Consider the following 57671-nt stretch of genomic DNA (forward strand, 5'->3'; position numbering starts at 1 on the left):
GAAATCGAAAAACTCGATCACACACTTGTCACGTTCGGTATCTGCCCATTGCGCGGCGATGAGGCGACTATCGCGCCGAAACATCAGCGACAAATACATGTTGTCTTCGCCACCGCGTGGAAAGCCCATTGGACGACCGGTATTACTATCACTCACAATCACTGCCGAGCAGCCGGTCCCACAGCCAAACTGAATCAACGAATAGTGCCCCGCAAAATTGGGTCCGTCTTTGAGACCATTGCGAATTCGAGTTCGAAACGAATTGAAATCCTTATCGCGTCCCTTGAAGTCCGGCATCTTCGTTTTGCCGGAAAACCGCACTTCGACTGGATATGCGCGGGGATCTGGAGCACTTACATGGGTGGCATTGGCTTGAACAGAATTCGAAGCCGACGATTGGCGTCCTTCGCATTGATGCCAGTTCATCTGGTAGCCATATTCGCTCGGACGCCCATAACACCAGCCAACAGACGCGAGTTTGGCATCCAGCTTATCTCGTCGTCCGCAAGCTTCATGTGTTTCAGGAGAGTCACCTGATCCACCTCTGCATAATTGATTTTCTGTATGCCACTGCGAGATTATTCGGGTGGGTTCGAATACGTTTTTGTCGAGTGTTATAACCTTTCCCGATTCAGACACGATCCTGTTGGTACGGGGATCCCAACCGAACACGAATTCAGCCTCTCCGGACGAGGTCTTGCCAGAAAAGCTTCGCGCAAACCATTCGACGACACCAGTGATCAGGCAATTATCCGTGCAGATGACCTTAACCGTGTCGGCTTTGGGGCTATAGGCCCGCTCAGGCCAACGCTCCACAAACTTGCGCTTCTCGTCAACAATGAACGATTTGGCCTGGACCTTGTCGTAAAATGTAACAAAGTCAGCATACGCGCTTTCAGCGAAGTTCATTGACTGGCTGTTCGACTGCGACCACGTTTCGTAATAGGTCGTCAGAAAAGCGCGTGCTCTATCTTCTCTCGTGTCATTCTGCGGAGTGCTCTCCGCAACTGACGGCGACTGGACGGTCTGAGGTGTTGTCACCACAGAGGGTGTCGATGCCGCAGTGGCTTCACCGCTCGTTGTTACTTTGAAGTCTTGCATCTCAGTCGCGGTCAGATAGCGCATATCCGTGCTCGGTACCGACAGACTGAGCTGCAGAAGCCTTGGATCGATGCCCATTTCGACTAGATAGGTAATGATGTGCGCTGTAACCCTTTGGACAGCAGCCACCGCACTTTGCCCGTCCAGTGTATGTTCAGGAGCAAACGATGACTGATGGACACCTATTGCACCAGGTTCCGCGTGCCGGTTGATACCACCCACAAACGCAAGTGCACATGCAGACGAGCATTCCATGGAACGAGGTTGCATTGTCGATAGACCAAGGGATCGGATCATTCGACCGTATGCCATCGCGGAAATAATATTGCCCCCTCCACTTGAGAACGACACAATCTTGGCACCAGTAGCGCCAACTTCGCGAGCAAACACACTTGGATCGTCGTTGGTAGAGAACTCGCCTTTCAAGACCAATGCCGGTGGTCCATCATCAAGTGGTACACGTTCAACAGCTATTTCCGCACGTGCGAATGTCGCAAGCGAAAGTATCGCGATAACACTTGCTATCAGGAAACGAGCCAATTGCCATGAACCCATTACCGTTACTCACTTTACTTGGCTGAAATACGAAGAGCGTCAAGGGTTTCCGGCGTGATTGTTCCCGTAATTTTCAATCCATAATCGCCTTGAAGCCTTTGCAGCCCTGTTTTCATTGTTGGGCCGAGAAGCCCATCAATGTCACCGCTGTAGTAACCGTATGCGAGCATGGCGAGCTGGACCTGTTTCACGACTTCCTTGAACTTGTCGCTGTTGCCAGGGAGCGTCTTTAATGGCGCTGCAGTGCTCCCTGCACCTGACCCAGACGGTGCTGATGGATAATATTGGGGCGACGGCGCAGGGGCTGTGTTAACAGGCGGATTATAAAGCGGTGCCGCATAACTCCGGGACGGCGCACTGTAAGTAGGCGCTCGATAGGAATAGCCGCCGGTTGAGGAACGATGACTGCTATGAGACCGATGTGAACTGTGGCTTCTGTGGCCAGCCAGAGTGTAGTCGTGGTCCATCCTGAAAACATCGAATAGAGATTTCGAGTTTCCTCCGTCATCTATGGACGGCTTTGGTGGCATTGCCAGCGCTTCCGCTGGTAAAAAACCAGCTGCCAATAATGATGGAATTGCAAATACCTTCTTTTTCATAATACCCCCAACGCCCTGTAACCGTGATTACGTGGATGCCATTCAAAGAAGCCCCCACAAGCCTCCTTCACCGAACATCCATCGCATTCTTCTAGAAAAGTCTTCTTCCAATCCGAGATTGTAGCTGGTGCCAGCGATCTGTAAGCCACTGGCACAGTGCAGAGTGGAAAATTATACAATTTTGCTTCCAGCCCTCGACTTTGGACGATGTTCAATGCCGTAGCCAGTCCCATAAATTGATCAGAACTGTCGAAGAATAGCGCGTCCCAATTTTTCCTGCCGTAACCAATGTTTTCCATCTGCATGATGGCCCAAACGTCAATAAAGGGCAGCATCGTCGCAATGAATCTCGCCAGTTCCGGCAGGTGCTCTGCGTTGGGGCGCATCAGCACGGTTCTGAGTTCGATCCGACAGCCAGCACGGGCCATCAGCGCCAAATTCTTCTGCAACTGGTCGTAAGCACCAGCCTTGCCGACGATTTCGTCATGTACGCAAGCATCTGCTGAATAAAGAGGGACGCCCCAAATTACACGACCGAGATCAATCTGGCTTAGTGCGGACACATCCTCAACGCCAAAATGCTGAACATTTGTAAGTACGTGAAAGCTGATATCGGGCCGCTGTTGCATTACACGGCTGAGAAGTTCGAAAAGCTGACCCTTGTACAGAGTTGGCTCACCACCCGACAATCCGATTACCGCATTGCGCGGAGCCAACAATGCTGCGGCCTCGAAGTATGGAAACAAATCCACATGATGCTGTTTCGGGGGCTGGGAACACATCACGCAAAGCTGGTCACATCGCTCGGTAATTACGAATGTATTATGAGGCGAGTTCCTGCGAACAAGACGATCAGCGACACCCTTTCTCGGATTGACAAGGAGCACATCGCCATTGAGATCAGAAGGCGAAATTCCCGAGATTGTTACTCGGCCTGCTTTCCCTTCGAAGATGCTTTTGCCATCTGAATCTGCCACGAAATTTGCTTCGAAAGCTTCATCGACCCACGGCTCGTCCAACGGTCGATCTGTCCATAGCCTAACAACAAAGGGCTCCGACGCATCTGACATTGCTTTGATACGGAGCGGTATCATGTGTGCACCTCAACCATCTGAGGGCTCCAATCGGCGATACCGAGCCAATGTGCGACGGAAAACCGAATTGCTTCGTCATTGCTGTATAGAAAGTTGAAAGCCTTATCGAAAATCGCAGTGTGCCGACCGCAGAACCACGTTTCGTGGCGAGGGACATCAATACGACCATAGCGCGACAGATCATCGACGACATCAGTCCCGCAGAAAGGTTGATAAACGCAATGAATGCAATCTGGGTCGAAATTATTCAGCGACGAGGCGTTGAGAGCGGCAATCTTCGTGGAATCCAAGCCAGTTGAGAGGTTACCTATACTGAGATCAATCCGGCCGACACGTGACAGCATTCGGGCTTCGTCGGTTGGATAAAACACGCCATCATGATCAATGACCAGATAGTCTGACGCAAAGAAGTTTGGATTTCGAAGATCCACATGCTGATCTGATCCGGTGCGGAGAATACGCTTCAGACACTGACTGAAATAGTATTCTTCCAAAACCGATCCAGTTGCGAAATTGCGCTCGACCAGCCGATCAATGAAATCGGAATAAAGAGCATTCCAACGTCGAAGCGCGTCACCACGCTGCTTCAGTTTCCGGGCAAATCCCTGATAATTAATCGGTCGCAGGTAAATTGACCGAATGCCTAACTGTTCAAAGTTCGAAATCAAGGCTTCCAGATCAGGAGGATTATCGACATCAATGGTAGGTAATGCCGAAATCTTGCCTTCTGGAAAACGCCGAACTGCCTCGTGTAAATTCTTGAAAAACACATCCGTTTTTGAAGCATCATGCGTTCTTTGCCGTTCGTGAGTTCTACGATCTCCGTCGACGGACGTGCTTATAAAAGTGTCGTCATCTGCCAGAAAGGACCATTCGCGCCCAGACAAATTTTGCAGGTTCGTGCAAACGACAAACTGAGCACTCTCGAAACGTTGTCGGCAAAACGCCCTCACCTTTTCAAGAATATCCAACCGAAGTAGTGGCTCTCCACCCTGAAATTCGATCTTGATCGATCTGGTTGAAAGTTGGTTCAGAAACTGGAGAACAGCCCCAAGCGTTTCTTCATTCCAATCAAAGCCCTGCGCCGTCTCCGAAACGCGAGAAACCTGGCAATAGCCGCAAGTCAGATTGCAGCGCAGTGTGGGAACCAGGATCAAATACGTCAATTCACCCGCGACAGCCTGGCGTCGCGACCATCTATAAGCAAATGAAGTCCACGCAAGGTCGTTCTGTTCTTCAAATGCGTGGCCATTTGACTTCAAGAACGTCAAGTCGCGTTCGGCAAGATTGCCGTTTGCATAGCGATCCAGGAACTTCGCATCTGACCGGAAGAAGCCCCCCGCGTCGTCCGAGAATAGATATTCCTTACCCGTATCTTTGAACTTAAGCGGCCAGACCTCTGTCATTTTATGACCGCAGACAGCAAGGACTTCCGCAACGAAAGCGTTTCGACGAGAATCTTCTCGCGATAAATCTGATGGGCTATCGCACTTCGAAAAGCTGGAACAGATTGCTCATCGATTTCTCGGACGGTTATTTTATCGCCATCCAGCGAGAAACTGACGTCAGGATACAATCCCTGAAGCCTTAAAACAGCCGCTTCTGCGTAAGGTAAAAATGCTTCAGTGATTTCGCCGACCAATGATCGGGTTTCGCCAAAAAATTGAAAATTCATATCGTCCCAGCCCAGAAACCATATTGCCTAGGTCTTCTGCGCGATCAAGCGGAAAACTGACCCTCCCCCCTTTCGTATGAGATCAAGCGCCGAAGACACCATCTTGACTGGAAACAATTAGTGGCAGAGCATGATGGGCGATAGGTTTGCTTTCTCGTTAAGTTCAACGGAGTAGGTCATGAGCGACGATCACCGTCACGAACATCCAGATCGATGGAAACACGACGGGGTGCACGTGATAAAAGGTGACCAGCTTGACCCCAACACCGCACAGACGCCAGGTATGTTTCGTCAGGCTGCAATCAATCATGCGCGTGTTGGAGCACAGAAAATCTGGGCCGGGACGGTCGCAATCGAGCCCAATGCAAAGACTGGCGTACATCACCATGGTGCACTGGAAAGCGTCATTTTTGTCCTTCGAGGCAAAGCGCGGATGCGATGGGGAGATCATCTGGAATACGTGGCCGAAGCAGGACCGGGCGATTTTATCTTTGTGCCGCCCTATGTTCCTCATCAGGAGATAAACGCTGATCCTGACAATGTGCTGGAATGCGTTTTGGTTCGATCCGACAACGAAGCGGTTGTCGTGAACATCACAGACGTCGATCCGATAGAAGATCCTGAGGAGGTTTATTGGGTTGATCCGATACATCGCCATCCTGAGGGACACTAGGATCGTTGCGGGAGATTACCTTGCTTCCAGCACAGCGCGAAATCGAAAACCCGCTCAATCCAGTCTGTCGCCGTCCTCCAAAGGACCACCGCCGCTCAGTATATCTCTGACCTTATCAGCTTCAGCGTCTTCGACTGCTTCTATTCTATAAGTTTTCCCATTCGCCACTAAAAACTGCGGCCCGTTTAAAGCCACGGAAGACAAAACATTGCTCGTATCTGAAATGAACTCATCGACGGTCCAAAGCTTTCCAGTCTTCATCTAATAACTATCCAATGTCTGATAACGGCGGCTTTACAGGCCACCGTTCGGTTTACTAATTCTTATTTTACCAAATTCTTGTCAATTGCTTCGATGATAATATCCAGTTAATCAAGCCTGCGAGTGCCGTATGAACACGCATGAGCGCCTGCTTCTAGATACATGTATCTTAAGCAAATTTGCTTACAAGAATCCTCCGACCCAAATTATCACATGGTCTCAGCGATTTCCGGATAATTATTTTGCTATCTCTGTTTCGACAGTGATCGAGATTCAGAAAGGAATTGAGAATCTGCGATTTTCTGGTTCGCCCCGAGCGAATGCCCTAGAGGAGTGGCTGGACCGACTGCTCGCTAGTGACCTCATTTGCCTCGATCAAGACGTCATCACCGCAAGAATTATAGGTCGAATGATCTCTACGCCCGCGTTAAAATCTCTCTGGGTGCCCGACGCAAAATCTAAGAAGCCTAAATTCGGCCAAGACCTTCAAATAGCGGCCACTTCCATACGCCACCAGATTCCCATTGCAACAGAGAACGTCAACGACTTTCTTCGTATTCATCAATGGTACAAGCTTCCAGGATTGTGCAATCCTTTGACGGGCAAATGGTACGGCCACGACACGCATTCGGGATTAATCCCTTGACTCTCGCATTTTGTTCCTGTTATGTTCTTTCTATGAAACACGCGCTCACCCACTCCCAGAAGCTAACATCACGCTCCACTGAGCGTGATGTTAGCCGCGTGCTTCGAATACGTTTCATCTGATTGCTGAACCAGTTGTTCATTGACGGCTGACGTTTCGCCGTCGCGATCAGAGGAACTCTCTTCCATGTTCCAATCTATTACCGACCGTCTTCTCAAGGACGTCAGACTGAATGCGTCCGCTTATAAATTCTCACCCTCGCAGGTACTGAAGTGCCGTGGCGAACCGCTCTTCCGTTCGCAACAAGCACGTAACCTGGCATGTCTTTTTGATCTATCTCCTAACGTAATTGCCTGGACTTGTTTGCCCCTGCTCGTACGTTTCGGGGACGGCTACCACATTCCTGATTTCGCAATCCAACGAAACGACGGTGATTATCTCGTAGACGCGGCATCACCGCCAGACTGGGCAATCGCCGCCGCTGAGACTGATGGCTGGCTCTACGACTGCGTCAGTTACCTGCACGACAACAATGCTGTGCTCATCGCCAACGCAGTTGATTTGTTACCTTATGCGCGAACCTCAACGGTTTCGCTTTCTGACCGCGTGCGCCTTCTGACCGTTCTCGATGACGACGGCCCACTTCCGCTTAAGCATTGTTTTCAACTCATTCGAAATTCAAGCGAGCCAATGGCGGCAATCGCCGCGCTCTATTTCTCCGGTGAAATCGTATTCGATTTGACTGAGAGGATAGCTCCGGAAACACGCGTTTCCAGAACCTAGTTCACCTCCACAATCCTAAATGATGCAAATCGGCGTTTACGCGCCCGATAATGAGGAGTCTTACGATGAATAGCCCAAATTATCTGAACGACATGATCGGCAAACTCCACCAACTGATCGATGATCTGAAGATGCTCCGAGATGGCAAACAGCCAACACCTGATATTCTTGATGACAGTCCCGCGCTATACGACTGGAAACAGACTACTCGGCCTGCTGCATGTCTAGAAGGACTGGTTCAGGAACATCCTTTGCTTGGTCGCAACAGGCTCATCATTACCAGCGATCTCTACTATCTCGATCCTGAAATGCGGTTCGCACGTACACTTTCCAGGTTCTATAGGCTCGGAAATCCAGCCAGGTTCGGACGGCAGCATTAATTCCATGAGGGCAACGTCGATGAAACTCATCCGAATATCGGGTCGCTACTGGCGGCCACCCCTTCCCCTACTTCCACGCAGTGTGAGTAAACAGAATGAAGTATTTTCAACGAACACAAGACGGTTTGGCCTTGGAGCTGGCTCGGGCACACGTCACTAGGCAAATTCGAAAACACGGCCTTCAACAATTTCTAGCAGGGCGAGTGTGCACTCTTGCTATCATTATCGATCACCAAGAAGATATGGTATTCTACGAACGCGCGCTTACTGAGATCAAACACTACTGTGCGGGCCCGCGCTCCCAAAAGATCATCACAATCGACGAAAAGCAGGCGCAACGCCAAAAAAGGTTAAAGCGACCAACCGAAGAATTTTCGTGGGCAAGGCAAACCGTCGTCTTGACGCACAATGAGTTATCATTGCCTGAACACGTATCGGCAACAGCAGACTACGTTGTTACAATTAAAACCGACGTATCACTTTGCGAAGCCGTCGCTCGGGGTTTTCAGCACACTAAAATTGAATTTTCGAAAATCGATGAGCTTCGTGACGTTCCCCTGAGCCGCATCGCGACGTTTATCACTCAAAATTGGACTGAAACGGAAATCAGAAAGAAACTCCATCAATTCACTTGCGTCACGAAGATTTCTCAAGAATCCCGAGCAACAGATATCAACCTGGATAACCTAGTTGGATATGGGTCGGCTGCTATCTGGGGTAAGCTTTTAGCCAGTGATCTTCACCTTTATCGTACCGGTCAGCTACCTTGGGCAGATATTGACCGGGGAATTCTTCTTAGTGGTCCGCCAGGTGTGGGCAAAACAATGTTTGCACGTGCGCTGGCCAACACGTGTAATCTTCCGTTGTACCCGCATTCACTTGCCCGTTGGCAATCGCAAGGCAGTCTGGATGATCTGCTGAAAGCTATGCGATTTGCTTTCGAAGAAGCCAGCAAAAATGCTCCAGCGATTCTTTTTCTAGACGAGCTCGATAGCTTCGGCAATCGAGCTAATCTGTCGGGACATAACGCGAATTATGGGCGGCAAGTCATCAATGGACTGCTCGAACACCTTGATGGCGTCAGTAACAGAGAAGGTGTTTTCGTTATTGCGGCGACAAACATGCCAGACTTAATTGACCCTGCAATCACGCGTTCCGGGCGCATCGAACACCATGTGTCGATCACACTACCCGAACCAGCTGAGCGTGAAGGAATTCTTCGATTTCATCTTGGTCGTGATCTCGAAGGCGAGGACATCTCTGACGTGGCGGAAAGTTTGACCGAGGCATCTGGAGCAGATATCGCAAAGTTTGTGCGTCAAGCTCGACATATCGCGCGTTTGGAAAAACGGCCCCTAGCGCTGTCCGATTTGCTGAGATTGAAACCAGCTACTGCATCCCTTCAGCCTGACGACATTCACCGTATTGCTGTTCACGAAGCTGGACATGTCGTCGTCGCTCATGCCCTTTCGGAAAACCTAGGCATGATGCCGGTTTCAGTAATGATCAGTCGCGAAGTCAGAAGTGGAAACGCTCGTCTGGGCGGCGTCAAAATGCGTAATACAGAGCCCAAGATTGTCAAATTACGAGAAAATTACGAAGCCGAGATTTGCAGCTATCTAGGAGGCCTGGCGGCTGAACATGTCATTCTTGGAACTCATTCGGACGGTGGCGGAGGAGCAACAGGGTCAGATCTTGCCAAAGCGACCGAAATTGCTATCAAAATGGAGGCTTCATACGGACTGGGTGAGAACCTATCTTTTTGGTCCGCTCATTGTGATTGCAGAACCGATTGGCTCAAATACAATTCACAGCTTCGAACGATTGTCGACAAGACCCTTCGATCTTGTTTCATTAAAGCCTGTGCAATCATTGAAGAAAGAACAAGTGCCGTTCTGCTCATCGTGGACCAGTTAGAAGGAAACGGAGAGGTCGACGAAAAGGCTATTCTGAAATCTTTAAATCACCCTATTGATGTTCGTGGGGAAAATGCTGGCTCAGTTACCAACCTGAAAGCCGGATAATAGATCTGATGCTCATAGCGAGAAGCAAAAAAAGAGGGCCAACGGAAAACCGTGGCCCTTTAAGTTTTGAAGGTCTTAAAAACCTCCAGAGGGGAACAGCTGCGCCGCGCAATGGGAGGAGGCGCGAACCGCAGCTGGATGCGTTATGCCTAATTCCTATTCAGTTTGCATTTTTTTGTTGCGCAAACCAGCTATGCACAATTCGAATAGCCATTTTTATTTCTCACTTTCGCAGAACCGATTTGCATCGCAAAATAACTATCATTCGGGCGGCTGACTTGAAGTTTAATGCTGAACCAACGTTAACATCGAAGAGCGTGATAATTACTGATCGCGTTGGCCAGCGACTGCCACTTTAAGGCCCTCGGGCAGGTGCACATCAAACCACGAGATCATGTTTCGAATATTTTCACTTGCAGGATTCGAAGCCCCTGCGCCAATCAGTTCAACACTCGCTTGAGCCATGGCAACGACAACGCGAGCGGTCTCCGGCACGTAATGCAAGTCATCCCCGGCATCATGGCGCGCGTTTATTATTTGATAGCGAATATTTTCGGGATAAGCGCACGCGCTCGTCAGGAAATCTTGAACACTGACTTTTTGTCCCTTGATATCAACCGTAGCGTCTTTGTCGAGTGATGGATAACCCATCGCTTCAATACGCTCGCAAGCTTCAATCGCCGCATTCATCATGCTTCTGATCAGGTTCCAATCGGTACGCATGCGAACTCCCTCTTGATTGCGCGGACACTACGCATTTCACAATAACATGACTTCGTTGTCGATGTCAGAATTGATGCCCGCAGCGGTCGGGCCGGTGTCGGTGATCGCGTATGCAATAGCGGCCATGGAACTAAACAGTTATCAATGACCGTTTCCGACGCCAAGTCTGTCCTTCACACTGGACCACCGAGGATCCCGAAACCTGCCTTTCATTGAGCACTTGATTTTCGACTCGAACAGGCCGTGTCCACACAGTCCGCTTTTTTTTAGATAGCGAGGAGTGAAAGCGGACAAATAGTGGAGTGCATCCCAATAGTTTCCAGGTGCTGACCGCTCAGTGACGTGGGTTACCTCTCCGGAACGTCAGCAGGGTCAGGGTCCGCTACCGCCTCGTCTGAGTGTTCTTCGCCGGCATTGAAATCATCACCTGCACCGTCGCGTCCCTGCCTGATTGACTGCTTGATAATGTCCACGGTGCGCAATGTTTCGTCGTCCGCCCGCCGTTCAATCTGTTGAAGGCGATTGATCACGTCACGCCACGGCAGGAAGATTTCCACAGCGTCGCGTCGCAACGGATAGTAGACGCGATCACTAGCCGCCCAGCTCCGCATCTGAAGAAGGAACTTTAAGAAATCTGCATCCGCCTCAATTTTCTGCGTGACCCAGGGTTTCACGGTCTCGACCCCAGACATATCTCGCCATCCGAAAATGAATGCACCGAAGTCTTTGAAACCCAGGAAATCGTCGGTGGCTGCCAACAGTCGCGCCTCAAGCGTGGCCCGCCCTTGATCCATCACGGCGTCGGTATGGACACGCTGATCGGCGGGCTTTGCTCTGTCTCCCATTCGACCGTGGTCATAGAGCTGCTGGCGGTAATAGCGGCCTACGAGCCATGCAAGATCGCCTTGGCGAAAGATCTCGCTGGTAACCGACATGGCACGAGTAGCATCAAGCCTTTTGATTTTTGCTAGAATGACATCGACCGCCCATTGAATTTTCGTAGAAAGCGAGACGGCCAGAGGTTCTATCCGCTCATGCTTGCGAATGGCGTGTCCAGCGCTGATTGCTAGTGCGGTTGCCAGCCCGGCCAACTGGTTGATCGAGTAGGTTCGAAGCTCTACTTCGTCGAGCCTTATGAGCAGGTGCTCAATCCAGCTTTGCCCATAGTGCCGGTCGTTCTCGATGTATCCGTCGAGGATTTTGGTGGCGGCCGATACATCCTGCCCCGCTGCTTCTCGAAGCGATCGCATATCCGCTTCTGGGATCATGGCCTTCGGGGCACCGAGGGCAAAATAGAACCGAGAATGCAACGGGCTACCGAGCCGCCGCGCATCGATCAAGTGTTCGATGTCTCGGTCACTTAACGACTTGAAAACGCGCTCGGCACTGTTGTCAGCTTTCACAAGGCCGGGTACGAAACTCAGCAGCGACCAAATCGAGTTTGGAGACTCTGCGTCGTCGTCAGGCATCAACTCCAACAACCGATCACCGAGCCTTGCGCGTTCCGATTTGTCAATGCGCGCGTCGCCAGATACTAGCGCACTCCGTAATCCGAGGTACTCCTCAATCCACTGATGAAGCCGGGGGTGAACGATTTTGATTAGGTGAATTCGGCAAAGGTCCGGAAAATAAACTTCGTTCGCGATCGAAGGATAGATGAACGAAACGCCGTTTAGCACGAGCTTAACATCACGCGGCGTTCTCAACCGCGTGCCCTCTCGGTCCACCGACCGCATCAAGTCGTCGCGCTCATCGCCGACCAAATCCCTTCCAGTGACTCGCCTGAACAGTGCCGTCAGCTTTTTTCTGAGCGACAGCCGAAGATCGAATGGCTCCGGCATGGGCAATGCGAACGTCAACTGCACGATTTTCTGCAGAAAGAGGTCGCCGTCCTCGACAGACAGTCCGGTCTCAAGGGCGTTTCCCAAAATTGCCCGGTCGTAACAAAGCACGTATGCGACGTTTGGGAAGTCGGCGACCGATCGGACCAATCGAACCACCTCCACCGCCTGTTGTGGTTCAAGGCGATCAAGGTCGTCGATAAGAACAATGAAACGTGCATTTAGCTCTTTAATTCGGGTAGCAATGCTTTCTTTCAGCTCAGTTTCGCTCTGTCCCTTGACAGCGTCTAAGGCATTCGCGCCCGTTTCGAGCGCATCACCCACTGCGCTGATTCCAGGCGCAAACAACCCACCAATTTTGGCCAATGGTGCTAGGCCTCTTCCCGTCATGACGGCATAACCTCTGAGCAGATCGGCTGTATTCGCGACCTTCGCTTTCCGAAAGCTCCATTTAACATTTGGCTGCTTAGCCTCCAGGGCGTCTAAGACGGAGACCATGGAAGTGATCAAGGCAGATACGAGATTGCGGCTATCGCCGATCAACCACGGTGCAAGTGTCACCACATGCAGTTTCTGATCGGTTTCCAGCGAGGAGCGAAGGAAGTTTAGAAAACTCGTCTTACCTGAACCCCATGGCCCTTCGATGCCGAAAACAACACTCTCAGCATTTGCGAGCTGGGCTATAGAAGGAGCAAGTTTCTTCGCCATTTCGGCGAAGCCGTATTCATCGGTCTGCACATCCGTAATGGGTCTATCAGCATCAATGCTTGGCATAAGGCACCTGGCTTGAATTTTCATAATGCGCAGAAGCGCGCCCGGGAGCATTTTTGACGCTGATTCGGAGAGGTTGCAAACGACATCTTTACTGGGCCATCTTGGGGTGCGACCTGATCGTCAGTGTCTGAACCATAGCGCTGCTGATTGACGGCTGCTTTTAGGGTTGCCATACGGGCCTGATCCCGCGTCACGATGTACTTGCGGCAGAACCAACTTGTTTCTCCGGGATATACCGAGACATGTGGGCCATTCTGCTGAATGGATGAGCGGAACGCCGTATGCCGGAGGTAGCGATGCACTAGATACAGCTATGGCTTCTACTCTGGGGCACGATGGGAAGACCACGCCTGGGTAATTTTTGGAAAGACTATAGTTGATATCACGGCCGACCAATTTGGCGTCGACCCCATCGTCATTACCCCGATATCCGCAGCAGGCTATGTTGGCCCTAAAGATTTGGCTGATTTCGCGGCGATCATGGCACGTCGTGAGACCGTAGATGCACTTTGACTTGGCTGGATCGTATTCCGCTCGAACTTCGATTTTTCCAGATAGATTTGACTTCTCCCAGGCTACCTACGATCTCTCCCTTTCATTACGTAGCCTGATTTAGCACGCCTTTGTGCGTTCCAGCGTCACGTTCTTGGCGGGATGGAAAACGACCAAACAGATGACCACAGGTCATGTCAGTGGATGCAATTTTTACGTGAACAACCAAAGCGATTACTGAATAAAAGCAGAATAGCTATTGACCAAATATTTCAAATCAACACATTTTGTTTTTATGTGGTCAGATAACGAAACAAACATAGATTACCTCAACTATACTGAGCTCGCAGAACTAATCTGCGACATGGTGACTGACGATACGCTATTTCCCCTTTCTGTCGGCGTATACGGCGGTTGGGGTGCGGGAAAATCGAGCGTATTAAGGCTCATTGAAGAGACTTTATCCGAGCGGGAGGACACTATCGTCGTCGAATTCGATGCCTGGCTTTATCAAGGTTATGACGAAGCCAAGTCAGCTCTGATGACAGTTATCGCATCCAAGCTAATGACGACCGCGCCTCAGAGTCTGAAAGACAAAGCCATCGGGCTGGTAAAGCGGACGAACAAGCTGCGATTACTGGGACTGGGACTTGACGCTGGACTTATGGCCGCTGGAGTTCCCAGTTTCGGTCTAGCCACAAAGGGGCTGGAATCGTTGGGTAACGTGTTCAACGGCGATGCCGATCAAGAAGACAGTGCCAATATTAAGGCTGCGCTAACCGACGTCAAGCAGAGAGCAGACGGACTGATAGCTCCAAAAGAAATCAAATCTGCGCTGGAAGAAATAGCTGCTTTTAAGGAAGAATTCAGCGACCTTCTTCGTTCGATGAACAAACGCTTAGTGGTCTTTGTTGACAATCTTGATCGCTGCCTACCCGAAAATGCTATCAAAAGCCTTGAAGCCATGAGGCTTTTCCTTTCAATGCAGAATACAGCTTTCATCGTGGCTGCCGATGTGGATATCATCAGGCATGCAGTCTCCACTCACTTCAAGGGCGCATCACCCAGACACGTCGTTGATTACCTGGACAAGTTGATACAATTCCCGGTAGCTGTGCCGAAGCTTGGAATGCGAGAAGTACTAGCATTTTTGTGTATGCTGATCGCGAGCCGTTCGGGGGCTGACGGTGAAGCTATCGAAAAACTCAGATGTTACCTCATCAAGAACATCCAAGACTCATGGCAAGACACCCAGAAAATAGAACGAAAAGACGTACTTGCTATTTTGGAAGTAAGCGACGCAGATCTCTCTGCACAAATTGATACAGCCTTTCGAATAGCACCTATTTTGGCGCACTCCACAGCAGTGAGTGGAAATCCACGCCTCATCAAACGAATGATGAATATCGTAAGGATGCGTTACGCGACAGCTAAGCGACGTAAGATGGAGCTCGACGAAGTAATAATTACAAAGCTTGCTCTGTTCGAAAGATGCACCGATGAAGCGGCATTTAAACAGCTGCTGACAATCATCAATGATGCTGGAAACGGTAAGTCCTCGCTGTTTGCAAAAGACAGCGACGAGCGAACCAAACTGCCAGAAGCAATAGAGAAATATAGGTCGTTCTTTGATGAATGGATCGACTTGGAACCCTCCTTAAATGGAATCGATCTGAGGCCAGCTATTTATTTGGCAAGAGAGACTCTCCCCCTGCAAATACAGTCCAAAGCGCTATCGGCGGTTTCGGTCAATGTAGTCAAAGAACTACTTAAAATACCTAGCCTGACGTCAAAAGCGGCAATGACCGAAATCGGGAAAATACCTCAAGAGGAAGTTTCCGAGGTTATGCAGGAACTTGTTGTTTCGTTGCGTCAGAACAGCGATTGGTCGAAAAAGAGAAACGATATAAACGGGCCTATTCTCTTGGCAAGTAAAAGACCCGAATGCGCGGCCATCCTTTTGAGTTTCACAAATCAAATATCCAATCCAGCTCCATGGCTGGAACAAGTATTAAAGGGCATCCGAAACTGAGGGGATCATGGGGACATCAGCATCATCGCGCGGGACAAATGGCGCACAACCACTAGTGCCATCATGGGCAGACGATCAGCCAAACGTTAAATTGCCAACTCCGGAACCCCAGCGTTTCCGGGCGTTTAGGACTACTTTTGGCAAGGCAGTAGCAAATGGAGGCGATAAAAGTGATATCAAGAAGGCGCTCGGCCATTATGCCCGAACCGCAACTGGCGGGAATTCTGTAGGTCCACGACGTTTCGGGAATTTTTATACCGCTGGCGGTAGTTTATACTCAGCATTACAGGGCCTCGCTGATAGCGGATCATTACCCGGCTTCAGCTCAAATAACTTCGTTGGCAAACCGCTCGATCAGTTATCGCAGGCATTAGGCGAATTGCTATCAGGTGACACGCCTGATGCTGACAGGATCAATGTTGCCGTACAGGAGGCTGTCGCCACTGTGTTGGATGTTGAGAAGGATTTCGATCCTGCTGAATTAACAGGCGATACCATCAACGCCATCCTATCGGAATTCCTGGCGTTATCTGTTTTTCAATCGATAGTAGAAGAAGTTGGTGGTGCATGGGATCGATCCGACAACGTTAAAAAGACGGCTGACTGCGAGCGCAATCTGCTCGATCTGATCAGGGCTATCGTGGATACAACGCTACATAATAAATTCAAGGCGGGCACTTATCCCTACAGCAAGGACAGCATTAAAAAATTTATGCGCGAGACGGTCAGTTCAGTCTGGACAGAGTGGGAGAGCTATCAATGACCGCGAACAGATTTAAGTTTCACACTGATGACCTTGCAAACTCCATACTCAGCAAAGTTGGAACCCACGATGTCCAACTTTTCGGAACGACGAAGATCGATGGCACTGCTCATATAGGAAATACTGTAGCAGATCAGGTTCAGCGGCTTAGTGCGAATACGTCAACCGTTGCCTTTGACCTTCTCGCTATAGCGCTTGCTGTAACCGCTGCCGATTCCTTCACGCCGAGAGAGAAAAACGCGCAAAATGGTTGGGCACGGACATTCGAATTGAATATTCCACTTGCGAAGCCGGTCGTCTGGCAACCTGCGCAGGCCAAGCTTGAAAAACTGCTGAATTTCCTTAGCGGAGATAACTGGTCCCTCACTCTTCGGGGCGGAGGAAGAAACTGCCCGGCTGCAGTTCAAACAAATAAGAAAAGAAAGGCGAATCTCGCAGGAGTAACTAGCGTCAGCTTATTCTCAGGCGGACTCGATAGCTGGATTGGTGTTAATGAGCTGCTCCGCGACGGCGAAGTCCCTATTCTAATAAGTCATGCCTACACAGGAGACAAAGGATACCAAGATCGGCTCTTTGAAACCTTCTCCAAGCGAGCCGAACGTTTTGCTGTTAATGCCAGCCCCATGAGGCGCTTTAAAGGCAATGATACTACGATGCGAACTCGTAGCTTTAACTTCATCGCATTCGCAGCAGTCGCGGCAGAGGCCATAGCTCAACTCAATTCTACTAATAGCCGCGTTCCAATTTATGTGCCAGAGAATGGATTTATTGCATTGAATGCACCGCTCACATCACGAAGAGTTGGTTCATTGAGCACACGAACAACGCATCCACATTACCTTCAGCAAATGCAGGATATTTTCGACCTGGTCGGTATTCGTGCTGAAATTCGCAATCCTTATAGGCATTCCACCAAAGGTCGAATGTTGAAGGATTTTGGTTTAAATACTCAAGATGCGGCCACCGCGATGGACACGGTGTCCTGCGGAAAATGGAAAAGAAAGAATAAGCAATGCGGCCACTGCGTCCCTTGTGTTATTCGACGTGCGGCATTCTTCGCCGCCGGTGTTGATGACACGACGGAATACAGCTACTCACTGCACCAAGTCATGAACAGTGATAACATTCATCTAAAAGACGACCTGATGTCGATGGCTTACGCTGTTCAGCAGAAATCGGATGCGGAGCTTAAAATCTTGGCGATGTCGAGCGGGCCACTGCCTTTGGACCTGGGAGAAAGAGACGGCTGGTTTGACGTACATAAAAAGGGATTATATGAGGTCGCAAACTATCTGCGGTCGGAAAAAATAATAAGTTGATTGATTTTCATTGCCACTTAGACCTCTTAAAAGAGCCTCATCGAGCAGCCAGAGCAATCGATGAGGCAGGTGTCTATATGCTGTCTGTAACAACGACACCTAAAGCATTCTTGAAGACAGCCGCCTTAGCGAAAGACTACAAAAGGATAAAGACGGCTCTCGGCTTACACCCCGAGCTCGCTCACCTTAGACAGACGGAACTCTCACTTTTTGATCGTCTTGTTTCCGAGACCAGATACGTAGGTGAGATCGGATTAGATGGTAGCAGCGACTACAAAATGCACTTTGACACCCAAATGCATGTATTCCGTCATATTTTGAACTCGTGCAAAAAAGCAGGCGGCCGAATTCTTTCAATACACAGTCGCAATGCTGCTAAACCCGTTCTAGACACGCTGGAAGATAACCCAGGTTTTGGCATTCCGGTCCTGCACTGGTTTTCTGGTAGTCACGCTCAATTGCAAAGGGCAATTGCAATGGACTGCTGGTTTTCTGTTGGTAGACCGATGCTAAAGTCGACGAAAGGGAAGGAACTTGTTAGCCAAATGCCTGTGAACCGGATCCTGACCGAGACCGATGCACCCTTTACGTCAACTGAATATGACCTTTATCCTTTGGATCATATTCAAGAGACGGTAACGTGGTTGTCCGCGCTATGGTCCATGCAAGTTGACGACGTTGATTGCCAACTCTCAAATAACCTTCGTGCACTTGTAACGAAGGATATCGCTGCGTGACCGGTTCACAGATAGCCCAGCTCAATTAGAAAGTAGGTAATCGCGGCAGGCCAGCAAGAATGCCTTGGATGAGTGCTCCGAAGCCGACGATCAACATGCAAACGCTTCTAATCATAGCGTGCAAATATCAGGTTTGCTCGATTGGATCCTTATCGCCTATTGAGACTGTGGCTCTTCAGTTATCGGTGCGGCGGATTTGAAAATAAACGGAACTCTCACCTTGCCGACAATCGAGGTTTGATATGGCTGGCATTTTTTCACGGCTTCCTCAGCTGCCAATCCGACAACATAGTTGGTGAATCCTCCAGATTTCACCGTTTCAATCTCAGTTACTCTTCCGTTTTTGTGAAGGCGGAATTCTATAACAGCGTCTCCAGACTGGTTGAGAGGCATCCTAAAACATTTGCGAACCTGATTGGCGAGACGGAAAGCCTCCTCACGGCTGGCTGGCTCATTGGCGAGTGAAACACCAACACCGAATGTCGCCATCAACGCGATGCCATTTAGCACCATCTTCATACGATAATCCCTGACTACGAGCGATTGTTTACCCAACAAAATAATGGATTAATTGAAGCCTTCCTCGTAAAAATCAAATGCCTAACTTTTCAACGGGAAATCCAAATTTTAATCAGAAAATTCAACTTGGATGCGCACCATTCTTTAATATTTTGTGGCTACTTGCACTTATCTTTTTAATTGGGGTACTCACAGTGAAGTTTGGATATTTGATTTTTGCTTCCGACCAAGATGCTGAAAAAGTGAAGTCTGCAAATAAAGAGATCCTGATTTTTCGAAAATTAGGGGAGAATTTAAGAATAGTTTGTGGCCCCCGCCCTCTTAGCGAAGTTGTTGAGGCTTCAGACAGAGCTCCTTTAATAGCTAGGCTCTACGAAAGCGAAATTGTTAAGGAACACGAAGCCGAACTATTAGTAGACTTCTATCTCATCGTCGACAAAACCATGCCAGAAGACTACATTTTAATGCAAAGCAATGACGGAATCTATATAGTCATTGCTCCAGACGGTAAAACTTTGGGTATATTTCGCAATAAAGTTTTGGCCGTTGCAGCTGCTTGGAAAAGCAAGAGAGCCATGGATGGCGAAAATAAAAGGTTCACGATTTAAAGTTCAATCGGAAATCATCCGATAACCTCTGAGAGGCCAGGACTTCGTTTGAAGAGATCCTTTTATTTTTGATCTCGGACTGCACGAAGGGGTGGTGGAGTTGAAGCAGGCTGCCTTCACCCCACGTAGCTTCAATCTTGATTGCTCTTTCCAAAAAACCCTCAAGCCGCTCTAACATTCGTTTTTGTTGATTGTTTCCATATTGCCTAACCAATTGCCCCCGATTTTCCATCATTCCTGTTAAAGACCCTATGCAGCCCATTTCGGCGGCCAGACACATTACTGATAACATAAACTCTGGGCAGAAGTTCTCTAACCGCTCCGCATTAACTTCAGAATTGCTTTTGCACTGAGAAATAGTGTTGAGTTCAAACATGACGAGGCTCGCATAGGGTATATAAGTATATTCTGCGTGCCGGCGATTTAAATTCAAAGGCGATTTTATCCTAAGAGGCATTTTTTCAAGCTCATCAGAAATTCCTAAAGTGCAGCACCCGCAAATTAACTCTTGCAATCAAATTGAAATGCTGCCATATGCAGCGCCCTGAGCTTAAACGCTCAAGCAAAAGGATAACATCACCATGATACGCAAACCGACTACCCAGTGGAGCACAAGCAAGGCCTAGTATTGGCGTCGGTTTAATACCCGTTGCGCAATTGCATCGGCTTATCCTTGTGTTCCCCATTTGACAGACTTCGGCCATCCTGGCCACCAAAAGCTTTCAGGGGACAGTTATGAATTTTTCTCGTCAAGTATCTCGAAACATCAGTCTTCAACGTGCCGGTCTCGGATTCATCGCCGAAGCTGACGCTTCACGTGATCTGCTGCAGCTCATTGACCAAGATCGTCACGGCCTGACCAAGGTCGGGGGCTTGGAAATATAAGGCAGCCTCATCCGAGAGTGGCGGCTCTTCCGTCAAGTTTTGGAAAGAGCCCCGCCCTGGATTTGCAACCCGTGAACCTCAGCAGAAGAATGCCAAAACCGCTCGTGGTTCCACTGTTCATGAAGTTACAGTTGTCTTCCATGAAAGTGAACTTGAGCACCGGGTTTCGACATTAATTCAGGCGCGGCGAGACGTTCAGGAACTTCATTCTCAGTACCCGGTAATGAGCTACGTCGACGCTGATGGTGTCCGACGAAAGCATACCTTCGACTATTACGTGGTGCTGAAAAGCGGAGTCCACCTGGCCATTGCAGTTAAGCCGTTCAAGAAAAAGGCGGCCATGCAAGATGTGCTGGAGCGCATTCAACGGGCAGGCATGGAATGCATCGGGACACTGGGTGAAATTGAAACTCGACACCCCGACATCAAGCTCAGACTTCTCACCGAAGTCGAGGCTAACATCGATGCATTTTTGAACGCCATGAACATTCTACGCGCCCGTTCTCATTACAATGAGAGTGAGTATCTGGCGCTGGCCAACGAGATCAAAGACTGCCCAGGCCACTTCCGGTTTGGGCAATTGTTCAAGAACTGCACGAGCCGTTCAAGCCGCTGGACTGCGGCTTGGTCGCTTATCGACCACGAAATTATCAGGCCCGTGAATCCGGGACAGATCAACGAACTCAGTTGGATGACTGTGGTTCGCTAGACGACGACCAATACAGCTACGTTCAAAAAGGAGGTTAGCATGAACAGCTATTTTGCACAGCCAGCCACATTCCAGCGCTCTTTGGTGAACATGCGCAAGGTCGACAGGCTTAGCTATAAGAACGCCCATTGGATTCCAGTTTGCAGAGGCAACGAGGGATGGCACATCAAGAGGGAAGACGACAGCCACGAAGTCGTTGTCGGCCATCAGGAACTCTATAATGAAATTTCTGCTGGTCGCGCCTCGGTTCGGTATGGATATCAGGAACCTGAGCAACAGAAGCTACGCATTATCTTCGGCGATAAAAAGTTCTCTGATTTCCCTGAGAAAGTTCAGAAGCTGGCTCTCGTTCGTGAAAAGCTGATCAACCGTTATGACGCGGAATTCCCGGAATATGGGCGGAAACGTTGGAACAATGAGAAGCTCCAGCATCTGCTGAATACTTGGCACGCCGAGATCCAGTCAAACCTTCTCCCAAGCGCCAGGCGCGCAGACAGGCCGATGGAACTCACGTTCTATCGCGCCCCATCGGTAAAGACTTTCTGGAGGGATTACACCAAGTATCACGGATGCGGAGGCGACGTCCTCGGATTGGTTCAACGTCACCATGGTCCTGGTACCTATTATCGTTCCGCTGATCCGGAATCGATTGCATTCGCGCATAGCGAAGCTCTTCGGTACATGGATAACAGGAAGAAATCGAAGGCACAGGTTTATCAGGATTATCTGGCCAAGCTTTTTGAGATGAATTCGTCACGGGATTCTCAACTCAAAAAGGTTTCGCGCACAAAATTCGATAGCATTATTGATGGTTTTGATGAGTACGCAAAGGTCGCTGGACGACACGGGGAGGCTTACGCCAAGAGACGGCTTTCTTCCGTAAAGCGGAGCTTCCACTTCGAGGTGCCGGGTGACCGGATCGAGATGGATTTCTGGAATGTGGAATTGATGTCCTTGTTCGTGGAAACGGGGATGTGGTCCCTGCTACCAGAAAGCTACCGTAATCAGATCGGAAGCACTCGCATTTGGTTCGCTGCCGCCATCGACGTGTCCACTCGCTATGTGTTGGCTTTTAAGGCGAGCACCAATCCGAATGCGGCCAATGCCGTCGAAGCAATCAGAATGATCATGTCCGACAAAACGCATATTTCCACTGCGTTGGGTTGCGAAACGCCCTGGATTGGACGCCTTCGTCCTCGCCAGATCTATTGCGATAACGGCAAGGAGTTCGTCAGCCAGCGGACCCAGGAAGTTTTGAGGAATGCACGCATTGCGTTTACCCGACCACCAGCGGGTGAACCACAAGCCAGACCATTTATCGAACGGCTTTTCAAAACCATTGGTCCGATGGTGGCGCATCATTTTGATGGCCGAACCTTCGGTTCTATTCACGAGAAAGGAGACTACAATCCGGAGGAACGCTTAAGCCTGCAGAGTGATGAGCTGATCAAGTTCTTCCTCTACGCGATCTGCGATATCTATCACAACAAGAAGCATGCAGGGCTCGCGGATGGTACACCACACAATGCTTGGGTCAAGGCGACTTCGCGATACCCAATCGACGTTGCGCCCGACGAAGAAGAAATGCTTCACATCTTCGGGGAGAAGGTCTCGCGACGTATTTCGTCCTATGGCGTGTCTTTCATGGGCGTTCCTTATTCGAACGAAGAGCTAACGCGCCTACGCCTGAAACATGGTCAGACGGATTTTGAGATCAAGTACGATCCAGCCAATTTGCGATCCATTGCCGTCTATGCGGGCAAGGATAAGGGCTGGTTCTCAGTCGAAAACCAGATCGGTCTGGATGACAACGTTTCGCTTGAGGAATGGATCGTAGCACGGCAGCAGCTTCGTCTGGCTAATGCCAAGGAAAGTGAATCTGGTCTCGCCGCTATGTACCGGGCGATCAATAAATTGCGGACCTCCGGTGATGCCGCGATGATCAGGGCCAAGCTGGGTGCACGATCATTGGATAGTAATGCGCTGGCAAGGCTCGAAGCCGAACTGTGTGGCAGTTGGATCGCAAAGCCGGATGATCAGATGCAGGGACTTGAAGCGCTCGCTTCTCTTCCGGGGGATATGAAGCTCGCGGATGAGTCGGCATTTGTCGAGTACCAAACGGTCCAGAAGAAAGAGATCGCAGCTGCAAAACGGGCTGCGAAAAGCGAGCGGCTGGAAACCAGAGCGAACAATACAGATACCGACCTTCAAACAGAAACCTCTGTTTCAAGGAGCGGCTATTACGACGAATTTTAAGAAGGGCGGGACCAATGAACACTGACGAATTGAAAGAACTCAAAAGACATATCTACGGCACATATCTTGAAAGTCCGCGCGACAGAAAATTGCGCAATATGCTGCAAGGAATGGTTGATAACGTCGATGATCACCTGAACGGTGGCGGCGGCTCTCGCCAGACTGCATTATTTGTCATTGGTGAATCCGGGAGCGGCAAATCCCATTCATTGAAACATCACTGTGGTCGCATCGCAGAGTTTCAGCCGCGAGAAAATGAATTTGGCGAAACCATCACGCCTTTTCTCAGCATCGAGGCATCAAGCTCATCAACCATGAAGGGGTTTGCAATCACACTGCTGTCCGCGATGGGGCTTCCAGCAAACTCCAAGCAGACTGAGACCCAGCTGTTTTCGGTTGTAAAAACTCAGTTGAAAGCGAGAGGTATTCTCTATTTGCACGTCGATGAGGCTCAACACCTCATTCGTCACGATAGTGAGAAGGTGATCACCGAAGTCCAGGACGGGCTGAAGAGCCTTATGCAGATTCCTGACTGGCCTTTGCATACGATCTTTTCGGGTGTGCCGGATCTTGCCAAATTGCTTACAAATGATCTCCAGCTCGCGAACCGTAGTAAGGTCATTCGCTATGTTGAGCAGAGCCCTACTGATGATCAGCAATTCATCAACGATGCCATGACCAAAATTGCCGAACAGATCTGTGGTCTGAAGATCGCGGATGAACTGCGAGAAGCAGACTTTGTGGGACGATTGTGTCACTCGGCTCAAGGCGGCCTAGGCAAGATTGTTGAAACCATCCGGGCCGCTTGCATCCTGACCGTTAAAAACGACAGGACAGTGCTCGAAAATCGTGCGTTCGCATTTGTCTATCAAGAATCGAGCGGTTGCCTGCCCGAACACAATATCTTCTCAGCCGCACGTTGGTCAGAAATCTCGCCTGAACATGTGCTCGCCGATCTGTCTGCATCCACCGAACCGAAGAAAAAAGGAAGGACCAAGAAATGACATTGCCAGTTACCCTGCCCTTCCACGAAGACGAAAGTCCGATCAGCCTCGTGTCGCGTCTGGCGCGCGCGAATAGCTATGACTCGTTGCAATCATTGCTCGGTTTCACACACACGAGCCGAGAAGCTATTGTTCGTGGAGATCAAGACGCGCTTGCGGAAATCTCGGAGCTTTCAGGAATTTCCATTGAACGCTTAGCGGATGCAAGCATCGTCCATCAACATCCGGGTTCCAACTGGAAGCTTGGTCACGCTATTTTCAATAAAGAGATGCGTCCGGGAAAGATGCTCCGATACTGTCCGCATTGCGTTCTTGACGACATTGATCGGCAACCAGGTCGCCCCATCGCCAAGCCCTATACACGCTCGTGGTGGAGTTGTCGCGGTATCGAAGGATGTCCAGAGCATGGGTGTAAGTTGGTCGAACACCTTGTACCCTCTTTTGACCAGCGAGACGACTTTGCTACGTTCGTCGAGCAAAATGTCCAGACAATCCGCGAACAGGCGCATGATGATGTGCGGAGCTCGGCACCCTTGCTGGATCGGTTTCTGCGCGACCGCATTTTCAAACGCGCCGAATCCGACGATCTGGTCGACACATTGGATGCACATATCGTTGCTGAGCTTTCTGGTTATATGGGAAAGTTCATTGCGATTCATAAGCTCACCCACTTTCGGGACGAGGCGACAGACCAGCGTGAATGGGGATTTAGGCTACTCTGCAAAGGGCAGGCAGAACTGGAACGCATTATTATTGAAACCATCGAACAGAAAAGGCCGATGGTTCGTTTCGTCGAGCAGTTCTTCGGTCCGCTTGTCAACTGGCTCCGCCGCAACAAGCTGAAGCCAGCATACCAGCCTCTTGTGTCTTTGTTCCAGGAGATTGCCGAAAAGAATATGCCATTTGGCCCGGGCATGACCTTTATCAATCCCGTCGAGCACCGCTATGTCTATTGCGTGAACTCTGCTCACACAGACTTCGGCATTCATAAAAAGCGCATTAAGACCCTGCTTGTTTCGCATGGACTAACCGACCGCATCAACCAGCATGACTCGGCTATCTATTTTGATGCTGAGAGGGCCCGTCCAATTTTAGAAGCCGCTAGCGAAACCCTTACATCTACGGCTGCCGCAGAAATTCTCGGCGTGGATGAAGAACAGTTCCGGACGCTGGTGAAAGTCGGGTTTGTAGGCCAGGTTGAAGAACGAGAGAACGAAAGGGGATATTTGCGTATTCCTCAAGCGGAATTGGACAGCTTTCAATCCGCGTTGCTCGCGAACGCGGAATCGGTCGAACATGACGAAGACGAGTGGGGTTCGCTAATGGAACTCGCCCACGCTTTTACGATGGCTTTTGAAAACATTCTTCAACTGATTATCGAGGGTTCTGTAGACGCTCGTGTCATTACTGGCCAAGGCGGCCTGCTTACAAGGCTACGGGTGAGTAAGCTCGAAGTTCAACGTATTCGACTCCAGAGCCTGTCTGACATGCAAGAAAATTTCGTAACTTTCGAGCAGGCTCTCGACTTACTCGGTACATCGGATGTCACGCTATCGCAGCTTCTCAGGCGAGGTTATATCAAGGAGAAGGATTACAAGCGGTCATCAAAAATGGCTCGATTGATTAACGAGGACTCGCTTCAAGAATTCAAATCCAAGTTCATTTCTCTCGTAGATTTCTGTCAGAAGGTCGGCGTGAACCGAGTTGGGATGAAGAAGCGATTAGCAGATCTCGGCGTCTCGCCACTTTTCGACGATAATAAATTCGTGGCTAGTTATTACAATTTGTCCGATCTTGAAAAGCGAGGAGCCTTCGCTTTGGGACGGTGAGAAAATCAATTCCGAAAACTTACGAAGCCCGCTTTGCGGGCTTTTTTTTGTATCTTCCCTTCAAAAGAGACAAATCAAACGAAGCGAAATGACCATACCTTTTTGAAGGCAATTTAAAAAAGATAATAAAAACAATGGATAGAAGCTGAAAAAAGACAAACCAAGGCAGCAATTACACGTTTTACGATTTGATGGTGTATTTGGGAAAGGTGCCGAGATCCGAAGCGCTGAATGCTTCGATGGCGCGCGCAATCGTTGTCGAACCTGTTTGATTGCGTAAACGAGATATCATCTCCAGATCAGGTTAAGGAACAGCCCCTAACCCGACCGTTCAGAAGCTGTTTTGCTAGTGATGCATCATCTCGTCGGCAATATCTTTGCCGCTCAGCGATGACGGATAATAGGTCGGCCAGTTGGTGACTTCTTTGAGCAAGGCTGCGCGATCATTGCCCCAATAGAGGTGATAGTGATCCGCTTTGGCTGGCGCTATGCGGTGATCGCTGAACTGCATATAGTCAGGCGCAGCCGCATCGCCTTCGACCTTCTTGAAAATGAAGCGTACGCCGCGATTGCCCTTGGCGTAATTCAGGGTCTCATAGCCGTCGCTTGCATATTTTCCCGACGCAGCTTTATCGCCTTCGTAGAAGGAAACCATATCGCCCTTGATCACAATGCGACCTGTGTCGGTGCGATAACCGGCTTCATAATAATCCCGATATTCCTTGGCGGATTTATCCCCATGCTTTGCCTTATCAGCGAAAACGGCATCAAGCGTTCCGTCTTGCAGATAGGAATATACCGACTGCCAGTCCCCTTCCCAATCAGAGAGCTTACGGTCCTTCACCTGTTCGTCTTTGAAATATCCCTTGTAGATTTCCTGGTCCTGCTTGGTCCCATGGCTATGTGAATGGCCGTGATCCGACGCGGACTTTTCCTTTGTCTCGGCCATTGCCTGACCCGACATCACCATGGCGGCGCACAATCCTATCGACATGAGTAGCTTTCTCATAGTCTTCTCTCCAGCTCCGATTCGTTATGTAATATCGTAACATGACTGACTTAGCCGCTATTGCCTGGGGATGCAACCACCGCTGGACGGCCGGGAATATGAGGAGGAAACCTCGCCAACAATCTCGCTCGCAATTAAGAGAAGCATACAAGCGATCGCTTATATAAAATTGCCAGCGCTCCTTTGCTGTTTCGCGAAATAATAAAATACATCAATAATAAGCTGCCTTCATATTAAGGCCCACTTTAAAAAATTGGGAGAAGTACAATGCCTATTATCAGCAACCCTGCAAGCAAAGCCACGGTCGCCTTTGAAGATGTTCTCAAGGGCCTGTCCTCAACATTGGCCCCTGATCACAACCTGAACGGCTGCGTCGGTTCTGATAAAAAGAAATAATTAAAACTCTGCTTTAGCTCATTAATCAATGCTGGATGGAGATTAGGGGGTACTTCGCCCCCTAATTTTTATTTGGAGGGATGACTTTATGACGAAACACTTTGAAACGCCGGTTATCTTTTCGCTTGCTCCGGAAGCAGCAAATGATTTCTGCGATCAGTATCTGACGAAGAACGGCATCATGATCTCGCTCGCGGATTTGCGCGACAAAGAGCTGACAGCAGATTTGGCAAGTCAGGCAGCATACGTCTTCGCGGATTTACTCACCGACCTGCAGTTTCAGTTGGATAGTCCCGAAATTGGGATCGTCGCAGTCGATATTCCATCCATCTTTGAAGACGCCACGTTAGACGCCATTGCCGGAGCGCTGCTTGGCATCTCACTGGTTCAGGCGCTTATGCCGACCCTCTATGATGGGCGAAACCAGACACCATTTTCGGTCTTTACAACCTCCACAGACAGCCGCCAAAGGCTGGAGCGCGTCGGCCTGCAGGATCTGGTTCCATTAAGCCGACTGGAGTTTCACTCTGACAGCTCCGTTACCGGGAAGACATTAGCCGTTCCCGACTATATAGCGCTTTATAATATCGCCATTAATTTCGAAGAGCGCGGCTGTTTCCACTGGGTGCCGACATGTAAAATCGACGGCATTGCCGAGCTTGTGAACAAGGTTGGCTTATCGAAGGAATATTATTTCAGGCTCAACCCAGCCGTCTACGAAGATGGGCAGAATGATGTGATGGTCATAGAGCATCGTGTCAAAGCGGCCATTTTCAGTAGCGCCCAGAATGGCTCCACCACAACCTATATGAGTGGAAGTTTCGACGGGACCGTCGGCGAAGAACACAGCCAATCCCACGACGTTGTCACCGACATCGTAAACGCCATATCAGCAAACAAATTTCGCTATTCCATCCCGCAGGAAAGCCGTAGACTGATCATCGTCAATAATGCCAACGGCTTTCATGCCCGCGATGGTTTTGAAAAGCCCCTGCCTGACGTTTCCGTCAACCGGGTTTATCTGCGCTGCACGTCAGTGGCTGGCAAGGTTGTCGGCGAAGTTCTGGACGGGTGATTAGCTCTCTCATCAGCCATGCACAGGCGACTGATGCCCACTCAGTGGCTCAGCAGCGTCTGCATTCGGTCCTGATGGTGCAAGCCCACTTCCCGAACGATCTCGGCAATCTGTTTGAGCTGGGACGACAGCGGATTGCTTTTGCGCCAGACCAGACCGATGGTTCGCGACGGGCGCGGCTCGGCAAGGCGGAACATGCAGACATTTGCCGCGAGTGTCTCCGTATAGACAGCCATCTCCGGCACCAGCGTGATGCCGATACCAGCGCCCACCATCTGAACGAGGGTCGACAGCGAGCTGCCTTCCATCAGTTCACGCGGCGGCGCATTGGTAATGTTGCAGAAGGACAAGGCCTGATCGCGGAAACAATGCCCTTCTTCCAGAAGCAGCAATCGCATTTCATGCAGTTTTTCAGCGCTCGGAACCGGCTTGTCAGCATCTTCCAGCGGGCGCATCAGGACAAATTCCTCCTCAAAGAGAGGAACTTCCTGCAAGGCGGGCTCGGAAATCGGCAAGGCGACAATCGCCGCATCCAGTCGCGCTTCCAGCAGGTCTTCGATCAGCTTCTGGGTGATCGCCTCACGCGGGCGCGGTTCCAGCCCCGGATAACGCTGGGTCAGCGTCTTGATCACTTCCGGCAAAAGATAAGGCGCAACCGTCGGGATCACGCCGAGGCGCAGGCGACCCGTGAACGGGTCATGCGCCGCGCGCGCCAGCTCTTCCAGCTCGTCGACCGAGCGCAGAATGCCGCGCACTCTTTCTGCAAATTCTTCGCCAAGTCCGGTCAGGCGAATTTGCCTGCCGCCACGCTCCACCAGAGGCGCGCCGATCAGGTCTTCCAGTTCCTTGATCTGCAAAGACAATGCGGGTTGCGAGATGGAACATGCCGCCGCCGCACGTCCAAAATGGCTCAAGCGCGCCAGTGAATCGAAGTAGCGGAGGTGTTTCATGGAGAGGCCAATCATAAGCTCAGCATATCGCAGCCTTTAGAATATACAATTGGAATTTATCGAACGCATTGGTTACCGTACCCATACTGACTGTTGGTTCCGGAGTGACCGCCTTCATAAAGCGGTCGCTTTGGCGTGCCAGTGTCAGCCGCTCGTTCTATCTAGCGAAAGCCATCTTTGGGAAAGCCATCGGAGAGCAATCATGGACGTAAAGACGAAATCGGCCGGAAAATGTCCGGTCATGCATGGCGGCAATACCGCACTTGGCAATTCTGTCATGGAATGGTGGCCCAATGCGCTGAACCTCGACATTCTGCACCAGCATGACACCAAGACCAATCCGCTGGGCAAGAACTTCGATTATAGGCAAGAGCTGAAGAAGCTCGACGTGGAAGCTCTCAAGGCCGATCTGCGCGCGCTCATGACGGACAGTCAGGAGTGGTGGCCCGCGGACTGGGGCAGCTATGTCGGCATGATGGCTCGTGTGACCTGGCACGCCGCCGGTTCCTACCGCACCTCTGACGGTCGCGGTGGCGCCAGCACCGGCAACCAGCGTTTTGCTCCGCTCAATTCCTGGCCGGATAACGTCAACACCGACAAAGGTCGCCGCCTGCTATGGCCGATCAAGAAGAAGTACGGCAACCGGCTTTCCTGGGCCGACCTGATCGCGCTTGCCGGTACGATTGCCTATGACGTTGCCGGTCTCAAGACCTATGGATTCGCCTTCGGTCGCGAAGATATCTGGGCTCCTGAAAAGGACACCTACTGGGGCAACGAAAAGGAATGGCTGGCGCCAAGCGACGGTCGCTACGGCGATGTGACGAAGCCGAGCACGCTGGATAATCCGCTTGCTGCGGTCCAGATGGGCCTCATCTATGTCAACCCGGAAGGCGTCAACGGCAAGTCCGATCCGCTGGCAACAGCAGCGCAAATGCGCGAAACCTTTGCCCGTATGGGTATGGACGACGAGGAAACGGTCGCCCTAACGGCCGGTGGCCACACCATCGGCAAAACCCATGGCAATGGCGATCCGTCTAACCTCAGCCCGGATCCGGAAGATGCAGGCCCTGAATATCAGGGACTTGGCTGGATGAACACCAAGGGCCGCGGCATCGGTCGCGACACGGTTGTTTCAGGCCTCGAAGGTGCATGGACCACGGAACCGACCAAGTGGGACAACGGCTTCTTCGAAATGCTGTTCAAGCACGACTGGCATCTGGTGAAGAGCCCGGCTGGCGCATCGCAATGGGAACCCATTTCGATTGCCGAGCAGGACAAGCCGGTTGACGTGGAAGACCCGTCGATCCGTCTGAACCCGATGATGACCGATGCGGATATGGCGTTGAAGGTAGATCCGATCTACCGCGCGATTTCCGAGCGTTTCATGAACGACTTTGACGCGTTCTCGGAAGTCTTTGCCCGCGCATGGTTCAAGCTGACCCATCGCGACATGGGCCCGAAGACCCGTTACATCGGCCCGGATGCTCCAACCGAAGATCTGATCTGGCAGGATCCGATCCCGGCTGGCCGCACTGATTACGACGTCAAGGGCCTCAAGGCCAAGATCGCTGCTTCCGGTCTTTCGGTTGCCGATCTGGTTTCGACCGCATGGGACAGCGCCCGCACCTATCGCGGTTCGGACTTCCGCGGCGGCGCAAACGGCGCTCGTATCCGTCTCGCTCCGCAGAAGGATTGGGAAGGCAACGAGCCGGAACGGCTGGCCCGTGTTCTCTCGGTTCTGGAACCGATCGCAGCGGCATCCGGCGCAAGCCTGGCCGATGTCATCGTGCTGGCTGGCAATTATGGTGTGGAACAGGCAGCCAAGGCCGCCGGTGTCGACATTGAAGTGCCATTCGCTCCGGGACGCGGCGATGCAACGGCCGAGCAGACCGATGCTGAAAGCTTCGCTCCGCTTGAACCGCTGGCAGACGGTTTCCGCAACTGGCAGAAGAAGGACTATGTGGTCAGCGCCGAGGAACTGCTCCTCGACCGGGCACAGCTCATGGGCCTCACCGCCCCTGAAATGACGGTCCTCGTCGGCGGCCTGCGCGCCATCGGCACCAACCACGGCGGCACGTCGCATGGCGTCTTCACGGATAAGGTCGGCGCTTTGACGACGGACTTCTTCGTCACGCTCACCGACATGCATAATTCGTGGGTTCCGACGGGCGAAGGCCTCTACGAAATCCGCGACCGCAAGACCGGTACGCCGAAGTTCACCGCAACACGCGTCGATCTCGTTTTCGGTTCGAATTCGATCCTTCGCGCTTATGCGGAAGTCTATGCCCAGGATGACAGCAAGGAGAAGTTCGTGAAGGACTTCGTTGCCGCCTGGACCAAGGTGATGAACGCCGACCGTTTCGATCTGGCATAAATACTGCTCTGACGAAAAAGCCTCCCCCGAATGTTCGGGGGAGGCTTTTTTATGTGCCTCGCTGAATTGGCTTCAGCGTGGCATGTTTCCTTACTTCGCCATGTCGATGGCGGAGCTCAGCTCTTCCACCGCCTGATCCGCTGTCAGCTGACCGTTGAACTGGCGTGTGATGACGTCGAACATCGCATTCTTGATCGCGGTCGGCTGTGCGTGCGACTGCGAGAAGGAACCGAGCAACGATCCGCTCTTGTCGGCGGCTGCCAGATCCTTGATCGCCTTTTGCCCACATTCGTCGAATGCCGTGGTCGGAACATCGGTACGCGCCGGCGCAGAGCCTTTCACCACATTGAAGGCCGACTGGAAATTGACGTCTTCCACAGCGGTTGCAAGTGCAAGCTGCGCCTTGCGCTTGTCTTTACCCACTTCAAAGACGGCGAACTGATCGGCATTGAAAGCCACGGAACCTTCCGTTCCCGGGAAACGACCGCAAACGAAATCCGCACCTGGCTTTTTCCCGGCCTTGGTGAATTCGCCCTTGGCCCAGTCGCCCATGAACTGCACGCCCGCCTTGTCATCGATGACCATGGCAGAGGCAAGATTCCAGTCACGCCCGGAGAAATTGTCGTCCACATAGGTGCGCAGCTTCGCCATCCGCTCGAATACCTGCTTCATGGTATCACTCTTCAGGGCTTCCGGATCGAGATCGATCAGCGCCTTCTTGTAGAAATCCGGCCCGAACGACATCACGACGCTGGTGAAGATAAGCGCTTCCTGCCAGGGCTGGCCGCCATGGGCAATCGGCGTGATCCCCTGCGCCTTGAACTTGTCGAGCAGCGCGACAAGTTCATCCCAGTTCTGCGGCACTTTTCCGCCAGCCTTATCGAGCGCGGCCTTGTTGTACCATGCCCAGTTGGTGGAATGCACATTGACCGGTGCTGCGATCCAGTGACCGTCATATTTCGAGAAGTGCTGGATTGCGGGCGGGATAACCTTGTCCCAGCCTTCCTTGTCGGCGACTTCGTCCAGATTGCCGAGCACGCCCTGCTGTGCCCAATCCAGAATATCGAAGCCCTGCATCTGCACGGCGGCAGGGGGATTGCCTGCTGTCACACGAGCGCGCAAGGTCGTCATGGCCGCCTCGCCCGCACCACCGGCAACCGGCATGTCGACCCAGCCAATACCTTGTTTCTGAAGGTTTTCCTTCAGGAGATTAAGCGCGGCGGCTTCGCCACCTGAAGTCCAGTAATGCAGGACTTCCACGCTTTCCTCAGCCTGCGCGAAACTTGCTCCACCCAAAATGCTGACACCCGCCAGCAGCATTCCCATCATCAAGCGCATTCTCATATCTCCTCATTAAGAATGAGGCAGCTTATCATGGACTTGCGCGAACGAAATTCACTATCGCGTTGGCGCGAACATGCTGTCGGCGACCCGTTCACACTTCATCTTTCAGCGTTTCTTTCTGCGTAATGAGGCGTGCCGAATGCTGTCCCGAAATGAAGACCCAAAGCCAGCTGAGCGCCACTGCCAGACGGCTGCGCGTACCAATGAGAAAATAGATATGGGCAAGCCCCCATATCCACCAGGCGATCCAGCCCTTCAGACGCAGTGACCCGAAATCGATAACCGCAGCACTGGGACCAATGGTGGCAAGGTTGCCAAGATGCTTGTAGCGGAACGGGCCCGGCACCTCACGATTGGCAAAGCGCGCATTAATTACCCGCGCCACATATTTGCCCTGCTGCTTGGCGGCTGGCGCAATGCCCGGAACCGGCTTGCCATCGGCGGTTTTGACCAGAGCCGTATCCCCGACAATGAAGATCTCAGAATGGCCCTTCACCGTCAGGTCAGGCTCCACCACCGCGCGGCCCGCGCGATCCTGTTCCGCGCCCACCCATTCGGCGGCTTTCGATGCCTGCACGCCCGCCGCCCAGATAACAGTGCGGCTGGCGACCTGTTCGTCACCAATCGAGATGCCCCTTGCATCGCAGGCCGTGACGGGCGTTCCGGTTCTGACCTCGACACCCATTTTCGTCAGCGACTTCTCCGCATATTCCGAGAGCGCCGGCGGGAAAACCGGCAGAATACGCGGCCCTGCTTCGATGAGAATGATGCGCGCTGTGGACGTATCGATATTGCGGAATTCCTTGACCAGAGTGCGATGGGCCAGTTCCGCAATGATCCCTGCAAGCTCAACGCCGGTTGGCCCCGCGCCAATGATGCTGAATGTCAGTAGCGCTTTGCGAATCTCGGGATCGGTTTCCAGCTCGGCCTGTTCGAAAGCCAGCAGGAGGCGACGGCGAATTGTCGTTGCATCTTCCAGCGTCTTCAGGCCCGGCGCATAGGGCTCCCACTCGTCGCGCCCGAAATAGGCGTGCCGCGCACCAGTCGCAAGCACAAGCGTGTCGTAATCGACGCTGGGACCATCACGGAGATGGACCTTGCGCGCCTCGGTATCCACGCCGGTCACTTCAGCCAGCAGAGTGGAAACCTCTTCGCGATTGCGAAAAACCGAGCGGATCGGCCATGCAATTTCCGACGTGGCAAGAACAGTCGTAGCAACCTGATACAACAGAGGCTGAAAGAGATGATGATTTCTGCGATCGATAATCGTGATCGATGTATCCGGGCCTTGCAGATCTTTCGCCAGTTGCAAACCCGCAAAACCGCCGCCGACAATCACTACGCGATGCTGAGCCAATTCGCTTTTCCTTTCGCAGCCTGCACTCTGTCGATGACACAACATACACGCGAGAACTTGTTCTGCCTTTCAAAAATCGGTGTAAGCGTCGGCGGTTGCATCCGTCGTGAGATGTAACTAGCGCTGCGCAGAAAAAAGTCAGCCCGCAGCCGATGATCGGATGCGGGCTTTTGAAATTACGAAAAGCATTGTGCGGTCGCGAAGCAAGGCTTCAGCGCAGCAGATAGGCCGGTGTTTTGGGATCGAAGCCCACAATGCGCTGCCCCTCGGCAAAGGCGGCAAGCAGCGTCTCGCGAAGCGACAACCGCGCCGCCATGGCCGCCGCCGGATCAGTCGCCAGCAACTGGTCGATATCACCGGGGAATTCCACACGACGAATATCAGCGGGAAACTCGAGCTTCTGCCCGTGAGAACGGGCTTCAACGAGTGGATCATCCAACTGCCAGTCGGCCACAATACGATCTGACGGAAGACCGGCATTGATGCCGACCATGGGACCGTAATAGTCGATATGATAGGTGGCCGATGTAGCGCCAAGGCTTGCAATATTCAAACCGGCATTGACCGCGCGAATGGGATCATAGGTCCAGCGCACAAGCGTCACGCCTCGCGCAAGGCACCAGTCACGCTGGAACCATTTCATGCGCGCGCCAAGCCTCAGGCCTCTCGCTTCCGGCAAAACCGCCAGACGATGCGAATGCTGAATACCCGGCGTCGCGCTCGGGAAGCCGAAGATGAAACCCATCATCTTGTCACCCTCGAAAGCACCGGCGACAAGGCCACCTTCATGCTGGATGGCGAGCAGCAGATCAGAAGCATCGACGGGATCGTCATCGCCCCAGACAAGCCGCTGAACATTTTCCGAATCCTTCATCTCGGCCAGAGATGCGAGTTCGCGGATGACGATGTCGCTCATGCGGCAAATTCCTCGCGGTGGTTCGTCACCGTTTCGAGGAAGGCACGGTCGAGAGTCACACCGATGCCCGGGCCGTTTTTCGGCACGGCCATGCGGCCGTTTTCGGCTTCAAGCGGCTCATTGACAATGTCGCGCGGGAAATAGCGGCTGGCGGATGAGGTATCCCCCGGCTTGGTGAAGTTTGCCAGCGTCGACAGGTGAATATTATGCGCCCGTCCGATGCCTGCTTCCAGCATACCGCCGCACCATACGGGCACATCGAAAGCAGCACAGACATCATGGATGGCCCGTGACGCGCTATGGCCGCCGACACGCCCCACCTTGATGTTGATGACGCGGCACGCACGTGCAACGAGCGCCTTGCGCGCATCGACCGAAGAGCGAATGCTTTCGTCCAGACAAATGGCCGTCAGCAGTTTTTCCTGCACATGCACATGGTCGGTAATATCGTCGAATGCCAGCGGCTGCTCGATATAATCGAGCGCGAAAGCATCCATCGCTTTCAGCAGCGGGAGGTCGGACAGGCGGTAATCCGTGTTGGCATCGACGGTAAGCTTGGCTTCCGGAAAGCGGTCACGAACGGCTTGCAGCATCGCAAGATCATGGCCGCGCTTGATCTTCAGCTTCACGCGCTTGTAACCGGCATCGAGCGAAGCCGCGACGCGGTCAATCGTTGTTGGAATATCGGCAATGCCAAGGCTGACGCCAACATCGATGGCATCGCGAACGCCGCCGAGCGCAACGCTCAATGGCAGGTTCAGCGCTTTTGCCCACAGGTCCCAGACGGCCATTTCAACCATGGCCTTGCTCATTCTATGTCCGCGCCACGGATCGAGAATGGTGGCCAGATCGGCTGGGCCATTGAAATGCTTTCCGACGATCTGTGGCAGCAGCACATCGCGCAGGAACGAGAGCGAGCCGGAAATGGTTTCTTCCAGATAATCCGGCAAGGGGTCCATCACGCCTTCGGCATAGCCTTCAAGGCCTTCCGCTTTCAAGGTGAGGATCGGTATGATCTTCTCGGTCATTGTGCCGGTGGAGATCACGAAAGGCACGAGCAGCGGCAACCGTATGACTCGTATTTCAGCCGCCTCGATCTTTAATCCGGCGAAAATTGGCGCTGCCTGCATCGGGTATTCCATCCCTGGGTACAAATGATCATCAATCTGGGAACTGAGTGGGGGCAAAACGCCGTCCTTATTGCACCCTCGACCGTGTCAAATTCCTCGTGTTTTGTCAAAATTCTAATAGATTTGTCAGCGCACTTACTGTTGCCGGTCTGGCAAAACATCCAGCGGGAAAACCGGACGTCGCAACCGGGAATAAGTGCGTCTCGACAGGTCTGGTGAACTCAGACCACCTGCGTCGGTCACGATGATCTGCGTTGCGATCGGGCCGAAAGCCCCTTTGAAATGCTGCATCGATTTGACCGCAACAATCGCCTTTTCCTTCGGTTCGATGCCGACGATCCGGAAGATGTTCTGATCGAGCATCTGCATCCGTTCGGAGACGATCATGATATCGATCCCGTCCACGCGCAGGCACACGGATTTTCCGGTCGTTCCGGGCAGGCCCGTAAACATCGGGCCTTCAAAGACAAAGCTGCCCTCACTGACCGCGATGACACTCCCCGTCACCGTCAGCGGTCCACCGCCGACCGTTGGGTCGGACTTGCCGCCAATCGTCACCGTGATGGTCTCGCCAATTGCCTTGGCTGCAATCTCGGCCACGGCTTCCGGGTCGAGCAATGCGCCCGCGGCAGCTTTGGTCACGCCGGCTTCCAGCATCGCCGCAATCAGCGCGGTGCAATCGCTATAGGCGCCCGAGCCGGGATTGTCCGAGAAATCGGCAACGACAATCGTGCCCTCGCCGCCACGCGCCTCTTTCAACTGCTCAATGCATTCATCAAGCGGCAGAGGCTGTGACCATTGATCCTTATAAGCCCAGATTTCGTCGCAGATTTTCTCCGCCACATCGCTGGCAGTTTGCCGCTCGACGCTTTTCGTATCGAAGGTCACGATGACACTTGGCCCCGCCGCCCAGACGTCAGCATCGGTAAAACCGGCATTGATTGCTACATTGAGGATGCCGGGCTGTTGCATTTCACGGGCCGCGCTTTCGAGCAGGCGGCACATCGGGCCATTATCCGTTGTGCGTCCGTCATCGCAACCAAGCAGCATCGGCGGACGCGCGATGGCGAGAGCGGGTTCAATCTCACCCTTCATCGCCCGGTCCAGCAACGTGCAGGCTTCAACCCCAACCTCATTCATATCGATATGCGGATAGGTCCTGAATGAAACGGCGATCTGCGCTAGATCAGCCAGCTCATCGAAAATATTCGCATGGAGATCAAGCGTGATGGCAATCGGCACATCATATCCAACCACTGAGCGGATTTCGCGCAGGAACTGGCTATCGCCATCCTGATCCGTTTCCGTCACCATTGCCCCATGCAGGGCGACGAAAAGTCCGTCGAACGGTCCGGACTCCTTCAGTCGCCGCAGGCATTCACTGGTGATTTCCACACGCGCGCTTTCCAGCACCGCGCCATTCGGTTCCGCATGGGCGGCTGTGATGTAGACAGGCGTCCATCCCTTCTCATCTGCGACCCTTATCGCGCCGCCGACTTCCGAGCCCGTGCCACGGAAATTGGCCGGAATCTCATCGCCCTTGAAATAATGCGACGCCCTGAAATCGCTGATGCTCGTGCGATTTCGCGTGAAGGTATTACTTTCATTGATGAGTTCGATGATCGCAACACGATAGGACACGGGATCGACCTTTCTTTTGTCGGCGAAGACCAGTCTGGATTGGTCGAGAATAAAACGGCTGAAGCATGATCGAGCCGTAACTACCTTGACCCGCCGGTAAGGCGGACACCTGATCTGATGTGGTGCTTCAAATCAGGCGTCTTGTCGGAACGAATTATTTGCCGAAGATTTCGCTGGCGAATTTCGGCTTTTCTCTGATGTCGAAGTCAAAATACTTGGCGCGGATTTTGTCGTAGGTGCCGTCGGCGATGATCTCTGCAAGCGCCTTGTTGACGCGCGTGCGCAGCTCTACGTCATCCTTGCGGAAGGCCATGCCAGCGCCCAGTGTGCCATCCAGCAGGAACTCGTTGCCGACGAACTCGCAGCAGCTCGCGCCCTTCGAAATCCAATCGCTGAGTGCGAATTTGGATTCGAGCACGAGGTCGACACGACCGTTCTCGATATCCAGGAAAGCTTCTTCCAGCGTCGGATACAGCTTTACCTCATTATCGGGGAAAAAGCGCTGCAAAACATCGACGGCGATTGAGCCGGTCTGGGTGCCGATGACTTTGCCCTTGGCACTTTCCGGCGTCACATCCTTCAGGCCAAGCTCCTTCAACGCAACAAACCGCATGGTATTGTAGTAGTAAGGATTGGAGAAATTGACCTGCTGCATGCGCGATTCAGTGATGGCCATCGATGACGCCATGACATCGAATTTCTTCGCTTGAAGGGCCGGAATAATCCCACTCCATTCATTGGCGCTCCACACGCAATCCGCTTTCAGCTTTTCGCAGATCGCATCGCCAACATCGATATCAAAGCCTTTCAGCTTGCCGTTGGGATCGAGATAGTTGAACGGCGCGTAAGCACCTTCGGCTCCCATGCGGATTTCCTCGGCATGGGTCGGGAAAGCACCGAGCACGGCAATAGCCGCTGCAATCATTCCCATTTTGAATTGCTTATGCACGTTCCGATCTCCTGTTATTGGCCCTTTGCTGGCATCGCAGATCACCGACAATCCATGTCTTCGGGATCGTGAACCGGTGGGAATGCTCCCTTGGGCAGCTTTTATTGATTGACGATTATGCTTGTGCCAGCGGTCGATCAATGCAAAAGATCTATTCAATACTATTAGAAAAATTCATAGGATTATGAGTTCACGAACGACACGCAGACGACTTCCAAGCTTGAAAGCCTTGCGGGCTTTTGAGGCTGTATCGCACTGCCAGAGCTTTACCGCTGCAGCGGAGGAACTGGCAGTCAGTCAAGGCGCTGTCAGCCATCAGATCAAACTTCTGGAACAGGCCTTGGGCTGCCAGTTGCTTATTCGCGGGCCACGCGGTGTTACCGTCACGGCAGAGGGCGCGCTGCTGGCAGAAGTCTGTGGCCGTGCTTTCGATGAGGTTGGCGCTGTGACCACCCTGATTGGTCAAGACAACAGAGCGAAAATTCTCCGCGTACGCGCCGGTCCATTCTTCTCTATGGAAGTAATCGCCAGCCGGATCGCCGGGTTCCTGAAACAAAATCCGGGCATACAGCTACATCTCAATAATCTCGATATCGATTCCATCGCGCAGGACAGGGAAGATGCACAGATCAAATACTGTCTGCATGCACCTGCCGGTGCCTATAGTATAGACCTGCTGACCGAAAAGCTGGTGCCTGTCTGTAGTCCTTCTCTACTAGAAGGCCTGGAAAACTCTGAGGATCTTCTCAGCAACCCGGATATCCCTCGCCTGCACTATCGCGACATGAGCGATTGGAAGCGATGGATCGCGCATCATGGCATTGGGGATATAGCCGCAAATTCAAACCTTTTTTTCGATGACCAGCACACACTTCTGGCGGCAGCCCGCTCTGGACAGGGGATTGGCTTTTCACATCGACAACTACTCGAAGGCGATATGCAACGTGGTAGCCTCGGCATCGTGTCAGAGAAGTACTTTCAGCCCAAAGAATCCTACAAGTTCATCTGCAGCCATGAGAGCATCGCCTCAAACGCAGCGCTGCAGCTTTTCCGCGACTGGCTCATCGCCGAAGTTTTGACGATCTGTTAGGTGCTCGGGCTTGAGCCGACATCCGTACCCGTCTAGCGCCCTCTCTGTTTTCAGGTCCTAGAACGCCAAAAGCCCTGTTGCGTGAGCAGCGGGGCTTTTGTGTATCTTGTTTTGCTCTGGCTTATTTCCAGGTCTGGGGATTGTTTTGAGAGTGGGGCGTTATGGAGGCTCTTCGGACCTGCCCGATCTCTTTACGGGAACACACGACGGCTTGTGCCTGAGTGGGGTCGCGGCTATGAACATAGCCTTGGGCGCCCTCTTCCGGTCTTTTCAGTGCTTAAAACGTCAAAAGCCCCGCAATCTTTGCGGGGCTTCTGGTTTGATTGTTTGGTTGCTGGTGCAGGATTTGTCCCGTTCGTCGGGGAATTGATTCACTGGATCAATTCCTTATCCTCCTCACCCTCCAGGTTATAAGCGATGGGGAGCAGTGACGGTCTGGCGTAGACAAGCGAAGCTTTTCGGCCAGTTAGATATGATGGAGATTGGGAAGATTTGGTTGCGGGGGCACGCAACTACCGATACCGACATTCATTAAAGATATCCATCTAGCAGCACTTCTGGGAAGTAATATAACCATGTCTTTTCAACTAACTCTTACACATCACTAACTGCTAGAAGCTAACAGCCACCGCCCCATCTATCCTAAACTGGTGTTGGAATGATCCGCTTCTCGATCAAATTCGTAAAAAGTTCTTTGAACATGTCTTCTGTATCGATGCAGTCCGCAAAACCATCCCGTCTGGCTTTGATCGTACTGGTAATGTTGTCGTATTGGGTTTTCAGAACCAAATCTCCGAAGTTCCAGTTCGCGATTTCGTCATAGCCATAGGGTGCAAGCCCATGATCGCGGACAAGGCCGTCCCAGAGAGCTTTTTTATCTGCCATCATCTCTTGCATCGAGAACGGAAGCGGTGCTCCGATCGGCAATTTGAAAAACTCCGCGATGCGAGGCCACAAGCGCACCCAACGAAAATAGTCTCCATTGGTGATGTTATACACTTGGCCTCGCGCGGCATCCGTAGATCCGGCCCACTCAGTTGCTTGCGCAAGAATCCGGGCATCGGTCACTTGGTAAAGCGTGTTATACGACGCGTCGGTTCCAGGGAATGTCAATGGCAAACTCAGTGCCCGACAGATCGTGGCGTAGACTGCAATCACCATGAGTAGGTTCATCGGATTTCCGACTGCCATTCCGCATACAGCCTCTGGCCTGAGCGCAGACCATGACCACTGCTTTCCGACCGAATGCACCCGCAAAAAGTCCTCTTGATCGTAATAGAAGTTGGGTGAAATATGTCTGGGATCATCTTCGCGCGCAGGTGTCGGAAAGGGCCCGAGATGACATCCGTAGGCTTTCCCGCCTTGCATGAGCGTGACGTGCTGCAACGATGGAGACGTCTGTTCTACGGTTTTCACAATATTGCAAAGCATTGCGAGGTTTGGAGCAACGAGCTCGTGACGTGTCGGTAGCTCCTTGTAGGCCGCATAAACGATATGCGTCGTACCATCTACGGTCCCAAGCTTCGACGCTGTATCAGCCTTGTCAAGAAGATCCACAGAGATATGTTCGGCTCGCGTTTTGAATTCCGGACGGCGCCTAGACAGCCCTATGACTCTCACATCCTTTTTCTGCTCATAATGTTCGAGTATCGCGCGCCCTATGACACCGACAGCCCCTGCAACTAATATTGTTTTCATGATGACTGACTCCTTAGTGCTTGGTGAAGCCAAAAGCCGTTCCGTCCTAAAACAGACCTTCCGACATCAAGCGAGATAAGATCACGATCCGATGTGTATTATCCCAATCCTATCTAGACCGATCAAACATGCTGGCCGCCGTTCACATTGATTTCCGCACCGTTGATATACGACGCTTCACCGGAACACAGGAAAAGGATTACACGGGCGATCTCCGTTGGATCACCGAGCCTATGCATGGGGATTTGGTCGGCGACTATTTTTTCCGTACCTGGTGAGAGTATCGACGTGTCGATTTCTCCAGGTGCGATCGCATTGACTCGAATTCCGTAACGGGCAAATTCGGAAGCTTGCTCGCGTGTCAACGCAGCTAAAGCTGCTTTAGAACAGGCATATGCAACGCCTGCGAATGGGTGAACCCGAGAGCCAGCGATTGATGTCACGTTGACAATTGCCCCGTTCGTCGCCTTGAGTTCAGGCAAGAGAAGCCGGGATAATGCCGCCGCTGAAAATAAGTTAACGTTAAAGACGGCCAGCCAGTCCTCATATGACGTATCTGAGATCCCCATACGAACGCCGCCCTCAAGCTTGGGGGAAATTGCCGCATTATTGACAATTCCATAAAGACCGCTGCCTCCAAGACGTTCGCTTACTTCTGCTGCCAATGTTTTATAGCTGTCAGCCCGCGACAAGTCCGCCTGGATATGGTTGTCACGACCTCCCGGCCATGGGCAATCCTCGGCGAAAGCAGCCCTCGACACGGTTAGAACCCGCCATCCGCTTTGATAAAAAAGCTTTACGGTTGCATGGCCAATACCTCGGCTTGCACCTGTCAATAGCATGGTGCGTTGCGATACATGAGGTTCATTTCGTCCAGAAAACATAGACAACTCCAATGGCTAGAACGGCTTGATGACGACAAGACCGACCACGACGATCACGATGCAGATGATGCCGAAAGCAGCAAACCGGATGGCGGCAATACCGCGTGGCTGCTGCTCAAGAGTGAGACGTCTCAGACCGCCCGATAGCATGCCGTGAATCCCGGAAAGTACAATGACGAGGGCAATTTTGATTATTATCCAGGGCTGTGACAGCCATTGACCAGTGACCGCTAGCGCGAGCCCGAATGCCCAGACCATCAGCATCGCAGGCGTTGTCACCCTTCGATCCCAGCGACGAATCCGCGCAAAGAATGCACCTCGGCGCGCCCCCGACACGTCTACAGGAATAACGTTGACAGCGGTTGTTGTGATGCCAACGGTCAACATGCCCCCAATCCAGATGATAGCCGCAGCAACATGGATTGCTTTTAACCAAAGGTAATCCATCGGGTTTCCTTAAATTGAAGACTGTAGGGTCGCTTGACGTCGTGCAAGCGCGCGGTCGTTTAGAAAGCCACCAAAAGGAATGAAGGCTGAGACGACCATCCGGACGACCTCAAACCGGTCGTAGTCACCACCCGCAACCGTTTGGATAAAGGCCCACGCATAGTAGACGAAAGCTATACCGTGGATGGGGCCCATGACCGAGACAGCCATAGGAAATCCATTGAGATGCTTTAACGGTACTGCGATGCAAAGAAGCAATATGAGTGTTGTGGCTTCGATCACAGATGCCAATCGCATCCGCCGCAACTGCGATAACTCTTCCTCAATATTCACCGAGCTCATCACCGATAATCCTGTCCAAGTCTTCGATGCCACCGCTGCGACCGCTTACCGGAAGGTGGGATATTGTCTTTCTCCCTTGCCGCCTAAGGTGACGATCCGAATAAGTTCGTCATCTCAAACGCATCGGTTTCCAAGGACAAATCGCTTCCATTGGCGCATTCAAAATTTCTATTTCACTTTTCATACAGCAGCGGCTGGCGCGAGGAAATGACGCACTTCCCTCTTTTTTCGCCATGCCGAGATGTACCCTTAGCGAAGTCATGATAGGAAAGAGCAAGCTGGAAGTGTGACTGTTGAAGACTCCATGCGCTGAGAGGTTCTCGATGAATATGATTGCCGCAATTAGCAACGGGCCTGTATTGATGACTCGGGATGTAGCGTTTGTCGTGTATCCCCAATTCCAGATCCAAGATTTAAGCGGCCCTCTTTCAACATTCGAAATCGCCAGCAGGCAGAATGAATGTTTGCCGTACAATCTTCACATTGTCTCGAAAGAGGGAGGGCTTATCACAAGTTCGTCGGGCTTGGCCGTTCAGACCGAGGCCATCCGATCGGAGCCGTACGATACGATTATTTTCACCGGAGGAGACGTACTTATAAATCCCGCTGAGATAGGCTTTGAAATCGACGGTACATTTCATAAGAGTCTGCATTCTGCACGCCGGGTTGCAAGCGTCTGCACTGGCACATTTTTACTCGCAGCCGCCGGCCTCCTAAATGGACGTCGGGCTACAACTCACTGGAAATACGCCGGTCAACTTCAACGAATGTATCCGAAAATTAAGGTGGATGGAGATCGCATATTCACGAAAGACGGCGATCTCTGGACATCCGCTGGTATTACAGCCGGCATCGATCTTGCTCTGGCAATGATAGAGGAGGATTTAGGCACTGAGACGTCAAAAAGCGTGGCTCAGATGCTCGTTGTGTATCATCGCCGCCCAGGCGGACAATCGCAATTCTCGGCTATGCTGGATATGGAACCGGCTTCTGATCGTATCAGAACCGTACTCACCTACATTCGTGAACATTTGACAGAGTCTCTATCCACCGAGCGTCTTGCAGATGTAGCACATCTTAGCCCGCGGCAGTTCGGACGTTCATTTCTCGCAGAGACTGGAGAAACACCAGCTAAAGCCGTGGAACGTTTAAGAGCGGAGGTGGCCCGCGTCCGTGTCGAGCGGGGCGTAGAGCCGATAGAGGTCATTGCCCGTCAGGTTGGTTTTACCGATCCTGAAAGAATGCGACGTGCATTTCTTCGCATCTTCGGTCATCCTCCTCAGAGCCTGCGTCGTATGTCGACAGAGCCAGCCCCAAGTGCAACGCATCCGAGCGGAAAGGGCACTTTTGAAGAAAAAGCATCTTCATTCTGATGCCAACAACGAATTGTAGCCCTCTGCACAACGCTTTCGTGCCATTTGTAGGATACTTTTGACGCTCTTTCCAAATAACTTCCTACCCGTTTGGGATCGGAGGCTTCACCTGCTTTTCCATAACAAGTAGCGTATCTTGGATATGCATGATTTGCCTTAGAATAGGTTCGGGAACCGGTCTGCGGCGATCCATAACTTCTTCTATATAGTTTGCAGTGGCGGATGCGGTAATATCGTCAGGCCATTCTGGTGCAGCGACAAGAGGTGACTTTTCAGCTTCTTGCAACCGCGTCTGGACACCCGCAACGAATACATCGACCTGTTGAATCTTCCTTGCATCGGTAATGGATTCTCCTTCGATCCCCCTCAGCAGCATCGCGTCTGCGCCGAGCAGCCGATAGGTCTCAGACATGATTTCCGCGTAGGCCGTGTGCGTGTAGCTTCCGATGACCAGCGCCCGCGCAGAAGTGGGATTGAGGATTTTGACCAGGCTGTGCGCGGAGTTCCTTAGACCGATGGTTTTGCGGACATCCACAAGCTTTGCAAGCTTTGGCGCAAAAACATCGACAGGTAGAAAATTGATACCGTCAGACACATCGTCCACGTGACCACAATGGGGTAGTCCTAGCGCCGAAAATGTCTCCGCGACTGTCGTTCGTCCAGGGTCGTGATTCAATCCATGCACAATAACCCGTATGCCCTTTTCGGCGAGGAGCAATCCGAGCAGAGCCGTCAGGACAGGGAGCTTTCTCGCACCATTATAGCTTGGCAATATGACGGTTGCCCGCCCCGAAGGGGAAAGAGGTATGATTGACTGCCTCAGTCGTAGCGCATCATGAAAGCCGGCCATTTCCTCCGGCGTCTCACCTTTAATGCGCATGGCGAGGCAAAATGCACCTATTTCCAAGTCCGTTACGGTACCGTCCAGAACTTGAGCAAACAAGTCTACGGCCTGTTCGCGAGAGAGGGATCGAGCCCCCCGCGCGCCCCGACCAATAGTCTTGAGATAATGACTGATACTCATCATATCACTTCTATAAAAAAGCCCACCAGGAGATATCTGAAACACACACGCAAACCTTTGCACATAAAGTTCAAGATACGCCCTGTGTTGAGCAATTTCTGATAGGCTTAAGCGTTCATGCCGCCATCGACGTTCAGCCCTGTGCCTGTGATGTGCCGGGCAGCCGAACTGGCGATGAAAGCAACTGCAGCCGCAACATCCTTGTCCGTACCATATTTGCCAAGTGCAATTTGCGCGCGCATCGCGGCGGCGCCCGGCGCATCTGGCGGACTCATTTCCGTTTCGGTCGGCCCGGGATGCACGAGGTTGACCGTGATGCCTCGCGAGCCAAGTTCGCGTGACAAACCGCGCGTAAATGCCAGAAGCGCCGACTTTGACATCGAGTAAACAGCCACGGCTTCAAAAGCGACACGTTCCGCAAGGCATGATCCGATCGAGATAATCCTGCCGCCTTCGCCAAGGTATGGGATTGCAGCTTGCGAAGCCACTACCACTGCCCGGACATTCACCGCGAGAATCTTGTCGATATGTTCCAGTGGCATATCCTCGAGCAGCCCCTGGAACAATACCCCCGCATTGTTCACCAGAATGTCCAGACCACCGAGTTTTGAAGCAGCTTCATCGACTGAGCGTTTAATCTCTGACGCGTCCGCACTATCGGCCTGAATCGCAAAGGCTCGCCGACCTTTTGCTTCGATCTTCTTGACCAGTTCTTCGGCAGCAGTCGTGGATTTGACGTAGGTGAATGCGATGTCTGCGCCTCTTTCAGCCAATTCCAATGCGATGGCCGCGCCAATGCCACGTGAAGCACCAGTGATGAGGGCGCGCTTACCTGCAAATTCATTCATAGGCTGTTCCTTAATGGAGATCATGGTTTCGTATTCAATGGTCGTCACACGCCGCTGGTGAGCGATATGGTTGACTCACGAGGGAAAAACGAGGAGGCGGCAATTTGGTTGGCTTTGTCCGATCAATCACGAAAAGCCGCAATACTGCGCATTTCAATCTTCAACTCAGGCAGACCCAATGCTTCGACACCAAGTGCTGTCCACGCGGGAAAGGATGACGTGAGATATTTTTCCTTTACCGCGATAAACTGAGAAAAATGTTCGGGGAGGTTCACGTGATAGCTGTATATCTCGACCAGATCGTCCTTCGTCAGGCCAGCCCAGCGAAGCACTTCAAACGTTTTCTGAAAAACAAGGTCCACCTGTTCTGTAATATCGTCAGACACGGACCCATCCGGCTCTAGTGCGACCTGGCCAGAAATAAACAGCAAGCCGCCTGCACTTACTGCGGGTGAGTATCCATATTTTTCGAACTCGGCCTGACTGGGAAAGAGAGGCGAGTTAGCTGGAACGTTGATGATGCGTCTGGTCATTATGAAGACAGCCTCCGTTACGGAATGAAGTTGGACCTCACGATCCACCCTGCTTCTCCCGTAAAGGCTGAGCAAAGTAAAAGACGTATTTCCCTCATTGCTAGCCATACTGTATGCTTGGCCGAAATATCATGCTGTGAGCCTTAGAGAGGGGTGCCGCAGAACCATCGGTTCGATCAGCGGCACCCATGATCTAAGGTTGAAAACAGCTATTCTTCAATCAGGCAGAAGCGAGCCTTGCCGATTGGGACCGGCGCTGCATATGTTCCTCCGCCACTTTCAAGGCTGCGTCAGTTCGCCCCCATAAACCCTTCACCTGTGCGACAATTTCTGGGCGAGCACTTCGGGGATGACCTGAGTTCATGGTGGGCTGCGGGTCGTATTCGAGAACAAGCTGTGTGAACTCGGCCGCGTCTTGTCCTTTGAGTTCCGCGATGACCTGAAGTGCGAAATCGATACCGGCTGTGACACCCCCGCCAGTAATGCGATTTCTGTCAACGCAGACACGTTCATAGCTTGGCTCGATACCCAGTGCTATCAGGGGCTCATAAAACGGCCAATAGGTGGCCGCCCGGTAACCCTCAAGCAATCCCGCCATTGCGAGAAGCACAGAGCCCGTGCATGCTGCGGTTATATAGGTGGCAGTTTTTCCGGCGCGAGCAATGAAATCGAGGAACTCCTGATCCTTCATGATTTCAGGTGTCCCTCCCCCACCGGCAACGAACAGTACGTCGAGATTGTCGGGAACTTCGTCAATCGTGATCGTGGGATTCATGGTGACGCCCATATCTGTTGGGACGGGCTCCATGGTCTTCCAGATTATATGGGTTTTGGCATGGAGACCGAACGCCGTCTGGGGTCCGGCAAGGTCCTGCAGCGTAAAGCCGGGGAAAATGACCATGCCAATCTGTAACTGGCGGCCTTCAGTCTTATTCTTTCTTTGATCCGTCATCGTCGTTTCCTTCGTCTTGAACATTCCTATTGAATAGCGCGTTCAAACAATCTACGTGAGTGGCAGGAATGACAAAAAACGATTGATTGCAGCCACGGCAAATAGCAGTTTACAATTTTCCGGCAGGAGCCGAATTCAATGCATAAAATTGCTGTTTTGGTGCTTGATGACGTGGTGCCACTGGATTTTGGCATCGCCTATCAGGTGTTTGCAATGGCGCGTCTGGCAGATGGAAGCAAAGCTTATGAAGTTAGGATTTGTGCGCCGAAGCGCACAATTCGCGCGGCTGGCTTTGACATGCAGGTACGACAAGGTTTGGCTGACCTTGCGCAGGCCGAAACGATCATAATTCCGGGAAGCGAATATCCGTTTCGAGACATTCCGGCAGCCGTAAGCGGTGCACTACGAAAAGCTTACGGGCGCGGTGCAAGAGTGGCGTCAATATGCACCGGAGCCTTTATATTGGCAGCGAGCGGTCTGCTTGACGGGAGACGCGCTGCTACCCATTGGCGTTTTGCAGAGGACCTTGCGAGACTTCATCCCTGCATAACAGTCGAACCGAATGTGCTTTTTGTAGACGAAGGCCGTATCGTAACTTCGGCCGGTGCGTCGGCAGGACTGGATATGTGCCTTCATCTTGTGCGACGAGATTACGGCCAGTCAGTCGCCGCCGATGCCGCACGTCTCACTGTCGCGCCATTGCACCGGGACGGTGGTCAGGCACAATTCATCCGCCACGAACTGCCGGGATCTCTGGCCAGCTTGACGCCCTTGATCGAATGGATGCGAGACAATCTGGACAGTGCCCATACCGTTGATAGCCTCGCGGCGCGCGCAAATATGAGTTCGCGCACCTTTGCCCGGCGATTTCAAGAGCAGACCGGTACGACCCCTTTGCAGTGGCTTCTCATGGCCCGCATCGATCGCGCACGCGAATTGCTTGAGGAAAGTGATACGTCCATAGATCAAACAGCATTCCTGTCCGGTTTTGGTTCAGCGGTGACCTTCCGGGCGCGCTTCCGGCGTGTCGTTGGTCTGACACCCACGGAGTACCGCCGCCGTTTTAGTCAGGGAAACTCCGGGGCGTGATCGCGAATCACATGCGAAATTAATGCGGTGTCCTGAATTGAGGGAACATCGTCCTTTAAGCCTTTTGCCTACCCTTCTATCCAAACGATATCAATTTGGACAGGAGATGCAAAAGTGCAAACTGTTGCTTCAATTCACCCGTGGTATTCACGATTTGTGTTTTTATTCGCTTGTCGGCGATCGTTTTCACTCGACAGCACCTTTTGTGTTGGTAGTGCGGGCTTCTTCCGGGGAGCCGGGCGATGACATTCTTTGGCTTACAGGCAGAAATGCTTGCGCGAATTCAGTTTGGGTTCACCGTTTCCTTTCACTTCATTTTTCCAGCATTCTCCATTGGCACCGCGAGTTTCCTCGCAGTTCTCAACGGTCTCTGGCTGTGGAAGAGAGATCCGGCCTATTTGAAACTGTTCGAATACTGGAAAACGATCTTTGCGGTGACCTTCGCCATGGGCGTCGTATCCGGAATTGTCATGAGCTATCAGTTCGGAACGAACTGGTCTGTCCTTTCTCACAGAGCCGGGTCAATCATCGGACCACTGATGGGATACGAGGTTCTCACGGCGTTTTTCCTTGAAGCGGGCTTTCTCGGCATTGCCCTGTTCGGGCGCGAGCGCGTCGGAGATGGCGCGCATATGTTCGCAGTCGCCATGGTCGCATTAGGGACTCTGATCTCGGCGACGTGGATCACCTCGGCCAATAGCTGGATGCATACGCCCGCCGGCTTCAGCATAGATGCGAACGGTATATTTATACCTGAAAACTGGTGGCAAATCGTATTCAATCCGTCTTTTCCCTATCGAATGTCACACACAGTGGTGGCGGCCTTCCTGACAACAGCTTTTGCTGTCGGTGCCGTGGGAGCATGGCATTTGCTGAAAGGAAATCAAAACCGTCAGGTTCGCATCATGTTTTCAATGGCGATGTGGATGGCCACACTAGGAACGCCGCTTCAGATTTTGCTCGGGGACGTGCACGGTCTCAATACGCTGGAACATCAGCCAGCTAAGATTGCGGCAATGGAGGGGCATTTTGAAACACACAAGAATGGCGCTCCCTTGATACTGTTTGGAATACCAGATGACGAGGCGGAGCGAACAAAATTCGCGCTTGAAATCCCAAAACTCGGTTCGCTGATACTGAAACACGACCTCATCTCAGAAATAAAGGGCCTGAAAGAGTGGCCACGGGATCAACGCCCGCCAGCGCTGATGCCGTTCATTACCTTCCGTATAATGGTCGGTCTGGGATTCCTGATGTTAGGGGTTGGTCTGTGGTCCATCTGGGCCCGTTGGAAAGGACATCTATACAATTCGCGGTCGTTGCATCGCTTTGCCGTGGCCATGGGACCATCGGGCTTTATCGCGGTACTTGCCGGATGGTACACGACCGAAGTTGGTCGACAGCCATGGACCGTGTACGGACAATTGAGAACAGCGGACAGTCTTTCTCCCATATCAGCCTCAGCCGTTGGCACATCCCTTGTCATCTTTATCGTCGTCTACTTTATCGTTTTTGGTGCAGGCGTTGTCTATCTGCTGAAGCTCATGCGACGCCCCCCGCTTGAACTGGATGATCACGAACTTGGTTCCGCACCGATAAGGACCGCGGGAATGATTACAGCACATGCGCTCAGTAATAACCTCGGAGAACATCATGGAAATTGATCTTTCACTCGTATGGGCTGGGATCATTGCCTTTGCTGTTCTTGCCTATGTCATTCTCGACGGATTCGATCTGGGCGTTGGAATCATATTTCCCGCTTTCCCGGAGCGACAACACCGTGATCTCATGACAAACACCATCGCACCGGTATGGGACGGCAACGAAACCTGGCTGGTACTTGGCGGTGGCGGCCTTATGGCTGTTTTTCCCTCGGTCTATTCCATCGTTCTCCCGGCGCTTTACTTGCCAATCATAATTATGTTGATCAGTTTGATCTTCCGGGGCGTTGCTTTTGAATTTCGTTGGCGAACGAGGCCAGGCTCGCACTTTTGGGACATCGCATTTTGGATGGGCTCATCGCTTGCCGCCATCATGCAGGGAATTACGCTCGGCACCCTCATTCAGGGCATAAGCGTCGAAAACCATGCTTATGCGGGCGGCCCGTGGGATTGGCTGACACCATTTTCGCTTTTATGCGGAGTTGCGCTTCTTGTAGGTTATGCTTTGCTTGGAGCCACTTGGCTTAATCTGAAGACCATGGGATATGTGCAAATACGCTGCCAATTTCTGGCCAAGCCCCTGACGGTCCTGCTGCTTGCATTGATCGGCATTGTGTCTATCTGGACCCCGTTTATTAACGAAATTTACTTTCAACGATGGTTCCGCTGGCCTACCGCTTTTTTCTCATCCTTTGTGCCGCTGTTATTGGCAATATGTGCCTATCTTTTGTTAAACGGGCTTAGAAAAAATAAACAGCTTCGACCGTTTCTGGCAGCTCTAGGCCTATTCATTCTGAGCTATGCGGGTCTGGGGATCAGCTTTTATCCATACATCATCCCGGATTCATTAACGATTCGAGAAGCCTCAGCCCCTTTCACCTCCTTGCGGTTCCTATTGGTTGGGTCCGCAATTCTGATCCCGATTATCCTCGCATATACCGGATATGCATACTGGGTTTTTCGTGGAAAGGTTCGCGCCGAAGACGGATATCATTGAATAAAAAGTCAAATCACCAGCGGCTGAGGTTCGCAGTCGCTGGTAAGAAATAAGACTGACGACTGCCTAAGTTTGAAGGATTTTTGATTTTTACCAAGGCAAGATAGTTACAAGCTTAATTGAAAAAACCTTACGATCTGTTGACACAGGTGTGAATAGCCCCGAGATTTGTCGACGCCCTCTTTCTTAATCTTGAGACAGGAAGAGTATCATGAGCAAATCGAAGTTCACAGAAGAATTTAAGCGTGACGCTGTGCGCCAGATCACGGAGCGAGCTACCTTCTAGCGACGCGGATTCCACTCGCCCATGTTATCCATGATAATCGCATAGCCGCCGGTCAAGCCGCACTTGTCACGCAGCTGGTCGAACACACGCTTGGCGGTATGGCGCGGTTTGCGCGGCATCTTTAGATCGTCGTCGAGCCAATGCTCGATCGGTGTGCGCCACTGATAGCCCGGCGGTGTCGAATAGGCCGCGATCTTGGCCATCCTGTCACGCGATATGTTGAAATGCTTCTCGGCCTGTCGCCGGCACATACCTTCCGAGACTACCAGGCAAACACTCAGATAAAGTTCCAAGGTGTAGATTCCTACCCCTTCCTGCTGTCGCAGCAGAAGGATTAATTAAGTGGCTGAGTTTTACTCCGGCGCAGCAGGGTTATCCCGCCTCTTCCGTGGCCGACTTTTGCACTGTCGCTCTCAGAATATTAGAGCTAAATCCTGATATCGCCGTTAGCTCTTCTTTTCGCTAATTCCTTCGTGGCGCCGTTCAACAATGAGTTTTTCTCTTATTCTCTTTGCCGTTTCGATACGTGCTGCGGTGAGGTCAGCAACTGCATTAAGTTGCCTCTCAACGATATGCGCAGGAGCCCGGTCGGGAGTTCCACTATCGAAAGGTGGTTCCGGTTGATACTGCATATAAAGCTGAATCTGTTTGGCTAAATCTTCGTCGCGTACCATAGCAGCGAGTTGCAGTGCCCCATCTATACCTGAAGTAACACCCGCCGCGAAAATCCACTTGCCATCAATAACAACGCGTTCGTTGACAGGATTTGCTCCATATAGTGGAAGGACTTCCATTGATGCCCAGTGCGTGGTCGCTCGTCTCCCCATCAGAAGCCCGGCTGCGCCCAGCACAAGCGCACCGGTGCAAACGGAAAACACGTATGTCGCTGCCTCTGCCTGCTTGCGAATAAAACCAAGGACCTCCTCGTCCTCCATCACATCCTGCTGCCCTGGGCCTCCTGGAATATGCAAAATATCGAGCTTTGGCATTTCGCTCAGAGTAATCGTGGGCATTAATGGCAGTCCATGGAAATCCTTCACAACTTGCTTCTTTTTTGCGCCTATGTGGAATGTGGCGTTCGGAATAGCGGAAAGGACTTCATAAGGACCTGTCAGATCAATTTGATCAAAACGATCAAAAATCAACGATCCTATATGCAAGTGTTTACCGGGCGCGAACATCACATGGTTTCTCCTCAAGCAATTCGCCGCCTCCACAGAATACTTCCGCAGACTTGCGGTTCGCCAATCGGCGCAAAAATCGGAATCGATTTTTGTAAAGTACAACGCGTAAAAGTAGAAAATTAGAGCGGTTTTGTACGTCCGAAAGAACGCACTGCGTTCTAATATTTCTCAAGTCATGATGAGCCACTATAGAGTAACTGATATGCCGCTAGTACGCTCAACTGTTCAGCTTGGAATAAACGCTATAACGCATTGGCAATCATCCGTTATACCAAAGGCATCTCACCAAATTGTATGGCATTGTCGAGCAACCGGTTCGCAAAACCCCATTCATTGTCATACCAGGCATGTACGGTGGCGTGTTTGCCATCGCCGATCACTTTGGTGAGTGTCGTATCGAAGATCGCCGAAGCAGGATTGTGGATGAAGTCGCTTGAAACCAGTGGAAGATCGTTAAGGGTGAGTATCCCTTGAAGAGGTCCTTCGCTGGCAACAGAACGCATCAGAGCGTTGATTTCCTCGACAGAAGTTTCGCGTCCGCAGGCGAAGCTTACAATCAGAAGGCATACGTCCATGGTTGGAACACGAATAGAAAATCCATCTAGCCGACCCTCCAGCTCGGGCAGAACCAGACCGATCGCTGATGCCGCGCCTGTCTTTGTTGGAATGATCGACGCCATTGCAGAGCGGGCGCGGCGCGGATCGGAATGATAGACGTCGGTCAAAACCTGATCGTTAGTCACAGCATGAACCGTGGTCATGTTTCCAGCAACGATACCGATCGCATCGTGCAACGGCTTTGCGACCGCGGCGAGACAGTTGGTTGTACATGATCCAATAGCGATGACACGATGCTCTGCTCTTAAAGCATCGTCGTTGACGCCATGAACGATGGTAGCGTCGATATCGCGACCCGCCGGCGCCGAGATTATTACCCGCTTCGCACCGGCAGCGAGGTGAGCCGACGCGGCAGCACGGTTTGCGAACAATCCCGTACATTCAAGAACGACGTCTACATTCAACTCACCCCACGGAAGTTTTGCCGGATCACGCTCCGCCAGAACTTTTATCGAATCTCCATTGACGACAAGCGCCCCGTCAGAAACAGAGATTTCGCCCGGGAATTTGCCGTGGGTCGTGTCGAACTGAGTCAAATGCGCATTGATTTCAGCACTTGCAAGATCGTTAATAGCGATAATTTCGATCGCCTCACGCTTACTCCCTTCATAAAGCGCCCGAAGTGCATTTCTCCCGATCCGGCCATAGCCATTAATCGCAATTCTCAGAACCATCATGTGTCCTTTCATAAGTTTGCGGCACACTACGGTTGGCCGAACATTCGAGAAATGACAATCTTCCCTCAAATTCAGACGCGTGTGTCCGCCGGATTACAAAAGCTATGAATTGGCCGGGTTCTGGCACCCGACGATCACGACGTTGTGCCTAATTCTGAGGGAATAATGGCTTTTACCAAACCAGTCCAACCGTGGGATAATTCGGGAAAGTCTTTCGGTCTTCCATTCAATTGAATGAATACCTCTATCGACCGGTATCTTTAAGAGGTGATCTCATCTCGACAGCACATACGACTGAGTAAACTCAATGAGATCAGCAGCGTTACCCCCTGACCGCTAGACCGGGTGAATGGGGTGAGTTGCCGTAGCAGTAGGAACAACATGACATGAATAAATTTATTTCTCGAACCGGTTATTTCATCGGTCTATGGCTGGTCGGCGTCGCCGCAGTATCCATTGTTGGATTAATTATTCGCGCAATCCTGAACTGAGTTATCGCGCATCACAACCATCGGTTTATATCATTACTCGACATCTGCAAACGGTACGTCCTATGCGCGTTCCCGTGTGACACTTTCAATTAATCGCAAAATATAGGAAGGGTGTCAGGAAACCGGCAACGGTCCACCACAAAGCCGGTTTCCACTTGCCCTCACAGTGAAGTAAGTGGATCAACTCACATTCTTCCATTCCGACGTGATCTAGACAGCCGAAGTCACGTCTACAAACCGAACACCTTTTTCTGGCCATCCCAACCGGTGTTTCTCAGAAACTGCTCCCAGTTCAGGGTGTCTGGATTGTTCTTTCGGCTCCACTCAATGTCGCGGTCCGAACGAAAGTATCCATATTGCACTGCATACTCGACCATTTCCATTGTCTCGTGGACAAAGTCCTGGCTAAATTGCGGAAAATTCGTTCGAAAATCCTCTGACGTATGAGCCGGGATATATGCTGCCTTTTGTCCGCTGACACGACTGAACGTAGCTACCATTTCGGCAGGGGAAATAATGTCTCCGATCACTGGCAGAGTTTGACCGGCGTATGTGGAGGGATGATCGAATATCTCGAGAACCGCAGGACCGGTCGCCGTCAGCGGGTCGACAAAGGGAGTTGGAAAATATTCTGGCAAATAGATTGGAAACACCAATGTATCACCGTCCAGACGCGGCGGATAATATTCAAGAAGATTAGTGTAGAAAAATGCAAGCTCAATAAACGAACTTGTGACTGGCAGACCCCGAATATAAGCCTCGACGCGCGCCTTCTCCGTGAAATGGCGGGCGAGAATTTTCCCTTGAGTAATCGTGTGTACGTCTTCCAGCGAGCTGAATACGATGTGCTTGACGCCTGCCTCGGTTGCTGCATCAACCAATTCCTTGCCGATCTCGAATTCAGTTGTTTCGGGTGGCACCACACCCGGCGTCAGCAGGAATGCACCATTGGCGCCCAGAAAGGCTTTGGTGAATTCATCCTTCCTCCCCCCCGCAAGGGGGACGGCGACTAGTTCTGCACCTGCGTTGGCCAATTTGACAGCCTCAGGTGAGTCAGTTCGTCTCGTCAGTGCGCGGACACGATAACGACCGCTTTGAAGAAGCGAGTGGGCAACGCTCCTGCCTTGCTTGCTCAGGCTTCCCGCAATCACAATCAGAGGTCTTGTCTCATTTGACATGCAAACTTCCTTTCCAAATTGAGCGGAGTACATCGATTGGTGACCACCGCGCTTGCAAATTGGCTTGCCGAGCAGTATTTGTGAAATCGATTAAGTTGTGAGTTCCAATCCATACAATGGATATCAAGCGCGTCGATCTTAACTTGCTTGTGAGCCTGGAAGCCTTGCTCATAGAGCGAAACGTCACCAAGGCAGCAGCTCGTTTGCATTTGAGCCAGCCAGCACTAAGCGCGCAATTAAATCGTCTGCGCGACGTGTTCGAAGATCAGTTGCTGATCCCCGCGCATCGGGGAATGATCCCAACAGCCAAGGCTTTGGATCTGATCGGCCCGCTCCGAATGGCAATGGAGCAACTTAGAGGAACGCTTCGTAATCATGCGGATTTCTCGCCCGAAACTGCGGCCTTGACCATTTCGATTGCTTGTACAGACTACATTGAAGCGGTCGTTGTTACACCGCTCATACTAGCGTTACAGGAGAAGGCGCCAGCGGTGCGCGTTGCAGTGCATCGGCTCAACCCGGCAAGACTTAATCAGCGATTGGCTGACGGCGAAGTAGATATGGCGATCGCGACGCCCGAAAATGAGCATGCTCAAATTCATACCCAGCACCTGTTTGAGGAAACTTACACTCTCATTGGACGAAAGGGACATCCGCGTATAGCCGAGGGGGTAACCGCAGAGGGGTTCTCAGATTTAGCGCAGATTATAGTCTCGCCCTCGGGCGGCGGCTTTTCAACACCAATCGATACGGCCTTGGATTCCTTCGGGCGCCAACGTAAAATCGTGGCCTCCGCTGCCTCCTTCCTCGTAGTCCCAGAGATCGTCGCGAAGAGTGATCTTGTCGCTTTAGTCCCGCGGCGCTTGCTGCGGGGCA

General features: G+C 51.9%; 53 protein-coding genes and 1 pseudogene (2 of these 54 running past the window's edge). 24 read left to right on the forward strand and 30 right to left on the reverse strand.

Annotated features, from left to right (window positions below; genetic code table 11):
• The 5 genes in view from QBD01_RS13605 to QBD01_RS13625 are tightly spaced (at most 14 nt apart) and all read right to left on the reverse strand, a layout consistent with a single transcriptional unit that may run on beyond the window.
• Positions 1–1656, reverse strand: the 5' portion of a protein-coding gene (locus tag QBD01_RS13605) for a hypothetical protein (RefSeq protein ID WP_280993241.1). The gene continues 87 nt to the left of window position 1, outside the view; the window shows 1656 of its 1743 coding nt (coding positions 1–1656); its start codon is at positions 1654–1656; its stop codon lies beyond the left edge, outside the window.
• 14 nt (positions 1657–1670) lie between these two features.
• Entirely contained in the window at positions 1671–2255 is a 585-nt protein-coding gene (hxsA, locus tag QBD01_RS13610) for a His-Xaa-Ser repeat protein HxsA (RefSeq protein ID WP_280993242.1), read from the reverse strand.
• Positions 2252–3349 (reverse strand): His-Xaa-Ser system radical SAM maturase HxsC, encoded by a 1098-nt coding sequence (gene hxsC, locus QBD01_RS13615; RefSeq protein WP_280993243.1) that lies wholly within the window; start codon positions 3347–3349, stop codon positions 2252–2254. Before hxsC ends, hxsA begins: the two co-directional genes overlap by 4 nt.
• Positions 3346–4755 carry a His-Xaa-Ser system radical SAM maturase HxsB gene (gene hxsB / locus QBD01_RS13620; RefSeq protein ID WP_280993244.1) on the reverse strand — a complete coding sequence of 470 codons (1410 nt, stop codon included), beginning with the start codon at positions 4753–4755 and terminating at the stop codon, positions 3346–3348. The genes hxsC and hxsB overlap by 4 nt, the downstream gene beginning before the upstream one ends.
• A complete protein-coding gene (locus QBD01_RS13625) occupies positions 4752–5024 on the reverse strand; it encodes a hypothetical protein (RefSeq protein WP_280993245.1) in 273 nt (90 codons plus the stop codon). The genes hxsB and QBD01_RS13625 overlap by 4 nt, the downstream gene beginning before the upstream one ends.
• Positions 5025–5202: 178 nt before the next feature.
• Between QBD01_RS13625 and QBD01_RS13630 the strand changes: the two genes are divergently transcribed.
• Entirely contained in the window at positions 5203–5697 is a 495-nt protein-coding gene (locus QBD01_RS13630) for a cupin domain-containing protein (protein WP_280993246.1), read from the forward strand.
• Positions 5698–5751: 54 nt separating this feature from the next.
• Here the strand turns inward: QBD01_RS13630 and QBD01_RS13635 are convergent, their stop codons facing one another.
• On the reverse strand, positions 5752–5958 hold the full coding sequence (locus QBD01_RS13635) for a hypothetical protein (protein ID WP_280993247.1): 207 nt from the start codon (positions 5956–5958) through the stop codon (positions 5752–5754).
• Positions 5959–6088: 130 nt separating this feature from the next.
• Here QBD01_RS13635 and QBD01_RS13640 point away from each other — a divergent pair, with 130 nt between their 5' ends.
• The 4 genes from QBD01_RS13640 to QBD01_RS13655 all read left to right on the forward strand — a co-directional run bounded on the left by QBD01_RS13640 (position 6089) and on the right by QBD01_RS13655 (position 9791).
• Positions 6089–6604, forward strand: a complete 516-nt coding sequence (locus QBD01_RS13640; RefSeq protein WP_280993248.1) for a hypothetical protein — start codon at positions 6089–6091, stop codon at positions 6602–6604.
• Between the two features lie 186 nt (positions 6605–6790).
• Positions 6791–7387: a hypothetical protein gene (locus QBD01_RS13645; RefSeq protein WP_280993249.1), complete on the forward strand. Its 597-nt coding sequence runs from the start codon at positions 6791–6793 to the stop codon at positions 7385–7387.
• 65 nt (positions 7388–7452) lie between these two features.
• Complete coding sequence (locus QBD01_RS13650; protein ID WP_280993250.1) at positions 7453–7767, forward strand: DUF6634 family protein; 315 nt, start codon at positions 7453–7455, stop codon at positions 7765–7767.
• A 95-nt stretch (positions 7768–7862) separates the two neighbouring features.
• Positions 7863–9791, forward strand: a complete 1929-nt coding sequence (locus QBD01_RS13655; protein ID WP_280993251.1) for an AAA family ATPase — start codon at positions 7863–7865, stop codon at positions 9789–9791.
• Positions 9792–10115: 324 nt separating this feature from the next.
• On the opposite strand, the gene QBD01_RS13660 is transcribed toward QBD01_RS13655, so the two are convergent.
• Positions 10116–10514: a hypothetical protein gene (locus QBD01_RS13660; protein ID WP_280993252.1), complete on the reverse strand. Its 399-nt coding sequence runs from the start codon at positions 10512–10514 to the stop codon at positions 10116–10118.
• 347 nt (positions 10515–10861) lie between these two features.
• Positions 10862–13129 carry a P-loop NTPase fold protein gene (locus tag QBD01_RS13665; protein ID WP_280993253.1) on the reverse strand — a complete coding sequence of 756 codons (2268 nt, stop codon included), beginning with the start codon at positions 13127–13129 and terminating at the stop codon, positions 10862–10864.
• 751 nt (positions 13130–13880) lie between these two features.
• On the opposite strand from QBD01_RS13665, the gene QBD01_RS13670 reads away from it, so the two are divergent.
• From QBD01_RS13670 to qatD, 4 genes are read left to right on the forward strand one after another with little or no spacing between them, the layout of a single operon-like run.
• On the forward strand, positions 13881–15653 hold the full coding sequence (locus QBD01_RS13670; protein ID WP_280993254.1) for a P-loop NTPase fold protein: 1773 nt from the start codon (positions 13881–13883) through the stop codon (positions 15651–15653).
• A gap of 7 nt (positions 15654–15660) precedes the next feature.
• Positions 15661–16416, forward strand: coding sequence for a hypothetical protein (locus tag QBD01_RS13675; protein WP_280993255.1), 756 nt, complete (start codon positions 15661–15663; stop codon positions 16414–16416).
• Positions 16413–17735, forward strand: coding sequence for a Qat anti-phage system QueC-like protein QatC (qatC, locus tag QBD01_RS13680; RefSeq protein WP_280993256.1), 1323 nt, complete (start codon positions 16413–16415; stop codon positions 17733–17735). Before QBD01_RS13675 ends, qatC begins: the two co-directional genes overlap by 4 nt.
• On the forward strand, positions 17732–18472 hold the full coding sequence (qatD, locus tag QBD01_RS13685) for a Qat anti-phage system TatD family nuclease QatD (RefSeq protein ID WP_280993257.1): 741 nt from the start codon (positions 17732–17734) through the stop codon (positions 18470–18472). The genes qatC and qatD overlap by 4 nt, the downstream gene beginning before the upstream one ends.
• Before the next feature lie 156 nt (positions 18473–18628).
• Here qatD and QBD01_RS13690 read toward each other — a convergent pair whose 3' ends face one another.
• Positions 18629–18991 carry an energy transducer TonB gene (locus tag QBD01_RS13690; protein ID WP_280993258.1) on the reverse strand — a complete coding sequence of 121 codons (363 nt, stop codon included), beginning with the start codon at positions 18989–18991 and terminating at the stop codon, positions 18629–18631.
• A gap of 77 nt (positions 18992–19068) precedes the next feature.
• Between QBD01_RS13690 and QBD01_RS13695 the strand changes: the two genes are divergently transcribed.
• A complete protein-coding gene (locus QBD01_RS13695) occupies positions 19069–19599 on the forward strand; it encodes a hypothetical protein (protein ID WP_280993259.1) in 531 nt (176 codons plus the stop codon).
• Here the strand turns inward: QBD01_RS13695 and QBD01_RS13700 are convergent.
• Positions 19589–19975: a hypothetical protein gene (locus tag QBD01_RS13700; protein ID WP_280993260.1), complete on the reverse strand. Its 387-nt coding sequence runs from the start codon at positions 19973–19975 to the stop codon at positions 19589–19591. The genes QBD01_RS13695 and QBD01_RS13700 overlap by 11 nt on opposite strands.
• Before the next feature lie 359 nt (positions 19976–20334).
• On the opposite strand from QBD01_RS13700, the gene QBD01_RS13705 reads away from it, so the two are divergent.
• From QBD01_RS13705 to QBD01_RS13725, 5 genes are all read left to right on the forward strand, one after another.
• On the forward strand, positions 20335–20484 hold the full coding sequence (locus QBD01_RS13705; RefSeq protein WP_280993261.1) for a hypothetical protein: 150 nt from the start codon (positions 20335–20337) through the stop codon (positions 20482–20484).
• A 223-nt stretch (positions 20485–20707) separates the two neighbouring features.
• Positions 20708–21193 (forward strand): hypothetical protein, encoded by a 486-nt coding sequence (locus QBD01_RS13710; protein WP_280993262.1) that lies wholly within the window; start codon positions 20708–20710, stop codon positions 21191–21193.
• A 39-nt stretch (positions 21194–21232) separates the two neighbouring features.
• Entirely contained in the window at positions 21233–23449 is a 2217-nt protein-coding gene (locus QBD01_RS13715; RefSeq protein ID WP_280993263.1) for a DDE-type integrase/transposase/recombinase, read from the forward strand.
• A gap of 14 nt (positions 23450–23463) precedes the next feature.
• A complete protein-coding gene (locus QBD01_RS13720) occupies positions 23464–24453 on the forward strand; it encodes an ATP-binding protein (RefSeq protein ID WP_280993264.1) in 990 nt (329 codons plus the stop codon).
• Positions 24450–26282: a TniQ family protein gene (locus QBD01_RS13725; RefSeq protein WP_280993265.1), complete on the forward strand. Its 1833-nt coding sequence runs from the start codon at positions 24450–24452 to the stop codon at positions 26280–26282. Before QBD01_RS13720 ends, QBD01_RS13725 begins: the two co-directional genes overlap by 4 nt.
• Positions 26283–26628: 346 nt before the next feature.
• Here QBD01_RS13725 and QBD01_RS13730 read toward each other — a convergent pair whose 3' ends face one another.
• Positions 26629–27291 carry a metal-binding protein ZinT gene (locus tag QBD01_RS13730; protein WP_280993266.1) on the reverse strand — a complete coding sequence of 221 codons (663 nt, stop codon included), beginning with the start codon at positions 27289–27291 and terminating at the stop codon, positions 26629–26631.
• A gap of 267 nt (positions 27292–27558) precedes the next feature.
• Between QBD01_RS13730 and QBD01_RS13735 the strand changes: the two genes are divergently transcribed.
• Both QBD01_RS13735 and QBD01_RS13740 read left to right on the forward strand, forming a co-directional pair.
• On the forward strand, positions 27559–27687 hold the full coding sequence (locus QBD01_RS13735) for a hypothetical protein (protein WP_280993267.1): 129 nt from the start codon (positions 27559–27561) through the stop codon (positions 27685–27687).
• An 88-nt stretch (positions 27688–27775) separates the two neighbouring features.
• Positions 27776–28762, forward strand: a complete 987-nt coding sequence (locus tag QBD01_RS13740; RefSeq protein ID WP_280993268.1) for a hypothetical protein — start codon at positions 27776–27778, stop codon at positions 28760–28762.
• A 41-nt stretch (positions 28763–28803) separates the two neighbouring features.
• Here QBD01_RS13740 and QBD01_RS13745 read toward each other — a convergent pair whose 3' ends face one another.
• Positions 28804–29727, reverse strand: coding sequence for a hydrogen peroxide-inducible genes activator (locus tag QBD01_RS13745; protein ID WP_280993269.1), 924 nt, complete (start codon positions 29725–29727; stop codon positions 28804–28806).
• A gap of 187 nt (positions 29728–29914) precedes the next feature.
• On the opposite strand from QBD01_RS13745, the gene katG reads away from it, so the two are divergent.
• Positions 29915–32086 (forward strand): catalase/peroxidase HPI, encoded by a 2172-nt coding sequence (katG, locus tag QBD01_RS13750; protein ID WP_280993270.1) that lies wholly within the window; start codon positions 29915–29917, stop codon positions 32084–32086.
• A 90-nt stretch (positions 32087–32176) separates the two neighbouring features.
• Here katG and QBD01_RS13755 read toward each other — a convergent pair whose 3' ends face one another.
• From QBD01_RS13755 to QBD01_RS13780, 6 genes are all read right to left on the reverse strand, one after another.
• Positions 32177–33424: an ABC transporter substrate-binding protein gene (locus tag QBD01_RS13755; RefSeq protein ID WP_280993271.1), complete on the reverse strand. Its 1248-nt coding sequence runs from the start codon at positions 33422–33424 to the stop codon at positions 32177–32179.
• A gap of 97 nt (positions 33425–33521) precedes the next feature.
• On the reverse strand, positions 33522–34787 hold the full coding sequence (locus QBD01_RS13760; protein ID WP_280993272.1) for an NAD(P)/FAD-dependent oxidoreductase: 1266 nt from the start codon (positions 34785–34787) through the stop codon (positions 33522–33524).
• Positions 34788–34998: 211 nt separating this feature from the next.
• Entirely contained in the window at positions 34999–35703 is a 705-nt protein-coding gene (locus QBD01_RS13765; protein ID WP_280993273.1) for a GNAT family N-acetyltransferase, read from the reverse strand.
• Complete coding sequence (gene menC, locus QBD01_RS13770) at positions 35700–36833, reverse strand: o-succinylbenzoate synthase (protein ID WP_280993274.1); 1134 nt, start codon at positions 36831–36833, stop codon at positions 35700–35702. Before menC ends, QBD01_RS13765 begins: the two co-directional genes overlap by 4 nt.
• 135 nt (positions 36834–36968) lie before the next feature.
• Positions 36969–38474 (reverse strand): M81 family metallopeptidase, encoded by a 1506-nt coding sequence (locus QBD01_RS13775; protein WP_280993275.1) that lies wholly within the window; start codon positions 38472–38474, stop codon positions 36969–36971.
• Between the two features lie 154 nt (positions 38475–38628).
• Entirely contained in the window at positions 38629–39423 is a 795-nt protein-coding gene (locus QBD01_RS13780; protein WP_280993276.1) for an ABC transporter substrate-binding protein, read from the reverse strand.
• 220 nt (positions 39424–39643) lie between these two features.
• Here QBD01_RS13780 and QBD01_RS13785 point away from each other — a divergent pair, with 220 nt between their 5' ends.
• The gene (locus tag QBD01_RS13785; RefSeq protein WP_280993277.1) at positions 39644–40513 is read left to right on the forward strand and encodes a LysR family transcriptional regulator; all 870 of its coding nucleotides are present in this window, start codon (positions 39644–39646) and stop codon (positions 40511–40513) included.
• Between the two features lie 642 nt (positions 40514–41155).
• On the opposite strand, the gene QBD01_RS13790 is transcribed toward QBD01_RS13785, so the two are convergent.
• The 4 genes from QBD01_RS13790 to QBD01_RS13805 all read right to left on the reverse strand — a co-directional run bounded on the left by QBD01_RS13790 (position 41156) and on the right by QBD01_RS13805 (position 43884).
• Positions 41156–42211: an SDR family oxidoreductase gene (locus QBD01_RS13790; RefSeq protein ID WP_280993278.1), complete on the reverse strand. Its 1056-nt coding sequence runs from the start codon at positions 42209–42211 to the stop codon at positions 41156–41158.
• A 122-nt stretch (positions 42212–42333) separates the two neighbouring features.
• Positions 42334–43095: an SDR family oxidoreductase gene (locus QBD01_RS13795; protein ID WP_182519445.1), complete on the reverse strand. Its 762-nt coding sequence runs from the start codon at positions 43093–43095 to the stop codon at positions 42334–42336.
• A 15-nt stretch (positions 43096–43110) separates the two neighbouring features.
• Positions 43111–43542: a CopD family protein gene (locus QBD01_RS13800; RefSeq protein ID WP_182519444.1), complete on the reverse strand. Its 432-nt coding sequence runs from the start codon at positions 43540–43542 to the stop codon at positions 43111–43113.
• A gap of 9 nt (positions 43543–43551) precedes the next feature.
• Positions 43552–43884, reverse strand: coding sequence for a DUF3817 domain-containing protein (locus QBD01_RS13805; protein WP_280993279.1), 333 nt, complete (start codon positions 43882–43884; stop codon positions 43552–43554).
• Positions 43885–44207: 323 nt separating this feature from the next.
• Here QBD01_RS13805 and QBD01_RS13810 point away from each other — a divergent pair, with 323 nt between their 5' ends.
• Positions 44208–45257 carry a GlxA family transcriptional regulator gene (locus QBD01_RS13810; RefSeq protein ID WP_280993280.1) on the forward strand — a complete coding sequence of 350 codons (1050 nt, stop codon included), beginning with the start codon at positions 44208–44210 and terminating at the stop codon, positions 45255–45257.
• A gap of 82 nt (positions 45258–45339) precedes the next feature.
• Here the strand turns inward: QBD01_RS13810 and ybiB are convergent, their stop codons facing one another.
• The 4 genes from ybiB to QBD01_RS13830 form a co-directional block, all read right to left on the reverse strand.
• Positions 45340–46284 (reverse strand): DNA-binding protein YbiB, encoded by a 945-nt coding sequence (ybiB, locus tag QBD01_RS13815; RefSeq protein ID WP_280993281.1) that lies wholly within the window; start codon positions 46282–46284, stop codon positions 45340–45342.
• A gap of 104 nt (positions 46285–46388) precedes the next feature.
• Positions 46389–47129: an SDR family oxidoreductase gene (locus QBD01_RS13820; RefSeq protein WP_182519443.1), complete on the reverse strand. Its 741-nt coding sequence runs from the start codon at positions 47127–47129 to the stop codon at positions 46389–46391.
• Between the two features lie 122 nt (positions 47130–47251).
• Entirely contained in the window at positions 47252–47662 is a 411-nt protein-coding gene (locus QBD01_RS13825) for a RidA family protein (protein ID WP_182519442.1), read from the reverse strand.
• A 220-nt stretch (positions 47663–47882) separates the two neighbouring features.
• The gene (locus QBD01_RS13830; RefSeq protein ID WP_182519441.1) at positions 47883–48614 is read right to left on the reverse strand and encodes a DJ-1/PfpI family protein; all 732 of its coding nucleotides are present in this window, start codon (positions 48612–48614) and stop codon (positions 47883–47885) included.
• A gap of 138 nt (positions 48615–48752) precedes the next feature.
• Here QBD01_RS13830 and QBD01_RS13835 point away from each other — a divergent pair, with 138 nt between their 5' ends.
• The 3 genes from QBD01_RS13835 to cydB all read left to right on the forward strand — a co-directional run bounded on the left by QBD01_RS13835 (position 48753) and on the right by cydB (position 52361).
• Entirely contained in the window at positions 48753–49703 is a 951-nt protein-coding gene (locus QBD01_RS13835) for a helix-turn-helix domain-containing protein (RefSeq protein ID WP_182519440.1), read from the forward strand.
• Positions 49704–49945: 242 nt separating this feature from the next.
• Positions 49946–51367 carry a cytochrome ubiquinol oxidase subunit I gene (locus QBD01_RS13840; RefSeq protein WP_280993282.1) on the forward strand — a complete coding sequence of 474 codons (1422 nt, stop codon included), beginning with the start codon at positions 49946–49948 and terminating at the stop codon, positions 51365–51367.
• Positions 51357–52361, forward strand: a complete 1005-nt coding sequence (cydB, locus tag QBD01_RS13845) for a cytochrome d ubiquinol oxidase subunit II (protein WP_280993283.1) — start codon at positions 51357–51359, stop codon at positions 52359–52361. The genes QBD01_RS13840 and cydB overlap by 11 nt, the downstream gene beginning before the upstream one ends.
• A 300-nt stretch (positions 52362–52661) precedes the next feature.
• Here cydB and QBD01_RS13850 read toward each other — a convergent pair.
• The 4 genes and pseudogenes from QBD01_RS13850 to QBD01_RS13865 form a co-directional block, all read right to left on the reverse strand.
• Positions 52662–52898 (reverse strand): annotated as a pseudogene (locus QBD01_RS13850) (IS21 family transposase); the annotation flags it as partial.
• A 195-nt stretch (positions 52899–53093) separates the two neighbouring features.
• Positions 53094–53828 (reverse strand): DJ-1/PfpI family protein, encoded by a 735-nt coding sequence (locus tag QBD01_RS13855; RefSeq protein ID WP_280993299.1) that lies wholly within the window; start codon positions 53826–53828, stop codon positions 53094–53096.
• A 269-nt stretch (positions 53829–54097) separates the two neighbouring features.
• The gene (gene gap, locus QBD01_RS13860) at positions 54098–55123 is read right to left on the reverse strand and encodes a type I glyceraldehyde-3-phosphate dehydrogenase (protein WP_182520030.1); all 1026 of its coding nucleotides are present in this window, start codon (positions 55121–55123) and stop codon (positions 54098–54100) included.
• A 724-nt stretch (positions 55124–55847) separates the two neighbouring features.
• Positions 55848–56795, reverse strand: coding sequence for an NmrA/HSCARG family protein (locus QBD01_RS13865; RefSeq protein ID WP_182519437.1), 948 nt, complete (start codon positions 56793–56795; stop codon positions 55848–55850).
• Between the two features lie 116 nt (positions 56796–56911).
• On the opposite strand from QBD01_RS13865, the gene QBD01_RS13870 reads away from it, so the two are divergent.
• A protein-coding gene (locus QBD01_RS13870; RefSeq protein WP_339441788.1) for a LysR family transcriptional regulator crosses the window boundary here: on the forward strand, positions 56912–57671 show its 5' portion. The gene runs 140 nt beyond the window's last position; only the first 760 of its 900 coding nucleotides appear in the window; its start codon is at positions 56912–56914; the stop codon falls past the right edge of the window.

Source organism: Ochrobactrum sp. 19YEA23, assembly GCF_029909865.1.
GTDB lineage: Bacteria > Pseudomonadota > Alphaproteobacteria > Rhizobiales > Rhizobiaceae > Brucella > Brucella gambitense.

What these genes read in the sequence shown, in the direction of transcription:
- hxsA (WP_280993242.1), bottom strand. Translation starts at nt 2,255, where the DNA reads ATGAAAAAGAAGGTATTTGCAATTCCATCATTATTGGCAGCTGGTTTT.
- hxsC (WP_280993243.1), bottom strand. Translation starts at nt 3,349, where the DNA reads ATGATACCGCTCCGTATCAAAGCAATGTCAGATGCGTCGGAGCCCTTT.
- hxsB (WP_280993244.1), bottom strand. Translation starts at nt 4,755, where the DNA reads ATGACAGAGGTCTGGCCGCTTAAGTTCAAAGATACGGGTAAGGAATAT.
- QBD01_RS13625 (WP_280993245.1), bottom strand. Translation starts at nt 5,024, where the DNA reads ATGAATTTTCAATTTTTTGGCGAAACCCGATCATTGGTCGGCGAAATC.
- QBD01_RS13630 (WP_280993246.1), top strand. Translation starts at nt 5,203, where the DNA reads ATGAGCGACGATCACCGTCACGAACATCCAGATCGATGGAAACACGAC.
- QBD01_RS13635 (WP_280993247.1), bottom strand. Translation starts at nt 5,958, where the DNA reads ATGAAGACTGGAAAGCTTTGGACCGTCGATGAGTTCATTTCAGATACG.
- QBD01_RS13640 (WP_280993248.1), top strand. Translation starts at nt 6,089, where the DNA reads ATGAACACGCATGAGCGCCTGCTTCTAGATACATGTATCTTAAGCAAA.
- QBD01_RS13645 (WP_280993249.1), top strand. Translation starts at nt 6,791, where the DNA reads ATGTTCCAATCTATTACCGACCGTCTTCTCAAGGACGTCAGACTGAAT.
- QBD01_RS13650 (WP_280993250.1), top strand. Translation starts at nt 7,453, where the DNA reads ATGAATAGCCCAAATTATCTGAACGACATGATCGGCAAACTCCACCAA.
- QBD01_RS13655 (WP_280993251.1), top strand. Translation starts at nt 7,863, where the DNA reads ATGAAGTATTTTCAACGAACACAAGACGGTTTGGCCTTGGAGCTGGCT.
- QBD01_RS13660 (WP_280993252.1), bottom strand. Translation starts at nt 10,514, where the DNA reads ATGCGTACCGATTGGAACCTGATCAGAAGCATGATGAATGCGGCGATT.
- QBD01_RS13665 (WP_280993253.1), bottom strand. Translation starts at nt 13,129, where the DNA reads ATGCCAAGCATTGATGCTGATAGACCCATTACGGATGTGCAGACCGAT.
- QBD01_RS13675 (WP_280993255.1), top strand. Translation starts at nt 15,661, where the DNA reads ATGGGGACATCAGCATCATCGCGCGGGACAAATGGCGCACAACCACTA.
- qatC (WP_280993256.1), top strand. Translation starts at nt 16,413, where the DNA reads ATGACCGCGAACAGATTTAAGTTTCACACTGATGACCTTGCAAACTCC.
- QBD01_RS13690 (WP_280993258.1), bottom strand. Translation starts at nt 18,991, where the DNA reads ATGAAGATGGTGCTAAATGGCATCGCGTTGATGGCGACATTCGGTGTT.
- QBD01_RS13695 (WP_280993259.1), top strand. Translation starts at nt 19,069, where the DNA reads ATGCCTAACTTTTCAACGGGAAATCCAAATTTTAATCAGAAAATTCAA.
- QBD01_RS13700 (WP_280993260.1), bottom strand. Translation starts at nt 19,975, where the DNA reads ATGTTTGAACTCAACACTATTTCTCAGTGCAAAAGCAATTCTGAAGTT.
- QBD01_RS13705 (WP_280993261.1), top strand. Translation starts at nt 20,335, where the DNA reads ATGAATTTTTCTCGTCAAGTATCTCGAAACATCAGTCTTCAACGTGCC.
- QBD01_RS13710 (WP_280993262.1), top strand. Translation starts at nt 20,708, where the DNA reads ATGAGCTACGTCGACGCTGATGGTGTCCGACGAAAGCATACCTTCGAC.
- QBD01_RS13715 (WP_280993263.1), top strand. Translation starts at nt 21,233, where the DNA reads ATGAACAGCTATTTTGCACAGCCAGCCACATTCCAGCGCTCTTTGGTG.
- QBD01_RS13720 (WP_280993264.1), top strand. Translation starts at nt 23,464, where the DNA reads ATGAACACTGACGAATTGAAAGAACTCAAAAGACATATCTACGGCACA.
- QBD01_RS13725 (WP_280993265.1), top strand. Translation starts at nt 24,450, where the DNA reads ATGACATTGCCAGTTACCCTGCCCTTCCACGAAGACGAAAGTCCGATC.
- QBD01_RS13730 (WP_280993266.1), bottom strand. Translation starts at nt 27,291, where the DNA reads ATGAGAAAGCTACTCATGTCGATAGGATTGTGCGCCGCCATGGTGATG.
- QBD01_RS13735 (WP_280993267.1), top strand. Translation starts at nt 27,559, where the DNA reads ATGCCTATTATCAGCAACCCTGCAAGCAAAGCCACGGTCGCCTTTGAA.
- QBD01_RS13740 (WP_280993268.1), top strand. Translation starts at nt 27,776, where the DNA reads ATGACGAAACACTTTGAAACGCCGGTTATCTTTTCGCTTGCTCCGGAA.
- QBD01_RS13745 (WP_280993269.1), bottom strand. Translation starts at nt 29,727, where the DNA reads ATGATTGGCCTCTCCATGAAACACCTCCGCTACTTCGATTCACTGGCG.
- katG (WP_280993270.1), top strand. Translation starts at nt 29,915, where the DNA reads ATGGACGTAAAGACGAAATCGGCCGGAAAATGTCCGGTCATGCATGGC.
- QBD01_RS13755 (WP_280993271.1), bottom strand. Translation starts at nt 33,424, where the DNA reads ATGCGCTTGATGATGGGAATGCTGCTGGCGGGTGTCAGCATTTTGGGT.
- QBD01_RS13765 (WP_280993273.1), bottom strand. Translation starts at nt 35,703, where the DNA reads ATGAGCGACATCGTCATCCGCGAACTCGCATCTCTGGCCGAGATGAAG.
- menC (WP_280993274.1), bottom strand. Translation starts at nt 36,833, where the DNA reads ATGCAGGCAGCGCCAATTTTCGCCGGATTAAAGATCGAGGCGGCTGAA.
- QBD01_RS13790 (WP_280993278.1), bottom strand. Translation starts at nt 42,211, where the DNA reads ATGAAAACAATATTAGTTGCAGGGGCTGTCGGTGTCATAGGGCGCGCG.
- QBD01_RS13795 (WP_182519445.1), bottom strand. Translation starts at nt 43,095, where the DNA reads ATGTTTTCTGGACGAAATGAACCTCATGTATCGCAACGCACCATGCTA.
- QBD01_RS13800 (WP_182519444.1), bottom strand. Translation starts at nt 43,542, where the DNA reads ATGGATTACCTTTGGTTAAAAGCAATCCATGTTGCTGCGGCTATCATC.
- QBD01_RS13805 (WP_280993279.1), bottom strand. Translation starts at nt 43,884, where the DNA reads ATGAGCTCGGTGAATATTGAGGAAGAGTTATCGCAGTTGCGGCGGATG.
- QBD01_RS13810 (WP_280993280.1), top strand. Translation starts at nt 44,208, where the DNA reads ATGAATATGATTGCCGCAATTAGCAACGGGCCTGTATTGATGACTCGG.
- ybiB (WP_280993281.1), bottom strand. Translation starts at nt 46,284, where the DNA reads ATGATGAGTATCAGTCATTATCTCAAGACTATTGGTCGGGGCGCGCGG.
- QBD01_RS13820 (WP_182519443.1), bottom strand. Translation starts at nt 47,129, where the DNA reads ATGAATGAATTTGCAGGTAAGCGCGCCCTCATCACTGGTGCTTCACGT.
- QBD01_RS13825 (WP_182519442.1), bottom strand. Translation starts at nt 47,662, where the DNA reads ATGACCAGACGCATCATCAACGTTCCAGCTAACTCGCCTCTCTTTCCC.
- QBD01_RS13830 (WP_182519441.1), bottom strand. Translation starts at nt 48,614, where the DNA reads ATGACGGATCAAAGAAAGAATAAGACTGAAGGCCGCCAGTTACAGATT.
- QBD01_RS13835 (WP_182519440.1), top strand. Translation starts at nt 48,753, where the DNA reads ATGCATAAAATTGCTGTTTTGGTGCTTGATGACGTGGTGCCACTGGAT.
- QBD01_RS13840 (WP_280993282.1), top strand. Translation starts at nt 49,946, where the DNA reads ATGACATTCTTTGGCTTACAGGCAGAAATGCTTGCGCGAATTCAGTTT.
- cydB (WP_280993283.1), top strand. Translation starts at nt 51,357, where the DNA reads ATGGAAATTGATCTTTCACTCGTATGGGCTGGGATCATTGCCTTTGCT.
- QBD01_RS13855 (WP_280993299.1), bottom strand. Translation starts at nt 53,828, where the DNA reads ATGTTCGCGCCCGGTAAACACTTGCATATAGGATCGTTGATTTTTGAT.
- gap (WP_182520030.1), bottom strand. Translation starts at nt 55,123, where the DNA reads ATGGTTCTGAGAATTGCGATTAATGGCTATGGCCGGATCGGGAGAAAT.
- QBD01_RS13865 (WP_182519437.1), bottom strand. Translation starts at nt 56,795, where the DNA reads ATGTCAAATGAGACAAGACCTCTGATTGTGATTGCGGGAAGCCTGAGC.